The sequence below is a fragment of the Vibrio sp. ArtGut-C1 genome (assembly GCF_002105475.1).
GTDB classification, from domain to species: domain Bacteria; phylum Pseudomonadota; class Gammaproteobacteria; order Enterobacterales; family Vibrionaceae; genus Vibrio; species Vibrio diabolicus.
The window spans coordinates 1-57179 of sequence record NZ_NCTH01000025.1; the positions used below are offsets into that span (position 1 = coordinate 1).

Genomic DNA, 57179 nt, shown 5'->3' on the forward strand with positions numbered 1-57179 from the left:
CTTTCACGCTTAGTCATAATGTCACCTGTTTTAGTATCGAGATGATCATACATCACCTCTTAATCAGGTGGCCAAATTCACTATGCCACTTCACTCCGACTTACCAGACACTACACAGATAAGTGAAAGTAGGTCAAACCACCTCACTGTGATTTGTGAGGTAGAAGGTTACTGGCACGGAACGGGGAAAAGGTGTGTTGCAGTTCTTAAATGGGGAAGTATTTTTCCTCATATTCCTCATATTCCTCATATTCCTCAACCAATGCAGCTAGCCTTTCAAGTTTACAAATTAGTCTTATATTTGCTCTATCGAAAGGTATTGAGGTTACTTACCTTGGCGAGATTTTTTAAAGTGCTCAATACCGTGTTGTATGCGACATTCAACACTTGTGCTGTTTCCCTAACTCCAGAGCTATTCAATATCGACAATTTTTTCTTTTACATCTGGCTTGCGTGCTTCGTAAACTTAATCGAGTGGAATGCCCTTTTCCATGTTCACGGACGGGCTCTGTTTTATTACAGAAACGACATTGAACTTGGATAGTAGCCATGAGTTAAAAAACATCAGAAATCAAGTGGCTATATTAACATCTATCAACCGATTTGAGTCATGACCAATGAAAGAATAGTTAGGTTTTTATTGCGTAAATTATCGGTAAGAATAGTGCATATAACAGGCAATAAGCCAGGTGTGTAGAATTATTCTATTTTAGGGATTTTGCTCTAAATCTAAATGAATCTTTGCATTTCAATTTCAATAAAGCTTAGTTATTGATCATGTTTCTGAGTATGCGAATTATTATCAATTATGCATATGATTACTCATTGTCTAGTTTGATTTGTGTAACGTCACTGCAGCACGTATTGAGCGTACCACGCTGATTGTCTGTGTTTACGTGTTGACAGTTTGGTACTAGGTAAAATCAACAAGACTATGATTTCAAGGAACATTTTATGTTAAAGAAACTACTAAGTTGTTGTATCACCTCCGCGCTCTGTTTTCATTCTTCTCTCGCTTTTTCGCAACCCAATGAGATTGCGGACAGTGCAGAGTTACAACAAGATCCCGACACATTGCCTGCCACTTTGATGCTTGCACCGGACGACATCGCCATTGCAGATCGCTACATAGTGGTATTTCAACAACCGCAAATGATGGCGAGCAACTCAACAGAATTCGAGCAATTCACGCAACAGTCTGTAGACCGCATGTCTGGTTTGTATTCGATACAAGTGGAGTCGGTTTTTGACCACTCGATAAGTGGATTTGTCGCTAACTTGAGCCCTGAGCAACTGAAAGATCTGCGTTCTGATCCTCGTGTGGACTACATTGAGCAAGACAGAATCCTATCGCTTGACCCAATAGTCTCGGCAGACGCAAATCAGACCAATGCCATTTGGGGACTAGACCGAATCGACCAACGTAACTTGCCACTCGATAACAACTACAGTGCCAACTTTGATGGGGCTGGTGTAACGGCTTATGTTATCGATACTGGTGTGAATAATGCACATGTTGAGTTCGGTGGTCGCTCAGTTTCAGGGTATGACTTTGTCGACAACGATGCAGATGCAAGTGACTGTAATGGACACGGGACACACGTTGCGGGCACCATTGGCGGCAGCTTGTATGGTGTTGCGAAAAACGTCAACCTTGTCGGCGTGAGAGTATTGAGCTGTAGCGGATCGGGGTCTACGTCTGGTGTTATCGCCGGTGTGGATTGGGTGGCTGCGAACGCTTCCGGACCTTCAGTTGCCAATATGAGTTTAGGTGGCGGTCAATCTGTTGCTCTAGATAGCGCGGTGCAAAGTGCGGTTCAGTCAGGTGTCAGCTTTATGCTAGCAGCAGGTAACTCCAATGCCGATGCTTGTAACTACTCTCCAGCGCGCGTTGCTACTGGTGTGACTGTCGGCTCAACTACTAGCACGGATGCACGCTCGAGTTTTTCAAACTGGGGCAGTTGTGTGGACGTGTTTGCACCAGGCTCACAAATCAAATCTGCGTGGTATGACGGTGGTTACAAAACCATTAGTGGTACTTCGATGGCGACGCCACATGTGGCGGGTGTAGCAGCACTGTATCTTCAAGAAAACAGCTCGCTGTCGCCAAGCCAAGTAGAGGCCTTGATCGTTAGTCGCGCAACTAGCGGAAAGGTGACGGATACAAGAGGCAGCGTGAACAAGCTGCTTTATAGCTTAACGGATGCTGATTGTGGCCAAGACTGTGGTGGCCCAGATCCAACACCAGACCCAGAGGGCAAGTTAACCTCGGGCGTGCCAGTGAGCGGTTTAAGTGGCTCAAGCGGTCAAGTAACGTATTACTATGTTGATGTAGAAGCTGGGCAGCGCTTAACCGTACAAATGTATGGTGGCAGCGGTGATGCGGACCTGTATCTCCGTTTTGGTGCAAAACCAGCACTGAACGCATGGGACTGCCGACCTTTCAAATACGGGAACAATGAAACATGTACGGTCAGCGCGACGCAAAGTGGACGTTATCACGTCATGATTCAAGGTTACTCAAACTATAGCGGTGTCAGCATTCAAGCTAACTACTAGTTGTTATTCTCGTTACTAAAAGAGAACAAAGCCCGCTTTTCGGTGGGCTTTGCTTTCGGGAATACTAAGTTTAATAGGTGGCGTTCGATGCTATTCAAACGCACCGGCCTTTTTCTTCAAGAACTCAACTCGAAGCGGCATTGAAGCTTTCTATTAGTACACCGCATAAGTCGGGTTCTCCAAGTCGTGTACATCAAATAGGGTGCGAACTTAATCTCCTCGTGCTAACTCTTTCTCCATCATAAATCTTGGCATGATGGCAAACCCAAGATGATACAAAACAAATTCTTTACTGTGACCGCGGTTCTCACTTGCAATTTTAGGCTGTGAGACAAACGCGTGACCTGACCTTGGCTGTTGGTCATCGTGAGCGATATGGTGGCTAATCCGAGAAGATTGTATCCACTCAAAACTCAGACCCTATACTGCACATGTTGATGGGCTGACAACGGTAACAATGGATGAAATGGGCCTTGAACCACGCAAGATCATTATAAATGGGAACTATTAGGCAAAGAGACGATCAAACGAGCTAAATTGGAATGGGGCAAAAACGTTACAAACCATACAGACACGCCTCTGGATATAAATGTTCTAGTCCTTTTCTATTAAATCATTAATAACCAAGGATATTGCAAAGAGAGCTGTAGGCTTGTGCTAGCCAGGGCGCCTGACATTGGGAGAGCACTAAACATAAACCTTGGATTCTGCTACCGTAAAGCCCATATTTAATTTGAGAGAGATGGATAATGAACGACAGTTGGGCTAACTTCTTTCCGTACTTTGCTGGAGCTTTTAAGCTTATTGTACTAGGTATTGGAGCCTACTTAGCTATTAAATGGCATTTTGATGAAGAGCGAAGAGTAAGGGAGGCCGAAGGCGTGGTATTCGATAAACCAAGCTTCAAGAAAAAGTTCGCAATGATGCTAACCTTCCCATTCCTTCTAGGTCTTCTAGTCCTTCTCGTTATTTATGCAACTAACTGGTTTCTCTATTGACGGACTTTATTGATACGATCGATGTTTAAGCTCTCAACGGGTTTGGAGCAAAAAAGAGTCAGCCTAACGGTCTGGCTCTTTTGAATGAAAACACATGGTATCGTGGAATCACTAGGGAGGCTGTGGCAGGTTACACTCACTTACTCCTTAGGCAGGTGACCAGTGTCCTTCGCAAGCTTTTGCATCGCCTCGGCAAACGTTGTTGTCCCGCCTTTAGCTTTAACCTGTATTACCTTATATCCCAACTTTTCCAACGCTTGGCGCTCTGCCAAAACAGCTTTGTCATCTTGCTGGCTACCTTGGGCTGGCTGATGAATGTAACATCCCTCTAATTTACCATCTTCGACTAATTGGTGGTGTTTCAGTGCATCGATATCAAAATTCATAATAAGTCTTTTCATTAAAAGTGGGAGTTTCTGTGGCAGGTTACATACGCTTCAAAGGCTTCACGACACTATCTAAGCCTTCAATTTTGAGCGCTAAACACAGCTTGAGCAAATCCCCTAGTTCGCCAGTTGGCCAGCCCTTTTTATCGAACCACAATAGGTATTCTTCAGGTAGGTCGACTAACACTCGCCCTGCATATTTTCCAAATGGCATTTGCACTCTAGCGAGTTTAATGAGGTTTTCTTTTTCTAACATAAGTGACAAAGATTTGAGGTAACTCGTCCAAGAATATCACTGCCGCCCTCTCCTCACCAGCAAATCGCACTCACGTTTATTTTGGCGGCCTTGACTCGCTTTGTGCTAGAGTACGCGGCATAAAAAATGAGAACGAGAAAGCAATGAAGTCACCTTGTCGAGCAGCATGTAAAAATAACGCCGGAATATGCTCTAGTTGTCACCGAACGATGGATGAAATCATCCAATGGAAAGACAAAACCGATCTCCAACGAGATACGATTATCGAACAAATCGCAGGGGAAGATTCAACGCACAATTGTCCTGAGTGCGGGACTCAAGCCCATTGTGATATCGCCGCAGGCAAAGAAACCTGTTGGTGCTTTACTATTGAAACCCGTGATTTACCCAAGCCAAGCGCCAACCAGCTGTGTTTGTGCCGAAAATGTCTAGAAAAAAAGCCAGTCGCATAATACGACTGGCTTACTGTTCTGCGTTTTCTGACTGGTGTTTATTTAGCGGTTAAAGCGGGTGCTTCAAACTTAATACCATCCCACCCTGTTACCATAAAATTACGAATATTCTGGTGATCGCTATTCGCTGGATGCAGCAATACATCTTCACGATAAAAACGGCCAAAGCAGGCTAGTGTCGCTTCTATGTCTAGGTTGTTTAGCAAGCCGAAAGCGAAGATCTTACACGAACCGTTGTTCTCACCTGCATTGTTTTGCGTCTCACCATTAACAAAAGCGGTTGGTTCAAACGTATAGTTTTCTTCGATCACCGCCATCGTTGCTTCAAACTCGACCTGCTCTGGTGAAGCTGCCAATAAATCTAAAAACGATTTTAATTCCATTATTCCTCTATCCCTACTTCATCATTTTGATGACATATTAGTTTCATAAAAAGCCAATATAAGAGTCATCAATCATACATATATTCAGAGCCTTACCAAATCACACGTCATTCAGCGTTCCATCATTCCAATTGCGGAAATGGACAGAAGCATAAACCCCATGCTGATTGACAACGTATCGGATTGATAAGGAGATATCATGATCACCCCTTTAAAGGCAATCGGTGCACTCGCATTGTCATCACTTGCCATCGCGTGTTCATCACAACCCGAAGATACCGTGGCTTCATTCGCTACACAATGCAAACCTACCACTGCGCTCGTTGCTGGGGAAACGTCAATTCAAGGGTTAACGTTTATCGGGACATCCGTTGCTGATGCCCCATTCGACACATCGGCAGCTGAAATCGTCAGTTATGACGCCTGTACGGATAAGCTCTATGTGGTCAATGCTGAAGCAAAACGTGTCGATGTACTTTCTATGGATGACAACGGCGTACCAACGCAAACCGAATTCATTGATCTCAACAGCGCTGGCGAAGCGGCTGGCGTTGAAATTGGCGCTGCAAACAGTGTCGCTGTATTCAATGGTTTGGTCGCGGTTGCGATTGAAAACAGTAATAAACAAGCGAATGGTATTGTTGGTTTGTACCGCTCCGACGATTTGTCATTAGTCACGACGTTCCCAACAGGCGCATTGCCAGACATGGTAGGCTTCTCGAAAGATGGCCGATACATCGCAACCGCTAATGAAGGTGAGCCAAACAGCGATTACAGCGTTGACCCTGAGGGTAGTATCACTTTGATCGATCTAAAACCTAGCGTTACTCAAGCAGAAGTGTCACAAATAGGCTTTAACGAGTTTGATGGCTCACGAAAAGCAGAGCTTCCAAAGAATGTACGTATTTCGGGGCCAAACGCCACCATCGCTCAAGATCTAGAGCCTGAATACCTCACTTTTGCAGATAACGGTAAAATCTATGTCGCGCTACAAGAAAATAACGCCATGGCAATCGTCAATCCAGAGAGCAAATCCGTAGAGCGAATTGTTGGCTTAGGTGAGAAGTCTTGGTCGGACGCTAAACTCGATGCGTCTAACAAAGACAAAATTATTGGAAACTTGAAAAGCTACCCACAACTGGTTGGCTTATTTATGCCTGACACCATCGACAGCTACTCAGTGGATGGCAGTACTTACATCGTATCTGCAAATGAAGGCCACGGACGTGAGTACGGATTCAAAACCACTCAAGAACAGTGCGACAAAGCAGGCTTTATGTGGGATGAAGACGATTTCCTTGGTACAGATGAATACACATCTAAGCAAGGGACCTGTCTAAGCCATGTTGATGAAGTGCGCGGTAAGAAGCTGAAAGTAGCAGCAGAACACCCATTGGCAGAGGCACTAAAAGACAACAAACAACTCGCGCGTTTAAAAGTGATTAAGCCGGAACAAACGCTTTCTGCACAAGATAATGTTCAAGCATTTGGCGCGCGTTCATTCTCGATTTGGGATGAAAACGGCAAGTTGGTCTTCGATAGTGGTGACGATTTCGCGACTATCGCGCTGCTGAATGAAGGCAAGCACTTCAACAGCACCAACGACAACAATGACAGTGGCGATGACCGCAGCGACGACAAAGGCATTGAGCCAGAGGCGATTGAAGTAGCACAAATTAACGGTCGTCATTACGCGTTTATCGGCTTGGAGCGTCAAGGCGGTATTATGATTTATGACATTACCGATCCGAAACAAGCGCAGTTCCTACATTACGTAAACCGTCGTGATTACAATCAGCCAGTGTGTACAGAAGTCGAAGATGGTGAATGCGCGAACGGCACATACAATCCAAAAGCAGGCGATTTAGGCCCAGAATCCATCAATTACTTTACCCGTAGTGGTGGTCATTTTATCGCTGTTGGCAATGAGGTATCTGGCACGACATCCGTCTTCCGAATCAATCTATAAAGTAATGTAAAAGTCATTTAGAACCAAAACGCCCGACGTAAGCCGGGCGTTTTTTTATGAGGTAATGTCCTACTCTGCCGATGTTAGCGCGTCACATTTTGATGCGCAGATAAAATCGTTCTTATGCAGACCTTTGATCGAGTGACTCCACCAAGTTACGGTGACCTTACCCCACTCCAACATAATAGAAGGATGGTGGAACTCATCTTCTGCCAGTTCCGCGATTTTGTTACTGAAAGCCCATGCTTGTTTGAAGTTCTTAAATTTATACACCTTTTCTAGTTGAGGTATGTCTTCTCTTTCAATGATCTGCCAATCAGACAATTGCAGCAGCAGAGATTGTTGTTCTTCTTTGCTTAGTGCAATGGCATCGATACTACAAGCTTCGCATTTTTGTTCATTCAACATGAGCAGGTTCCTTTGGTTCAAAAAGTGGAGGAAGCAGTCCAGCTTCAATCGCTAGATCGGCTTGTTTCAATAAATTTAACTGACTGATTTTAAAAAGCTGAGAAAAGTCATCAATCACGTAGTACTTCGGTTGCATGATGTCGATACGATAAGGCGTTCTCAGCACAGTTTGTAATTCAAATGGGTCGCGAATTGCTACATCACTCTCTAATGCGTAGAGGGTTTCGCCAGGAGATGAGAGAATACCACCACCGTAAATTTTGGTTTTGTCCCCTTCTTTCACCAAGCCAAACTCTACGGTAAACCAGTAGAGACGAGCGAGATAGGCTCTTTGTTTTGGTGTAGCGGCTTGCCCTAGTTGACCATAATGCTCAGTAAATGCAGCAAAATCTGGGTTGGTTAACATCGCGCAATGACCAAATATTTCATGGAAGAAATCCGGCTCTTGCAAGTAATCGAACTCTTCTCTGGTACGCAAGAATGTGGCGACGGGAAAGCGCTTATTACCGAGCAGATTAAAAAAACGGTCAAAATCAATAAGCGCGGGAACGGGCTCCACTTGCCAACCTGTTGTCTCCATCAGGACACGATTAATTTCTGGCAATTGAGGAACGCGGTCTTGAGGTAAATCAAGCAGCGTTAAACCGTGTAAATAAGCCTTACAAGCTCTGTTTTGGATCACACCCATTTGTCGTGTTACCAAATCTCGCCAAATGGCGTCTTCTTCACGGCTCCATTCAACCCTGCCTTCCTGGTTTACGGGTTTAGAACGATACTGAGTCATGGCACATCTCCATTAACAAATCCTTTACATTAAGCCTATCTTCAGTCTTAAGAGCTTCCAATCCCTACACGATTTTCTCAGTATCGACTCGATGTAACATATTGTTTACAACGCATCGTAACTGCATGATTTTTATGACACGATATAATATCTAGCTTGTTTGACTTTATCGTGTATTCCTCTCAAACTAAAATCTGTTACCACTTTGTTATAGAGGGACCTATGCGCGAGAGCAGCAAAGTATGGCAACCGAGCGAAAGTCGTATCGAAGAAGCCAACATCACACAGTTTATTGAACACATTAATCGACAAGGAAATACCATTGAAAACTTCGCCGATCTGCATCAATGGTCGCTCGATCATGTGGAAAAATTTTGGCAAGAAGTCTGGTTATTCTGCGACGTCATTGGTACTCAAGGAGAGACCGTAAAGGAGCAAGCAGAAAGTCGCTGGCAGCAACCCGTCGAAAATAGAGACATAAAATGGTTCCCAAACGCACAAATTAACTACGCAGAAAACTTGCTAACCTACGCGTGTCACCAACCCGATGATCTCGCGATTTGGTTTGAAAATGAACGTGAAGAAAAGCAAACCTACACATGGAAACAATTGTGTGAAGAAGTTTCGAGTGTCCAGCAATGGTTGAAAGAATGTGGAATCAAGCAAGGTGATGTCGTCGCTGGCTATTTGCCTCACTTACCTCAAACGGTGATAGCCATGTTAGCAACAACCAGTTTAGGGGCAACCTGGACTTCTACCTCACCTGATTTTGGCGTTGAAAGCGTTTTGGAGCGCTTTGGTCAAGTGAAACCTAAAATCCTGTTTACTTGTGATGGCTATACATTCAATGGCAAAACTTTCGATATGTCTGAGAAAAACCAGCATATTGCGGATCATCTTGATGGTCTTAAACAGGTTTGCCAAATTAGCTACCTGAAACCACACATTTTTGAATGCGACGTCTGCACTCAAGATTGGCAAAACGTCCTGAATCAATACACACCCGAAGCGCTGACTTTTACTCGTGTTAATTTTAACGATCCGCTATTTGTGCTCTATTCTTCAGGCACGACAGGCAAACCGAAATGCATCGTTCATTCCGTCGGTGGAACAGTGCTTAACCATTTGAAAGAGCATCAACTGCATTGCGACATCCAACCGAACGACAGAGTGTTTTATTACACGACCTGTGGCTGGATGATGTGGAACTGGCACGTTTCTTCACTCGCGAGCGGCGCATGTTTAGTAATTTTTGATGGTAGCCCTGTTTATCCCACTCATAACGTGCTTTGGGACCTCGCTGAACAAGCCGAAGTGACGCTGTTTGGAACTTCGGCGAAATACCTAGAGGCATTGGAAAAAGTTTCTTTTTCTCCGCCGAAAAGTGATGCATTTCCAAGTCTGAAAACCATTTGCTCAACGGGCTCAGTTCTGTATCCAGAACAGTTTGATTATGTCTATCAGCACATTAAAGAAGATGTCCACCTCGCATCGATCTCAGGCGGGACAGACATTTGTGGCTGCTTTGTGTTAGGCAACCCTATTTCTCCCGTTTATCGAGGAGAGTGCCAATCAGCGGGATTAGGGGTCGATGTCAGAGTCTTTAACCCGCAGGGTAATAGCGTAATCGGAGAGCGCGGTGAGTTGGTTTGTGCTAATTCATTGCCCAACTTCCCCGCTGGCTTTTGGAACGACACCGGGGAGAGATATCATCGTGCTTATTGGGATAAGTTCGACAATATTTGGCACCACGGCGACGATGTTGAACAAACCAGCGTTGGTGGATACGTGTTTTATGGTCGAAGTGATACCACGTTGAATCCCGGTGGCGTAAGAATCGGCACGGCCGAAATCTATCAGCAAGTGAACAGTATAGACGGTATTCTAGATTCCATCGCAGTAGGAAAAGAAGTCGATCGCAACGAACAAATATGGCTGTTTGTCCAATTAATGAAAGGGATAGAGCTCAACGACGAGATGATCGCCTCCATCAAAGCACAGCTAAAATCTGCATGTTCTCCAAGACATGTACCTAGTGCAATTTACGCAATAAGCGATATACCTAAGACCCGTTCGGGAAAACTGGTTGAGTTAGCCGTTAAGCAAGTCGTTAACAACCGGAGTGTAGAAAATTTAGGCGCAATAGCCAATCCTGAAGTATTGGAGGAGATCCGCAGGATAGTCGCCCCAAAATAACCTCAAAACACTTGGTTGTTAGAGAACCACTTTGCGTACACCCGCAGCGACAGATTGAAGAACAAGTGAGGTTAACTTGGGTACATACCCTCAACCGATAAGAAAAAAGCGAGCTAGGTAGCTCGCTTTTATCATGTAGTGTTCTTTATTCAGTCTTAACGGCGACCAAGCCCCATTAATACCGACATCGTTTTACCGTCAGATGTAATGTCAAAAACGTGTTGCGATTCAACCTCAGTAAAACCTGCATCTTTCAAAGCACGTTTAGACTTCGCAAGGGTAAAACCGTCTTGTTCAGATTCTGCAATCCAATCAAAATGAACAAAGTAACCGCCGTGGTTAAGTAAAGAATGCGAGATTTTTAATGACGCATCTAAGTCTTCCACAAACGCTAAAACTGACGATGCAACTACTAGGTCAAACTGTCCACGAAACGCTGGATGCTGAGCGACCAAGCCGCGAGACAATGCATCTACGACAGGTTCTACATTGGCAAGCTCTTTTTTATCGAGTTCTTCAATCATGGCTTCCGATGCGTCTAATGCTACGATGTCTTTAACCATCGGTGACAATCGTTGACTTAACTGCCCTGTTCCGCATCCAAAATCTAGTACTTTAATGCCATCAAGCTGAGTTAGCTGTTGTAACTGCTCAAACACCGACTGCGCAAATTGCTCTGTTGCTGGATTTGATTCCCAGTTTTTTGCTAAGCCGTCCCAATCTTGTGCCATCGTGGCCTCCATGTTCACTTTTTGTAACCCACATAGATTACCGCAAAACCGTTAAAAGACCATAGACTTATCTGGCGGATTCACGTTTTTTTCGATAATCTTTCACGGCTTTGGGAGCATATCTGCATAATACCCAAATTATTTGAATTCATTTATTGGTTGTGTCAAATCATGAACTTAACTCAAGTAGAAGCCTTCTGCACCATCGCTGAGTGTGGTTCTGTTTCTGAAGCAGCAAGGCAACTCGATTGTAATCGCACCAAACTCAGTATGTCGATTAAGGCTTTAGAGAAAGATCTCAACGTTGAGTTGTTTACCCGAACTGGCAACCAGCTCACCCTCTCTGAAGCTGGGAAAGCCATTTACAAAGATTGCGAACACCTACTTATCATCGCACAGCGGATAAGAAAAACCTGTGCTCAAATCTCTGAAGGTTTTAACGCGGAAGTTTGGGTAGCACGTGACGACTCCTTACCTGATGATCTCTGGCAGGAGCTTTCTCATACACTGAATAACCGCTTCCCTTCCACAACCTTCAACTTAATCTTGGCATCCAGTGGCGACTTAGCCAACTTAGTCAGTACCCACCAAGTGGATTTTGCCTTTGGTGTTGATTATGAGCGCGTCGACGATCCTCGTATCGTGTATAACCCGCTAGGCAAGATACGTATGATGTCAGTATGCAGTGCAGAACATCGCCTAAGTAAGATGCGCCGAGTCTCAGACGAAGATCTGCGCAGCCAGATGCAAGCGTTGATGGTGTACCTAAATGAGAAAGACAACCCTGAACTGCAGCCTTTCTCGACTCGATACATTGGCTTTTCGAGTTTTGACTACATGCTCAACACCATCTTAGAAGAAGACGCTTGGGGTGTACTGCCAGAACCATTAATCCGCCATTACCTTCGCCAGCAAAAGCTCGCAGTTATCAAGCATACATACGGATTGACACAAGAAGATTACTGTATGTTTTCACCTAACGGTCAAACTGAGCACCCAGCAATGACATGGTTAGCGGATAAATTGAGCGAGTATTTATTTGACTTCTAAACATTTTATCAGTGAGCGCCAATTTTATTGGCACCAAGATCATGCAGCAAGTCATTGTTTTATAAGAGTATAAACAAAAACGCAACTTTTTAGATTAGAACCTGCTCACTTAGTGGTTGCCTAAATTACCTTATGCGAGAAGAATAGTAAGGTATTAAAATTTAAAGGCATCTTTTATGTGTGACAGGACAAGCAAAAACGAAAACCGTATTCTAACCATTTCAGCCCTTTTAGCATCTGGGTTCGCTGCTGGTGGTATGGTACTTGGCTTGCTTGTAGGATCAATTGTCATCGTTTTTGACGGTGTTTACTCTTTGGTCAGCTTACTGTTAACTTTATTGTCACTGGCCGCTTCCTACTATATTAACAAGCCCTCAAAATCTGTATTCCCATTTGGAAAAGCGGTCTTAGAGCCAATCGTTATTGCGATAAAAGCGGCTGTCATTTTAGTGGTTGTAAGCTTTTCTCTTTACTCTGCAATTTCAGCATTGATGTCCGGAGGCCGTGAAGTCGATGCTTCTATTGCCACTCTATTCGGCATCGTAAACGTCATCGGTTGTGGTTACGCTTGGTGGTTTATGGCTAAACGCAGCCGTCGCTTCTCATCAGGCTTGATTGAAGCAGAGAAAAAACAGTGGCAGATGGATACGCTATTAAGTGTAGCGGTGACGGTAGGATTTGTTGCTGCTTGGGTTGTATCACTAACGCCATTCGCTGAATATGCGGTTTATGCCGATCCTATGATGATGGTGCTAATGGGCTTCTACTTTCTGAAAGTTCCTTTTGATATGTTGGTTGGTGCACTACGTGAGCTACTAATGATGACACCAAGCAAAGAGCTATGTCAGGTCGTTGGCAATGATGTACTAGAGATAGAAAAAACATCTGACCACCAGCTAAAGTTAGCGGGTATCACTAAAGTGGGCCAAGAGCTTCGTATTAACATCGATTTGCACGTCGATGACGACACCATCGCATTAGATAAGTTGGAACAAACTCGTACTCAGTTAACGAAACGTCTGTCGAAACACAGATTTAAACTGCAACTCCATTTAAACGTCGCAAACTGTTAGAACACGAAAGAAAAAGCTCCCGACCGAGGGAGCTTTTTTCTTTCTGCCATTTGAGCATACAGCGCAAAGATAAAACCAGATAATTTTGGTTTAACCTGCAGCTTCACGCTTCTCCTTGGTGACTACCCAACAAAGCAAAGAGCCCACCGTAACCATCACAACCCCCTGCCAAAAGCTCGGGCTCAACGTCACACCAAGAATAATGGAAGAAAATAGCGCAGAGAAAATGGGCGTAAAGTAAGAAAGTGTCGCAAGAAAGACCATGTTTCCGCCAACAATCGCGATGTTCCACAAACCATAACCACCAGCCATCAGTGCCGCAGAAGCCAAAAGGTAGCCCATTGCTTCCCATGAAAAAGTCATCTCTGGCTCATCAGCAAACGCATATTTCACCCATAACGAAACAGCAGTAGCAATGAAAAACAACGTAATCGCGTTGTGTTTGGATTGCTGCCTCTGGGTTAAATTACAATAAAAAGCCCATATAACTGCTCCTGCGAAAGCCATAAAGTAAACCAAAGGGTTACTACTGACATTTGACATAATCTGAGTTACGGATAAGCCATTCTCACCACTCACCGTCCACGCGACTCCGATAAACGCCAGCGCAACCGCTGGATAAAGCAGCAAGTTTGTTTTTTTGTTACTGCCTAAAACCGCAAACAAAACGGTGAGTGCTGGCCAAAGGTAATTGACAATCGACACTTCAATAGCCTGCGCACGCGAGTTGGAATATCCCAGAGATAAAGCGAGAAATATTTCATAGCAAACGAACATCGCGCCACCAAGCATGAGATACTTTGGAGAAAAGTACGATAACTTCGGAATGCCAACTACGATAAGAAGGAAAATAGAACTGAGAGAGTACAACATGGCCGCCCCGCCCACGGGACCTAGGCTCTCGGTAACTAACCTGGCAATGCCAAGTAAGCAACTCCAAGAGAGGATGGCAATACAACCATAAAGTGTGAAACGAAATTGCACTGATTTCATGTGACCTACCACTCACGAATGCCAAAGGAAACATCAGCTTAACTCAAAAATGATCAGGTTCAACGTACTGTTTTATAAAAATCAGTATAAAAATCACTCCATTACGCAGTTGGAGTCGATATGAAACATTTTCTGCCCTCGAGTGTTATGCTTACACCTTTTGTTGTGCGCTACTATGATGAAGAAGACGACGGTAGCGAAATCGCCGAAACTGATTCGAGCACTCAACATCTAAAAGAAACAGAGCAACAAACGGAAACCTCAGACTAAAGGAATTCTCAAATGAAAAAAGTCGCAGTTATCTTCAGTGGTTCAGGTGTTTACGATGGCACAGAACTACATGAAGCCGTATTAGCACTCCATGCCATTGAAAAAGAAGGTGCATCATGGCATTGCTTTGCTCCTAACATCGATCAATTACACGTGATTAATCATCTAACTGGCGAAGAGATGGACGAAACACGAAATGTGTTGGTGGAATCTGCACGCCTTGCACGTGGCAATATTGATGATGTTGCAAGATTAAACCCAGATGAGTTTGATGCCCTACTCTTACCTGGCGGTTTTGGTGCCGCTAAAAACCTCACTGACTTCGCAGTATCAGGAGCTGAGTGCTCGATTAATACACACGTAGCTCAAGCATGTCGCGCATTCGCTCATGCGAAAAAGCCAGCAGGTTATCTGTGTATTTCACCTGTCATTATTCCGATGATTTATGATCAAGGCGTGAAAGGCACCGTAGGCAACGATGAAGCGATCTCGATAGCATTTAATCAAATGGGCGGTGAGCACATCACTTGCTCTGTCGAGGATATCGTTTTTGATGAAACACACCTCGTTCTATCAACCCCAGCTTATATGTTGGCAGAGAATATCTCTCAAGCGGCATCAGGTATCGAAAAGTTAGTATCAAAGCTGATTGATATTGCCTAATTATTGATAGATAACTTATAAACCTACCTCCCATCCCCATTGATAGTTAAGTTATTAATGGGGATTTTTTATACTTTAGTCTAATTTAGAGATATATCCGTATTAGATATCAATTTTTGCCAATCGATTGCGTCACTGGTTTCATATTTGTTCTACTTTATATCTGTGTTGCACCTATACGCTGTGCAACAAGATCACTGTCACAGTTTTTCTCTTGCAAATACCTCTAAATAGGTAAACTTGCTTCAGATCAACTTCAATCTGGAAACGAGTGTGCGACAGTAAATGGCAAATTAAGAAAGATTATTAAAAATAACGACGGAGCTATCCAATATGACAAGTGCATTTTTTATCCCTACGGTAAACCTAATGGGCGCTGGTTGTTTAAAAGACGCAGCAGACAGCATCCAATCTCAAGGCTTTAAAAAAGGTTTGATCGTTACGGATAAGATCCTTAACCAAATCGGTGTAGTCAAACAAGTTCAAGACCTTCTCACTGAACGCGACGTAGCAACCGTTGTGTACGATGGCACTCAACCAAACCCTACTATCACCAACGTTAATGATGGCTTAGCTTTATTAAAAGAAAACGAATGTGACTTCGTTATCTCACTCGGAGGCGGCTCACCGCACGATTGTGCAAAAGGTATCGCTTTAGTGGCGTCAAACGGCGGCAAGATCGGCGATTACGAAGGCGTTGACCAATCCGCAAAACCAATGCTGCCTCTCGTATCAATCAACACAACGGCTGGTACTGCTTCTGAAATGACGCGTTTCTGCATCATCACAGATGAAGAGCGCCACATTAAGATGGCGATTGTGGACAAACACACAACACCATTGATGTCAGTGAATGATCCTGAATTGATGCTTGCTAAACCTGCGTCTCTTACTGCCGCAACAGGTATGGATGCGCTAACACATGCGATTGAAGCTTACGTATCTATCGCTGCGACACCAATCACTGACGCGGTAGCAATCAAAGCAATTGAACTGATTCAAGCTCACCTTCGCACAGCAGTGAAAAACGGTGAAAACCTTGAAGCTCGAGAGCAAATGGCATACGCACAATTCATGGCAGGTATGGCATTCAACAACGCATCTCTTGGTTACGTTCACGCAATGGCGCACCAACTAGGCGGCTTCTACGACCTACCACACGGTGTATGTAACGCAATTCTTCTACCTCACGTACAACGTTACAATGCCCAAGTATGTCCAGAGCGTTTACGTGACGTTGCTAAAGCAATGGGTGTTGATGTTGAAGGTATGTCAGCAGAGCAAGGTGCTGCGGCGGCCATTGATGCTATCGTTGAGCTTGCTAAAGATGTCGGCATCCCATCAGGCATTAAAGAGCTTGGTGCGAAGCTAGAAGATATCCCAACCTTAGCGGACAACGCGCTAAAAGACGCTTGTGGTTTCACCAACCCGAAACAAGCAACGCACGAAGAGATCTCTAAGATCTTCGAAGAAGCGATGTAGGCTCGCTAAGTAAACAATTCTCTAGTCTTAATTCAATCCCCGATCTCGTATTGGGGATTTTTTATGTTCGCATACCCTGCCAAACGTCCTCTTTTAGTGTTAGTTTTTAAGTATCTTGGATTCATATTGGAAGGAACCATGAGAACTATCACTGCAACCCTACTCGCTTGCCTAGCTTTTTCTATCGATGCTGCGGAATATCGTGCTAATGAGGTTGCCAATGGGTTTCAAATCCCATGGGGAATTGAATTTCTCGATAAGCAACAAATGATCGTGAATGAAAAAAACGGCACCGTTTCATTACTTAATATTGCTTCGGGAAAACAGCAAATCCTCTTCAAAGTACCGAATGTGAGCACCAGTGGGCAAGCTGGTTTATTAGATGTAGCTCTAGTGCCGAATACCGCTCCACAAAATCCACAACTTTTCTTTACTTACAGCAAACGTACCGATAAAGGAAATACTGTGGCCTTAGCGACCGCACAATTGAAAAACAATCAACTTGTGGATTGGAAAGACGTCTTTGTCGCCGACGCCATCACGGACACCAGCCGTCATTACGGCAGCCGTATTGCGTTTGTCGATGACAAGGTTTACTTCTCAATTGGGGACCGTGGCGAACGTGATAATGGGCAAGACACTCAAACCCATGCAGGCACTATTCTTCGCCTCAACCTTGATGGCTCGGTACCACAAGATAATCCATTCAAGACTTCTGAGGCTCGCCCTGAAATATGGAGTTACGGGCACCGTAACCCACAAGGCATGTTTTACGACAAAGCAACAAAACAGCTTTGGTCGATTGAACATGGCCCTCGTGGTGGTGATGAAATCAACCTGATTAGGAAAGGTGCAAACTACGGCTGGGCAAAAGTCTCTCAGGGTAAAGAGTATTGGGGACCGTTAGACGTTGGAGAAGCGAAAAGCTTACCGAATATGGAAGACCCAAAGTTGGTTTATATTCCGTCTATCGCGCCAAGCAATATGGTGGTGTATCGTGGTGATAAGTACCCAGAGTTGGATGGAAAAATCCTCGCCGGTGCCTTGAAGCTGGCGCACATCAACGTGGTTTCTATTGAGAATGGCAAGCTCACCGAATCAAAAAGATTAATGGAGAATCTTGGCGAGCGAGTCAGAGATATCACCATCAGTCCGGATGGCTATGTCTATTTTTCAACAGATACAGGCAAAATTTTCCGTCTTGAAGAGAAGTAATCAAACACCAACATTATTGAGACTATTTAATTTGTGACGTATCAGTGATTTATTTTCGTACAAGTAACACGTTTGAATCTAAAATTAACAATAACCTTTTGTTTTTAGAAAGATAGCTTGGTTTAAGTCGTACGAGGTCATCATGGTTCCTTTTCCATTAAAACTTGAAAGAGTCAAAGCCGTTATTTTCGACTTAGACAATACACTCGTTAGCTCCGATATGAACTTCAAAGATCTTCGTCAGCAACTAGGCTGTCCACAAAACGAAGATTTATTGGATTTTGTTGATAAGCTTGACCATCCACATCAGAGAGAGCATGCCCATAATGTTATCTTTGATCATGAAATTTCTGATGCTGAGCAATCATCTCCGATGCTGGGTTGCCACGAGCTTTTGGCATACTTACATCAGCATAAAGTTAAAACCGCGATAGTAACGCGCAACTGTTTGATCGCTACGCAGCGTAAGTTGGAACATAACCGAATTGATGTTGAACATGTCCTCACTCGTGAATGCTACCCAGCAAAACCTGATCCTTTATCGCTCCAAGTCCTAGCCAAAGAGTGGCGATTAATGCCAGATGAAGTACTTTATGTGGGCGATTTCCTTTATGACCTACAAGCCGCATACAACGCCCAAATGCCATCCTGCCTTGTTCACCACAATACGACTGCACAATTCCACGACTCCGCCTCTCTTGCTGTAACAGAGCTGACCGATTTACTCGAACATTTTCAGTCTTTTAAGCACATTCACGACTAACTAGGCACTTTCATAAACAAAAGGAGCACTCGCGTGCTCCTTTGACTTATTCCCGATTTATTTATGCGCCCCCAAGTGAGTGCTCGGGTGATGCGTCGCTTAGCCTTGTAGGTAAGCGTTAAGCATCCACATTAATTTTTCTTGCTCACGGATGTAGTCACCCATCAATGCCGCGGTACCTTCATCGCCTGCTTCACCCGCGTTTTGTAGAATCTCACGCTGCTTTAGAAGTAGAACGCTAAAGCCTTGAACCAGACCTTGTACACACTCCTTACCAGAAGTCGCGTTTTGATGTTCTTTAATTTCACTTGCTTCCAAGTAGTTGCTGAATGCGTGCGCTGGCGTATGACCCAAAGTTAGAATACGCTCTGCAAGCTCATCGATTTTTGTTTGCAGATCCGTGTAGATCTCTTCAAATTTTACGTGCAGTTCGAAGAATTGCGCACCTTTAATGTTCCAGTGGTAACCGCGAGAGTTCATATACAACACTTGGTAATGCGCTAGCAGTTGATTTAGCTGTTGAGCTAGTTGTGCTGATTGTTCGCTGTCTAGACCAATTAGGCTTACTTGTTTGTTCATAATCTTGCTCCTAGAAGGATGATACCAATCGTAGTAACGAACGATTCTCTTACCGGGATTGGTATAAAGTTTAAAAATTCTTTTGCAGTATTTGCTGCCGATGGAGTCATATTACGACTCCGGCTCGGTGAAGAAAATTTGGTTTTAGCTATGATTTAAATAGCTAAATCCAATGAGCAAGTAGACGAATATCGGCGTATCATCCAACAAAAAGCCCCAATCCTTTTAGTGTAAAAAGGATTGGGGCTTTTTTACTATTTGGTTAACGTTCAAAAGTCGATGAACGATGTAAACCTTATCTACGCCGTTTTGAAAGTTGCCATCTGTTGATTCAGCTCGGTAACTTGTTCTTTTACTTGCAATGATGTCTCTGATGCACGTTGGCTGTTATTCGAAACCTCATCCACTGATTGAGTAATATCGGACATCAATCCAGTGATCGAGTTGGTCGCATGAGATTGCTGCTCTGCCGCTGCCGCAAGCTCTGTCATTTGTTCATTCAAAGAACCAATTTGTTCAGTAGTGACGAGCAAACGAGTTACCGCTTTTTCAATGTGCTCCGCGCCCAGCTCCGCAAGTGATTGGCTGTGTTCAATCTCCTCAACCACCGAATTGGTCGAGCGTTGAATCGCATTAATGATGCCGTTGATTTCTGTCGTCGATTGAGTGGTGCGAGTCGCTAACATACGTACTTCGTCCGCCACAACCGCAAAGCCTCGTCCTTGGTCGCCCGCACGCGCCGCTTCTATCGCGGCATTCAATGCCAATAAGTTAGTTTGTTCTGCCAAACCTTCAATTACTTCCGTCACTCGACCAATGGCTTCGCTCTCTTTGCTTAGCTGTGTCACTTGCGTACTCGCGGTTTCAATGCTGCCGTGCAAGCTTTCCATGGTGACTTTGTTCTGCTCTAAAGCATCACGACCTTGTTCAATCTCGCCTTTTGAATCAGAAAGCTTCTGCACTGATTGATTGGCTTGATCTAGGGTGTTACGCGCGGCCAAAGCGATTTCATCCAATTGGCTTCCCATTTCAACGATGCTAGTCTGTTGCTGTTCCACATTCGATGAGGTGACTTGCGCCGATTCCAACAAAGCCCCCATACTGGTATCCACTTGGTGCGCTTTCTCACTCACCCCAGCCACGATGCTCGCTAACGATTGGTTCATGCGGTTAATCGAATCGGTAAGGTCTACCAATTCATCTTTCCCAACAACAGTGAGCGGAGGCTGAGAAACGTCCCCTGAAGCGATCGTCTTAGCTCGCTCCGATAAGTTTTTCACTCGGCGACCAATGGTATTGCCCATGTATTTTGAAATCGCTACTGCGGCAAACAAAACCAATGCCGCTGCAATCAACATGGTGGTGAGTACGTTCTTGATCGACTGATTGATACCCTGTCCGCTTTGATCTGCACGACTTTGCTGAGCCAATACGATCGTTTCTAAGCTTTGGTCTAGGGCATCCGCTGCTGGCAACAGTTCGTTCGCCATCAGCAAGTTTGATTCGTTCCACTCTGGCGACTGACGCAATGCAATTACCTGCTCTGCTAAAGGAAAGTACAGTTGCTGCATTTCTTTAAACAGTGACCACAGTGATTGGTCGTTATCAGTCAGTCTGTCGAGTTTGCTGTCGATTTCCGCCACAGACTGATTGTGGTACTTAATCAAGTCGTGGTATTTGTCCAGATGATCTTGCTGCCCGTACAACAGGAAATCTCGCAGAGCAGACAGAGCATTGGCGAGCGAGGTATAACTGTCGGCGTAGACTTTAAACAGACGTTTTCTGTCTCCACCAAATGGGTTTCCTGACTCTTCATTGATTAAGCTTTGAAGCTGATCAAGTGCCACTTCTGCAATGGGTGCCGCTTCGTTAATAAAGAGGTTGTGCGCGGGTAAGTTCTCATCACTGTGGCTGAGCTCAATCAACTTGTTTAAAGAGACTTTGACCGCATCCCACTGGCTTTGAATCGCTTGAAAATCCTGTTCAGAGATCAAAGCCTGCAAAGTCGGAAGCGACTCGTCTGTAGATGCCATGATATTGCGCACGTCCTCACTCAGACGTGCGCTCGCCTCTTCATCGCCACCTAACAACATGTAGGCTCGAATAGAAGACAGCGACGCTTGAACGGACTGTTGGATACCGCGACTGGTGTCGACGGTCGGTAGATCAGATTTAAGTAACGAAGAGGCGTATTGCTCTACGGTGGTGACGTTGCGATACGTGAATACCGCTGATGCCATAAAAAGTACGGCTAGCAGCACAAAACTGAGCTGCAACTTCCCTGATATCGTAAGGTTCATCCATAAACTCCTGACAACGATGAGCCTTAAATATAACGATGTTTACAAAAATGTTAAATGCTTGTATCAAAAACAACTTCAGAACAAGGCATTATTTGTGATTGATTGCATTATTTAGGGATAGCAGCTAAATGAAAGGCGTCTCTAGTAACTATACCGGATATTAGCAAACACCAAAGTTGCAGGTGTTTCTCCAAATAAGCTGCCGTCCGTACCGTTAAAATGTTGAACTACAGTTAGCAGTTGCCAATTATTACTGAGCGAATAGCTGCTGGATAATCCAGCAAAGTAAGAGCCATCATCATAGTAACTAGCCGATAAGGTGACGCGGTTGAGCGCCGTTAAGTCGAAGCTAGCATCGGCATAAACAGTATGCTCCGTGAAGCTCAAGGTTTTCGCAGAGAGAGGGAGGTTTAGGTAAGTTAATGCGCTGCTCGCTGGCTTTGGTTCAGAAATAAACAACCAAGCACCTCTCACCATCCAGTTACGCACACCACCAAAACTGTAGTCTGATTCCAAACTAGCGACTGTCGTATCCTCAGTAGGCTGACCTTGATGCTTTGTATCAATAGGATCAAACCAGCTTAACTCGCCTCGAAACCCGGCTTGATAGATATCAGTCGCGAACCCTGCTCCAAGAATATAGTCTTGCCGAGATCGACCCGCAATGATTTGATAGTCCCAACCAGAAACGTTGGAGAAATATCGTAGTGACGTGCTGTTTTCTTTAGACTGCTTTGACGGAGAGAAAACGAGATCTAACCCGTCGGCAAACCCAAGTTTTTTACTCACCATGACAGCGTCGGTGCCCGCCCGCTCTTCGTAATCAAAGTCGTAAATAGAATAGGCGTTGTAGATGTCGTTTGGGTTCCAAATGGTGTTCATTGACCAATTGACCCGGAACCGCCCTAACCTTGCACTCCAATCTTGGTCACTCCAAGAGACGTAGAGTCGATCCAGTTGGGTATTGAGGATTGCATTATCTTCTCGCCAATTTTTGCTTAGATCAAAATACCCATTATCAAGCGCCACGAGTTCTGCATATCGAGGAATCTCAAGCGCATCGCCCCACAATGCTCTATTCCTGATACCAAGATTTATTCGCCATTCAGGAGAAAAGCGATATTCAACGTTAATCCGGTTATGGAGTAGATGGTCAAGGGTATTACCCTGCTCGTCAGGCATACTATAGGTCGCCATGTATTTCACATAGCCATTGATATCCCATGCTTTTTCAGGCTCCAAACCCGGTATGCTGGCATTAGTTTTAATGCAAATTACCTCAGGACTTAACGCAAAAAAAAGCCGCAATAACTTGGATAGTAAGCTCACGCCTTCTACTCTACCACGCATGGCTCTTCTCTATGGTGTTATCAATGTTGGCAAAATCTCGTGCCAAACGCCCGTCCTCAAATACTATGATTCGATGTGCGCGCTTAATAACTCTAGGATCATGGGTAGAAAAGATAAATGTCGTGCCTTCTTTTTCACTGAGTTGTTCCATGATATCAAGCAGCTCGGCTGTACTTTTTGCATCTAAGTTGGCGGTAGGCTCATCTGCCATTACAAACCTTGGTTTTGGTGCCAATGCTCTTGCAACCGCAACTCTCTGTTGTTGGCCTCCAGACATTTTACTCGGACGTTTATGCATCTGCTGTGATAATCCAACCTGTTGCAGTAGCGCGCTGGCGCGTTCACGACATTCCCTTTCTGTTTTCCCTTGCAATTGCATAACAAACTCGACGTTTTCAAGAGCTGTCAGTACGGGGAGCAGACTATAATCTTGGAAGATAAAGCCAATGTTATCGCGTCGATAAGCGATCAACTCTTTTTCTGACATATCAGAGATTAAGCATCCATCAATTTCCACGCGTCCTGATGTAGGAGAATCGATCCCGCCCAACATGTTTAGTAGCGTCGTTTTCCCTGAACCAGAAGGTCCCATAATAGCGACAAACTCACCTTGCTTGATCTCCAAATCTACGTTCTGAACCGCATGTACCGGGAAGTCACTCTTTGTGTTGTACGTCTTGGATAAGCCTTCCAATTTAATCGTCATTACGTTTTCTCCGCCATGGCATCCGCAGGTCGATGCTTGAGAATTTGCCTTGCTGGATACAGAGCCGCAAATAAGCTCGCGACAAAAATAGCCACAATAATCAATTGATATTCATAAAACGACACTCTTGGATAAAGCAAGGTATCGACGCCATAAGCACCTAACCCATCAGCAAGTGCGCCAAGCGATAGGCCAGTAATACTCAGTATTTTCAACATGACTGCGCTTCCTAATAACCCTAGCGCGCAACCACTCAAACCAAGGAATAGCGTTTCCAAAATAATCAGTGTGCGAATTTTATGCTGCTGCATGCCAACCGCCATTAACACCCCAAACTCTCTCGTTCTTTCAAAAACTGACATCAGCATGATGTTGATGATTCCGAGAGTCATGGCAAGTACGAAAACGACCAACATAATTTGGTTAGAGATATCCATTGAGCTCATCATTGTTGCGAGTAAAGGCTGTATTTCTTGCCATTTTCTCACGACCAATTGTTCACGGTTGGCTTGTGGCAATATTGATAACGTAAATGCCTCTGCACTTTCTAGCTGTTCAGTCTCGTTGGAGTTCAACAAAACGCCAATTTCATGCGCACCCGACAAGCCTGCGATTGTTTCGAGATCGACTTTACGAACGTAGACATTACCGTCATCAAACGTGGTGGATGGCGTTTTAAAAATACCTCGAACGCGAAAAGCTGCGCCAGATACATCACCCTTGATGTCAGATAATGTTAAAACCACTTTCGATCCAACACGCAGCTTCAACCGATTTGCGGTTTTTTGCGAAACAAGAATGGGGTTTCTTCCCACTTCGTTTAACCATTCTCCGTCTATCACATGGCTTGTAAGCGGTGTGATACTTTGCTCTTGTTCAATATTGATGCCATTGATCCGAACGCCTCTCGTACTGCGCGCAGAAGCAATCATGCCATCAGCAAGAAATCGCGCCGATACCGCTTTAACATCTTGATGTGCAGCCAAAGCGGTCGTTATCGTTTGATAATTATTTATTGTGTCACTAAGGTCAGGATTATTAAGGTAGGATTTCTGATGCACTTGTAGATGGCTGGTTTGCCACGCAATCGCGTTTTTGATCATGCTGTCGACCAAACCGTTCATGAATCCAATCATGGCAACAACGCCCATTAAGCCGAACACCATCGCTCCCAGCATAATGGAAGTTCTGAGCTTGTTTCGCCATAAGTTACGCCACGCCAATTTAATCAACATGCGCGCCTCCTTTTAGCCCACTAGCAATGGGCAAGCGAAGAAGTCTAGCCATCGGATACATCAGACATAACGATAAAATAACGAGAACGACAAGAATTTGATCAATTAACAAATACGGCTCTAGCGAAACAGGTACGATTGGTTCAAAGCCACTCTCCAGCATCACTTGTGCAGCATCGCCTGTAATCTCAATCGGATTGATATAGAAATATGCAAGCACAGGCGCGCTGATCAAGACACCGAGCACAAGACCAATAACGGAGATAAACATCGATTCAATGGCGACGAGCCCCATAAGCTTGCTGCGCAACATACCCGTCGCGAGCATCACCGAAAATTCACGCTGGCGCTCTAACGTCATCATCAAAATCGTGGCAAACAGGCCAAAACCAACAATGCCGTACAAGATATAGATCAAAAAGATCCCACCCGCTTTGTCCAAGGCTATCTGTTGAGAAAGTTCTGGCGACAGCTCCTGCCAGCTTTTTACTGAGACGCCATTCCCGTACTGGCGCTTTAGTTGTTTAACAATGTCAGGCAACACGCGTAAACTTTGCGTGTTAAGGACCCATGCGGTGACTTGGTTATCAAGCGAATACAACGCTTGTGCGGTATCAAGAGGCATGTAGACCAACTGAGAATCTAACTGCTGCAAAGGAAAGTGCAAAATACCGGACACCTGATACAGTCCAGCCGCCGTTTGACCACGATAACCCGAACCATACAACACCAGTTCATCACCAACGTTCAAATGAAGGTAGTTTGCCAAGCCCTCACCAACAAGCACCGAGTTTTGTCCAGATGCAATAAAGCGCCCTTGTACGATTTTGTCACTAATGCTGGAGTAGCTATCTTCAGCGTCAGGCTCAACGCCGAGCACCATCACGCCTTTGGATCGTTCGTCTTTGGCGGCAAGCGCAAATGACTCAATTCTCGGCAGAACGATGTCGATATCAGGATTATTTTTGGCAGATGCAATGAACGCAGGCGTTTGTGGAAGGACATCATCAATGCTAGAGGAGTCCCCAAAATCGGGATGTTGTAGCTGAATTAATCCCGTATAGAACTTCGCAGCGTTTTTAATATTTGAGGAGTAACTTCCTTCTTGGAACGCTCGAGTCAGTAAGGAGAGAAACAGAACAAGAGCTAACGCAGAAGCGGTTAACAATGTCCGCCGTTTTTGCCGCCATAGATTTCGCCATGCGAGCTTGATGAGCATCCGATTCTCACCTCTTATCTAAACCAAAATCCACCCTAATCTCGCAGAGCCTTCATTTGCTGCTGGGAGAAAAAGTCATCATCGATATCAAAATCAAATTGCGCTTCGTGCGTAATCAAAACCGTTTTATTTCCTGGTTTATCTATCGGTTGCATCTCCATGCGAGTCGCAACGTCTCGCCCACCCAACGTTTTCACATCGTAAGTCGTCAAAACATTTACTAGTTCATCAAATTCATCGTAAAACTCGACTTTGCGCTGTAAAAAGCTCGTTTGAGAGATCCACAGTCTGACTTTGCTCCAAACCACTGGGGCGTCAGGCTTGGCAAGTGCATCAACTACCCAAACTTTGTCACCATCAAAGGTTTCACTTTGAAGCAGTTGATGTTGATAATCGACAACAATAGAAGATTGGTTAATTAAATCATCATTCGTGAAGTCTGATCCCATCCAAGACTGACTGAGCATGGATGGCGCAATTTTAATCACTCGCTCGATACTCGGCACCCAATTCCACATTTCTCTATGACGTTTTAACGAGGCGCTACCTTTATCTTTCGCCGGAGCAGTCACCAAGACCAAAGATAATTCCGTACCTTTCGTCCAACTCTTCATAGTCATTGAACGTGACCAGTCAGGGCGAACAATTTTCATGGTGGCTTCGCTATAACTGGATTTTCCGCGCATCGCTTGATCAGACTTTTGGACTATATCGAAAGCGCTCTCAGCGTAAGAAAAAGAAGAGAGAAGTACACAAGCGAGAACACAAAACGTTTTATACATACCTTCCCTTTGTACCGACACGACCTAGAATTTGAATCGAAACGGGTATAATAATTTTAAATTCAATTGAGTATAGCAAGTGAGGATTTAGAAATAGCGATTGGTGACTCAAAAACGCTAAGGGACTTGACGAAGCTCAGGTTGAACCTGGCTGTCTGTTATGACTTGAAACACCGAGCGATTTTTACCTTCAGACTTACCTTGATACATCAGTTGATCAGCGTCTTGTAAATTCACGATGTGAGTAAATTCAGGGTAGTATGCGCAGCCTAAGCTAATGCTCAAATGAATCGCTTGCCCACCAAGGATAATAGGTTGTTCGTACACGGCTTTGCAGAGCATTTGAGCAAAGTTGCGCGCTTCTCGCTCAGAGAGCGATGCCGTCACGAGTGCGAACTCTTCTCCGCCAATTCTCGCCAATGTCATACGTTCATCAGTCATTGATTTTGCTGTTTCAGCCACGGCCACTATCGCTCTATCTCCGACAAGATGACCGTATTGGTCATTAATTGATTTAAAATCATCAATATCAAATACCATTACCGTCAAGCTTCGCTGCAAGTGATTCAAGAGCGCCAATTGTTCAATCAAGTGTCTACGGTTGTAGAGTTTTGTTAGGGAATCCGTTAACGTCATCTCCAGCAATTGCTGGTTAGCAATCGTCAATTGTCTTGTGCGCAGCGCAACCATGCGTTTGAGTGCGAAGATATGATACAGAGTCGCGACCGCCATAACGAAAATCGCAATAGGTAGGAGATAAAGAGGATAGACCGTTTTCACCACACTCCACCGATTGAGGATCCTTTCTCGATCTGTATCGATAACTTTTTCAAACGCTCGAGAGACATCCAAAATGGAAGCAGAACTATGCAACCCTGCTGCAATCCGAAGGTCTTTACTATATAAATTTATTACAGGAACAAACATGCCTGCTCCCGGCATAGTTGCCATATAAAAGTTAGCAACTTGAAGGTCCGCGACAAAATACAGCACCTTCTTAGCGACAGCAGCCTGTATCATCGTGTCGTTATTGATGTACTCTGCGATAGGCGCATTAGGATAATTCGTCTTAATAAACTCAGACTCGTAACTTCCTTTAACGACACCAATTGGCAACGTCATTTCACCAGCTAAAACACTTTTGACATCAATCGAAAGCACGTCTTGATTGACATATAATTTAGTTTGAATGGGCATGATAACTGCGCCAAAATCCAAGTAATCAGCTCTTTCCGATGAGTAAACCAATCCCGCGTGAAAGTCAGCACGCCCCTCTTTTACGGCCTGTAAAGAAGCCTCCCAATCAAGAAGCAGAAACTGAACATCAATTTGGTTGTCCGCCGCATACGCTTTCCAGAAGTCGATCAAAATGCCTTTGGGTTCACCGTCTGGGCTAAGGTAAGAGAATGGCTTCCAAGCTTTGGAGTTAGCAACAATTAAAGAATGAGACTCTGACTTGTGCGCATACGTCATCGGGCAAATAGACAGCCATAGTAGTAACAAAGAAGCACACGCTTTTGTACACTTGCAACCATAAGTACCATAACTCGTCGATGACATACCTACTTCTCACCAGTCTTTTTAAACCATAATCTCGGCTGTTTTGTCTGATCTAAAGATATAGCAGAGCGGTGTCGGACAGGAAGCGGCTCCTATTGATATGAATCTAACTTAGTAGGTTTTAGTACTTATTTGGTACTTTTCAGCGTCTAGTTTTAAGAAGAAAGCTAGCCAGTATAAGGTGAGATAAGAGTGATTTGACTAACACTAAACCATTGAATTTGAATAGTTTGATAAAAACCAGCTTCAATAAAAAAGCCCTATTCAAAATCCACATCGGGGAGAACTTTGAATAGGGCTCTTTGCCTCTATGCTTCATTTTCCGACTGAAGCTGCCTTTACCTTTTTTCGCTTTTACGACTCGTGTTCTGAACAATTGACTGGTGACAACCGCTTTTAACGCATTGTCCTTGATTTCACCTCTGCCGAAATCGGTCTCGTGTTGTAACTCATTCGGCTGAGGACTGGTTTTAGGTTTTGCCATAAATCCTCCTTAATGGTCGAACCAGATTGGACAATAATTATATAAATAAGTCAAATTTATAGATTTAGTTGAATTTTATGCTGAAAAACTTCACATCACCGTCATTTATTTGAAATTTAATCAAAAACATGCTGGTTAAATAGTGACTAAATACAAATATTTGTCCATAAAGCACTAATATATGTTGACTCTTCGTGGAATTAACCTAGACTCAAACACGGCTAGAAAGAAAGTTCTTTGTTTTCACATTTCGTTGGATTACTTGTAACCCGTCGTCCTGTGGTACGCAATAGCAATTTATTTTTCCACGCTATAAGCGCCGTTGAGGCGAAAGATTACATTATTTAGATATTTAGGAAATAGACATGTCTAACACAGCTACTGGCACAGTTAAGTGGTTCAACGAAACTAAAGGCTTCGGTTTCATTCAACAAGAAAACGGTCCTGACGTATTTGCTCACTTCTCTGCAATCACTGGTGACGGCTTCCGTACTCTAGTTGAAGGCCAGAAAGTAGAATTTGTTATCTCTCAAGGTCAAAAAGGCCCTCAAGCAGAGCAAATCAAAGTACTTTAATTCTTAAAGAATTTGATACGATAGCCAGCTTCTAAAGCTGGCTATTTTTTTGTCTATAACTTATTTTTGCCAACAAAAACGATATAAATCCATGGCTCTTAAACCGACTATTTATAAATTTCGTATCGCCATTTCCGATATGAATAACGACTATTACGATTCTAAAAATCTAACTATCGCCCTTCACCCTTCAGAAAAACCTCAACGAATGCTGGCTCGTGTTTTAGCTTACTGCTTAAACGCTCAAAGTAATTTAGAGTTTACGAAAGGGCTTTCTACAATTGAAGAGCCTGATTTATGGCATGTTGGCGATGATCAAAGCATTACTCACTAGATTGAAATTGGCGAACCAGAACCAGAAAGAATTAAGAAAGCCTCTCGCCTAGCAAAACACGTGAAAGTCTACACTTATAACACTAAAGCGACGGTATGGTGGGATAAAATGTCAGGAAAGTTCTCAATGCTTCCCGTCAACGTAGAAAGCTTTGACTACGACGCTATCGACTTGATTTGTCAGCACCTTGACCGAGGCACTAGCCTTTCTGTTATGATTACTGGCAGCTCTATTTTTGTTGATATCAACGATCAACACGTCGAAGTAACGGTGAAGGAACTAAAAAGCCATGACGTCTCTTAGTGAACTGAGTCAAGAGATGGGATTCAAAGAAATTCCCTTCGTTAAAGAACATAAAGCGGCAAAGCGACGTTGGTTAAAAGAACAGTCACAACTGTTTACAAAAGTTTGTGAGAACAAACCCGCCACGGCGCCTACTCTTCACCTGCTTGGTCTTTTGACTAAGTCGCATATTGAAGCCAGCGCTAACTATGAGCAACATGCGCATTCTGCCCAGCAAATGCAGCAAGTGCTGACTGACTCCTTGGGTGATGAGCACGCGGATAAGTTCACTAACCAGTCCGCAGAAGACCTTATCTTGATAACCCACCTTTGGCTTTATACTCAAGGCTATTTGAATATGGACTTTAGCTTGGCGCACGATCATGCCGAGCAAACTCAGAATACATTGCAACACGAGCTTGTTGTAAAACGCATGGATGTTGATGCATTCAGAACCGAACTGATGCAAAGCTTTTATCTAGGTAGAGAAGCCAGCCCAGCTTCGACTAGCGGCTTTTGGGGCAAGTTAAAACGCTTATTTTCCGCATAAAATGCATGGTTTTATCCATTTCAAACAACTGATAGACTTCACGCTCAATGCAACAAGCATCATGATTGCATTTTTAAAGGACAATTACCCAATGAACATCAAGGGATCATTATGAAGTTTATCCGTTGGATTTTAGGCAAGGTTATCTTATTGCTGAACGCCGTGTTCTCACCTCGTGGTATTAAACGCAGTGCAGAAGAACAACAACGTATTGATGAAAAAGCAAAGCAATACGCACTTTACCAATTTGAAGCTTGCCCTTTTTGCGTAAAAGTCCGCCGTGCAATGAAGCGTCAGTCAGTGAACATTGAGCTACGTGATGCAAAAAATAACCCGACTCATCGAACTGAACTAGAGCAAGGTGGTGGACGAATTAAAGTCCCTTGCCTGCGTATCGAAAAAGATGGCGAAACACAGTGGCTATACGAGTCATCTGACATCGTCGCTTACGTTGAAAAAGAATTTGCCTAAGTTCCCCCTATGAACATTGGCGGATGTAAAAGAGGCACCATACAGGTGCCTCTTTTCTATTCAGTCTAGCTGCTCGTTGCTATGCCTAGCCTTTGGGTTCACTCTTCTTGCTCATTCCCAGACGGAAACGCCAGTAAACACATAAGGGCTTAGTGAAAACAACACGACGTAGTTTATCGACCAACCATCGCCTTACTCATCAACGATCAGCGTTAGCTCTACGCGTCGATTACAAGCTTTGCCACTGGCTGTCGAATTACTGCACTGCGGCACATACTCGCCAAAACCTCTAGAAAACACGCGTTGACGAGGAATACTCGTCGCCAGCAGTTGCTTTTCCACTTCACGAGCTCGCTTTTCTGACAACGTGTCATTAAAGCTGGCAGCTCCCGTGCTATCGGCATGGCCATCGATCACGACATCCACATCCGTTCTTCCTGCTAGATAGTGACCAATGTTTCGAATCCAGTCTTGAGATTGCGCTGATAACTGAGCAGAGCCAGTTTGAAAGTGCACTTGCTCTTTCAAACGTATCATTAAGTGACCGCCACTGAGTGTCTCATGAGGAATATTGTGCCTGTTCAGAAACATTTCCAGAGAGGTCACATTTTGCGACTTTTTTACTGATGCCCTCTCAGTCTGATACGTGCGAGGTGAAGAAGCCACACTGGAGGCACTCGGATAGCCCCACTCAGGATGTCTCAGCTCGGTGTTTGTTTTAGGAGCTGTATCTAAAATGTTCCCGCCAGGAACCATGTCTTGATCAAGGCTACTGCACCCAGTCAGAATGCCGCAAACAATTAAAAACCACTGCTTCATACCACTACCAACTTAGAAAAACTCTTGTCCATTGTGTCGACAAAACACGCCAAATCTTTAGCGCTTTTATCCACCGATTGGTTTGTATATGCAGCGTTCATGCCACTGGAATCAATATCAAGTATCTCTCAAATAAAAAGCGATGCCAAAATATCTCCCTGCAGCCTACACATCAGGAAAAGTCTGTTACCAATCGTCTCACTTTATTGTTATTTAATGGTTTTAGTCACTATCGTTAACCGATAAACTAACGCAAATTTCTTACTTAGAGCATTATTATGTTAAAAACCATATCGAAAGGCTTTGCTGTGATTGCCGCCATGATGGCCTTGTCGGCATGCGATAGCGGCAACACTCAGCCTCAGCAAGGCAAACAATACGAAGTTTTGCCTGTATCCCTTGAAGAATATGATTTGGCGCCATTGACAGAAGCTTTTGCCCTAACTTGCGGCCACTGTCGCTCAATGGAAGAGTTTGTCCCTCAAATTGAATCATTGACCGAGCAAAGCGTTGAAAAAATGCATGTAACTTTCAATGAAAGTGCACAAGTAAGCGCCATCATCTTCTACACTGCAGTCATGCAACTAGAGTCGACACCTGACAAAGCATTTATGGCGGATCTTTTTGCTGCCGTACAAATGGGTCCTGATGCGACTGCTGAGGAACGTCAAATCGCCGTAGAGAAAGCCTTTGAGTCTCGCAACCTTATCAGCCCTTACCATTTAGATGAAGCACAGCAAAAAACGCTGTTTGAGTACATCACTAAGGCAGAAGCGATCACGACTCGCGGCCAAATTAACTCCGTTCCAGCCTTTATCGTTAATGGAAAATACCAAGTCATTACTAGTGGTCATGACAGCGTCGAAGCCATGGCAGAAACCATTAACTATTTGCTAAAACAACCTAAATAGACAAGGAGCTTACGTGTCTAAATTTTTGTTTCCTCTCATTATTTTCATTCTGGCGGGCTTTTTCATTTACCGTACTTGGACAAACCATAAAGTAGCGGATGAAAACTTTGCGAAAGGCCAAGCATTCTTGCTCGAGAATGCGAAGAAAGAAGGCGTCATTACAACAGAAAGTGGTCTTCAATATATTGTTCTTGAAAAAGGCGAAGGTGAGGTTCACCCAACCGCGACAAGCAAAGTCAAAGTGCACTACCACGGCACGTTGATTGATGGCACTGTGTTTGATAGCTCCGTTAATCGCGGTGAGCCAATTTCGTTTGGTCTTAACCAAGTCATTAAAGGCTGGCAAGAAGGCCTACAATACATGGTCGAAGGTGAAAAAATCCGCCTTTTCGTACCAAGCACGCTCGGTTATGGCAAAAGTGGCTCAGGCCCGATTCCACCAGCAAGTGTTTTGATCTTTGATGTTGAATTGTTAGAGATTCAATAATTCTAGAAACTTTGCATTAAAGCCAAAGCATCAAAACAAAAAACGCCGCGAACCACGCGGCGTTTTCTGTTTAAAGAGAGGCTACAAGCCAATATAGTGATCCGAAAGCAATGCAATGAACAACGCCAAAAGGTGATAGATAGAAAATTTAAACGTCTCCATCGCGGTATTGGGCTCTGGCGCGTATTTTAGCTTCCATGCATGGTACATAAAGCCAGCGTTAAGTAGTAACGAGGCAAAAAGATAAACTACGCCGACCATTCCAACCAACACCGGCAGCACACAAACCAACGTCAACAATACTGTATACAACAGAATGGAAGTTTTGGTGTACTCGATACCATGTGTCACTGGCAACATTGGAATATCCACCTTACGATAGTCCTCTACGCGATGAATTGCGAGTGCCCAAAAGTGTGGTGGCGTCCAGATAAAAATGATCATCACAAGCAGCCAAGCATTCGCATGCAAGTGCCCTGTTACGGCAGTCCAACCGAGAAGAGGCGGCATCGCACCCGCAATACCTGCAATTACGATATTTTGCGGAGTAGCGCGTTTGAGGTACATGGTGTACACCATCGCATAGCCGAGTAAACTCATCAAAGTCAGCCATGCCGTCAGTGGGTTGACCAGCGCATATAAAAGAACAAACCCTATGACGCCTAACGCCGTCGCAAAGGTTATCACCGATAACGGCTTAGCTTCACCCGATGGCAACGGACGTTTGTGTGTCCGAGCCATTCTCGCATCAATGCGGCGGTCAATCAGGTGATTAAACGCTGCCGCGGAGCCTGCCATCAAACCAATGCCTGTTAGGCCAACCGCCGCCTGCAACCAAGGAAACTCAGTAACAGGCGCTAAACTCATCCCGACAACGGCCGTCACCAGCATTAATGCGACTACTTTAGGCTTCGTTAACTTCAAATAAACGGCACTTAGTCGCTTTCGCTCATTTAACGACAGTGCGATTTCTTTACTCATAGCGAACTCCTTTCGCGGTGTAACTCCAAGCTTTTTTGCCCTGCCACAAATAAAACTGACTCACACAAACAAGACTCAACATAATGGCGGCACCCAAGTTATGTGCCACGGCGACATAAATAGGAAGTTGGAATACAACGTTGCTCACGCCCAACATAACTTGACACGCTAAAGTGAGTAGTAACCATCCTCCAATGCGCTGTGAATGATGGGAATCTTGCCTCATGAGCATAATGCTATAAGCCAATACGACAGTGGCGGTGACCATCGCACCGAGGCGATGCGTAACATGTATGGTCATTCTTGCGGGATACTCTAATACACCAAACTCGTAATTCTCGAATCCGGTTTGCCAGAAAGAAAACGCCTCTTTCCATGAGAGATGACTCATCCAATCTCCCTCACAAATCGGCAGTGAGGTGCACATGAGCGCGGCATAGTTTGACGAAGTCCACCCTCCTAGCAGCACCTGCATAAAAACAACCAGAAAAACCAATAATGAGAAGCCTCGCAGCGAGCTGGAAGATGGAGAGAAATAGAGATTATTTTGCGCTTTTAACTGACAGTAAAAAATCGCCTGCAGAACCAGTAAAGTAAATCCACCAAGCAGATGAAGCATTACGATGACTGGCATTAATTTGAGCGTCACGGTCCACATCCCCAAAAGTGCTTGCCCGACCACCAGTATACTGAGCAGCATCGGAATAGTAGGATTCACGCGCTCAGACCTCATTGATATCACTGTCATGGTAAAAATGACCAAACCCAACGTTCCTGCAAAATAGCGATGAATCATTTCAAGCCATGCTTTCTCATGCTCGACAGCCCGTTCAGGGAAATTAAGATTGGCACGTATTACATCTTCTTCTTGATGAGGCACAGCAAGATGCCCATAGCAGCCGGGCCAATCAGGGCAACCTAACCCTGCATCAGAAAGGCGAGTATACGCGCCTAACATGATCACCACGAAAGTTAGGAGCAAACTGAATTTAACCAACTGAATTAACTTCATATACGCCCCTTTCTAACCAACTCGTGACAATTTTAAGAGCTTGCGTAAATCCGCCAACATACCTTTGTTGAACGAGACTAAATCTTCATTCGGTTTTGGCGAGTAAGACATCACCAATTGCCCCAGAGGATCAACGATTAACATTTGTCCGGGTTTCACTTTGGCGGTAACCAATTGATTCATTTGCATTGTCGTCATCGATACATCTACGGTACCGGACAACTCTGTCTGCCAAAGCACCGGCACCACACGCTCTTGATATTTTCCTAAAGCGACATGGCTTTGCTGAAGCAGGTAAAGCTGCTGCCTACATTGTTCTGTGCACTCATTAGGTAAAACATAAGCGAGTTGCCACCTGTGCTCCTTGAGTGGGGACTCTTGACCAAGTAGCTCTAACGTTGTGTATGGTTCAACTAACACACCTCTATTGGTCACACCGCTTTGATACCACCCTTGGGTGAGAATGACCTTAGCGATGACGGCAGGAAGCGCAAACGTACACACCAACGCAATCAACATTAGCCGCCCTTTGGTTACTTTAGATGTCATGCTTCACCTCCATGTGACGCAACTTTCTTTGCCAACGAACAAAAACAATTAAGGTCAATAATAAGAAAACGCCCGCCATCGAAAACCACTGAATCGAATAACCGAAATGCTTGGCGCTGTTGAGTGGCAATGGGTTCCAAGGAAAGTCGTAAGGCCAATTTTTTAGATTGTCTGGCTGCAAGACTGCGGGCATAAGTTCAATATTAAGTAGCTGATTCAGTTGCGCGATATTCAGGTTCTGCACACGAATGGCATCGCCAACTTCTGGCATTAATTCAGAGCTCAACGGGTTAGCAGATTTTCGGTACAGACGTCCCGTGATAAAGGTCGACACTTCGAGTGTTGTGACGGTTGGTAATACTGAACGATCTGCTATTCCCTCCAAAAAACCAAGCTCTAATAATGCATAGGTTCCTGATTCATCACTCATAGAGACAATCTGAAATGCTAAATAGCCCACATTGCCCTGATGCGTTTGGTTATCCAGTAAAATCACGGGAAACGCCTGAGGAACAACATTAGCTTCCACTTTTTTCCCGAGAATGCTGCCTTCTCTCCAATCGTTTTCTTCAAGAACTTCGCCTAATGCTTGGTACGCACTATCCGCTCGCGCAAGAATGGCTTGTTCCAAAGCCTGTTTTTCTTGCCCTCTCTCAAGCTGCCAAAAACCCAGTTTGACCAAAAGAGAAAACACTACCACAGTTAAACCAACTGCAACCCAAAACCGTTTCGATAGCCATAATTGTCTTGATAACAACAACGATGAAACCGGAGGTGCTATGTCCACCGTATTTCTATTCAAACTGACGCTTGTCCTTTTGCTGCTTTTCATTATCTTCAACCTCGCAAAAGCGCTTATCGAAATGGTTCGTGAAGACCCAGATAATCCCGAAAAAAGAGACAAACCTATGAGTCATTACTTAGGCCGTCGAGTCATGTTCTCCGCTTTAGTAGTTATCCTTCTACTTATTGCGCTCAGTTCAGGCTGGCTGGCTCCGAATCCCCGTCCTTACTAATCGCCCAATGCACCTACAGCACGTACACAAACACAAATAGACATAACCAAACCACATCCACAAAGTGCCAATACCAACTACCTGCTTGGAAGGCAAAATGGTTCTTTGGTGAAAAATGATCTTTAGCGATTCGGAGCAATAATACGATTAAGAAAATCGTCCCAAGACAAACGTGCAAACCGTGAAAACCAGTCAGTATAAAGAAGGTGTTTCCGTAGATACCAGATTGCAACGTGAGCCCCATTTCTTGATAAGCATGAGCATACTCGACCGCTTGGTAATATAGGAAAAAGCCCGCAAGCACGATGGTGATTTCCAACCAAACAATCAGTGCCGTTCTTTTGTCTTTTTCAAGGCTTATGTGCGCCATATGTAGCGTAATCGACGATAATAGCAGCAAAACAGTGTTAGTAAGGGGAATGCCCTGCCACGGCATAGCTTGTGTTGTTTCTCCACCCGGAGTCAGTGTGAGTGGCCACATCGCTTCGAAGGTTGGCCACAAAACCTCGTTGGTCATGAAGTTGTTATCTGCCCCACCTAACCAAGGCACAGAAATCATCCTGGCGTAAAATAACGCACCAAAAAAGGCACCAAAAAACATCACTTCAGAGAAGATGAACCAGCTCATCCCTTGGCGAAAAGAACGAGTAATTTGTGAGCTGTACTTTCCACTCAGTGACTCAGTAATCACATTACTAAACCAGCCCGCCAACATGTAAAGCAAGAACAGAAAACCTACCGCTAGCACAATGCTACCAATGGTTCCCACAGCCCCTTCACTTTGTGTCCCCTGAACGGTCATTCCTGCACCAACGGCAACTAAAAATAGAGCAAACGCACCGATGATCGGCCAGCTACTTTGAGCGGGAACATAATATGTTCCTGGCTTGTTACTCATAATTTCTCTCCTTACTGACCAGCCTTGGTCTGTATCTCTCTCCTTGAGTGGCTAAGAACCTGTAGGAGGGGGAAGTTTATAGAGTGTGTAAGACAGCGTTAACGTGTGTATCGACCCCGGTAAGTCCGGTTCGATATAAAAAATCAACGGCATTTGAGCTTGTTGTTTGCCATCCAAAGGCTGTTGGTTATAACAAAAGCACTCAATCTTATTGAAATAAGCGGCACCATTCCCGGGAGAAACAGAGGGAACGGCTTGCCCTACCAACTTCTGCCCGCTTTCATTAAATGCAAGGTATTCGGTTTGCACGACTTCACCGGGATGAACGTCCATCGAAATCACTTTGGGTTTAAACTCCCAAGGCATATCGGGGCTTACATGCGCCATAAACTCCACGCGAATGGTTCGGCTCATATCCGGTTGCATACCAGTTGGTTGAATGGCGGCCACTTCACTTGTTTTTCCATTGATACCCAGTGCATCGCACATTACGTCATACAATGGGACAAGTGCGTAGCCAAACCCGAACATCAAAAGGGTCGCTAAAAGCAACTTCACTGTGAGCTTTTTGTTTGATGGATTCGGTTTCATCTCACTCACCCTATTCGTTTCTAATCGACTTTAGGCGGCGTAGTAAACGTATGATGGGGCGCCGGGCTTGGCACCGTCCATTCTAAGCCCTCCGCACGTTCCCACGGTTTTGCAGCGGCCTTTTCACCGCCACGAATACACTTAATCACCACCCATAAAAAGATCAATTGTGACAACCCAAACGCAAATCCACCAATGGAGACGATTTGATTGACATCAGCAAACTGAATAGCGTAATCCGGGATACGTCTTGGCATACCCGCTAAACCTAGAAAGTGCATCGGGAAAAACAAAACATTAACTGAAATAATCGAGCACCAGAAATGCCACAAACTCAGCTTGTGGTCGTACATATTGCCTGTCCACTTAGGTAACCAATAGTACGCTGCCGCCATAATCGAGAATACGGCACCAGATACCAACACATAGTGGAAATGCGCAACCACGAAGTAAGTGTCATGATATTGGAAATCCGCCGGCACAATTGCCAGCATCAATCCCGAGAAACCGCCAATCGTAAAGAGCACAATAAAGGCAATGGCAAACAACATTGGCGTTTCAAATGTCAGAGCCCCACGCCACATGGTGGCGACCCAGTTAAAGACTTTCACCCCTGTTGGTACCGCAATCAGCATGGTGCAATACATAAAGAAAAGCTCTGCAAAAACTGGCATCCCCGTTGTAAACATGTGATGCGCCCACACAAGGAAAGACAGCAACGCAATGCTGCACGTCGCGTAAACCATCGAATGATAACCAAACAGCTTCTTGCCACTGAAAGCAGGAAGGATGGCAGAAATGATGCCAAACGACGGTAAAATCATGATGTACACTTCTGGGTGACCAAAGAACCAAAAGATGTGTTGGAACATCACCGGGTCGCCGCCACCAGCGGCATCAAAGAAGCTAGTCCCGAAATATTTGTCAGTAAGAACCATCGTCACCGCACCCGCTAATACCGGCATAACCGCGATCAATAAGAAAGCGGTGATTAACCAAGTCCAAACAAACATTGGTAACTTGAACCAAGTCATTCCCGGAGCTCGCATATTTACGATCGTCACGATAACGTTGATCGCGCCCATAATGGAGCTGATCCCCATGATGTGAACAGAGAATACAAACAGCGCGGTGCTATCTGGGCCATAAGTCGTGGACAGCGGAGCATAGAACGTCCAGCCAAAATCGGGGCCGCCGCCAGGTAAAAACAACGAGCTCAATAAAATAAGAAATGCAAAAGGTAGAATCCAAAAGCTCAAGTTGTTCATGCGAGGTAGCGCCATATCTGGAGCCCCGATCATCATTGGAATCATCCAGTTAGCAAGGCCCGTAAATGCTGGCATCACAGCACCAAACACCATCACCAAACCGTGTACCGTAGTCATTTGATTAAAAAACTGTGGATCAACCAGCTGAAGTCCAGGCTGGAATAGTTCGGCACGAATGACCATCGCCATCGCACCACCAGTCAGAAACATCGCGAAACTAAACCAAAGGTACAGGGTGCCAATGTCTTTATGGTTTGTGGAATACAGCCAACGAGCAATACCTTGGGGAGCATGATGATCATGGCCATCATCAATCGCAATGGTACTGTTTGCACTGGCTTCCGCTGGCGCAGACTTCACTGCCTTATCTGTTGGCTTACTCATATTTCCTCCTTAGCACTGCCTTGTGCCTTAAAGGCATTCACATCGGATGCTTGCACCGTATCGCCAGTGTCGTTGCCCCATGCATTTCGCTGATATGTAATGACAGCGGCAATTTCTTTGTCACTTAACTGGTTCGAAAAAGACTGCATTGCAGTGCCCGGACGGCCATTCACAATCACATCAATGTGCTCTGAAATTGGGCCTGTTGCGATAGGGCTGCCCTTAATCGCGGGAAATGCACCCGGAATCCCCTCACCACTAGCCTGATGGCACACAGCACAACGCGACGTGTATATCGATTCGCCCTGCGACATCAACTCATCCATGGATAAGTCTTGAGAGAGCGCTTCTTGTGCCGCCGCTTTTTGAAGTGCGATTTCTTCCTTCTTACTCGCTAACCATTCATCAAACTTTTCTTCTTCCATCGCATGCACCACCACCGGCATGAACCCGTGTGCACGACCACATAGCTCCGCACATTGACCGCGATATACGCCTGGCTCATCAATTCTTGTCCATGCTTCATTAATAAAACCAGGGATGGTGTCTTTCTTGACAGCAAAATCCGGCACCCACCATGAGTGAATGACATCATCAGAAGTCATCAAAAAACGCACTTTGCGATTCACAGGCAACACCAAAGGGTTGTCTACTTCCAATAGATAATGCGCGCCTTTTGTCTCGATACCATCAATTTGCTTTTGGCTGGTGGCAAGCAAACTGAAGAACTCAACATCTTCACCAAAATAGCTGTAATGCCATTTCCATTGCGAGCCTGTGATCTTGACCGTGATATCTGATTGGCTTGTGTCTTCCATTGCGACTAAAGTTTTCGTTGCGGGAATCGCCATGGCGACAAGAATGATGATGGGTATAACCGTCCAAATAATTTCCACTTTTGTACTTTCGTGGAAATGTGCGGCAACTGCTCCTTTTGACTTGCGATGACGAAAGATGGAATAGAACATGACACCAAATACAATCAAAGCAATTACGCAGCAGATATAGAAAATCAGCATATGTAATTCATACACTTGCCCACTTATCGCTGTGACCCCTTTGGTCATGTTGTAGTCACTTTCCTTTGACCAACTGAAAGAGGAGAATGTGATTAAAATCACATTCAGTGATAAGGCTAGAGTAGTCGTTAATCTTTTCAAAAGATCTCTCCTCTGCTCAGCCGCTACGCTTGCGCGAGCTTCCTTGCGTCCCGATGCAAATATCGAACAACTTTACGAAAAATCACAAAAACTACGATTTCGACACGGTTTGTTATATTTATGTTAAAAGGCTAGTTATAGTTCCAAGGTTCTTCAAGAAATTAAATATGATTAAATTTTGTTCGGATAAGAAAAATTAATTCGGTTTATCGATTGCCCTCTTTGAAATGTAATTGAGAACCATTTACATTAATTTAAAAGAAAACATTGAGATACTTACAAAACGAAGTGTCCAAGAAAGTAGGCGCCCCCTACTAAGGAATGATTGATATGACAGCACTAATTACTCAATGGCTAGAACGAGACCCTGATCCTAAGACTCGCGAAGAGCTACAACACCTCGTCGATACAAATAATGAACAAGAGCTTACTGATCGCTTTGGATCGCGCCTTGCCTTTGGTACAGCAGGGTTACGCGGCAAAGTGGGCGCAGGTCCAAACCGAATGAACCGTTTGGTGATCCAAGAGACAGCCACTGGCCTAGGAAACTATTTGCTAGAGCAAGTCAAAGATGCCGCAAGTCGTGGTGTCGTTATTGGCTACGACGGTCGTCCTGATTCAAAACAATTCGCGCATGATACCGCTTCCGTACTGACTGCCCTTGGCATCAAGGTTTACCTAACGTATGACGTTGCAGCAACCCCAATTGTTGCGTTTGGTGTCCGTACATTGAATGCTGCGGCCGCTGTTGTTGTTACCGCTAGCCACAATCCACCAGAGTACAATGGCTTTAAAGTATATTGGGAGAATGGCGCACAAATCATTCCTCCACACGACTCTGGAATCGCAGCGAAAATTGATGACGCAACAACGAAGCCATTACCTTTAATGTCTCTCGATGATGCAAAACAGCACGGTTTGTTAGTTTGGTTGGAAGACGACTACTACCAAACTTACCGTAAAACGATGAACGAAAACGCGCTGCTTACTCCTGACAACAACACCGATATTTCTATCGCTTACACTGCGATGCATGGCGTTGGGGCGAATATGGCGGAAACGCTCCTCGCAGACGCTGGCTTCAAAAAAGTGGCAAGTGTTAAGGAACAGCGCGAACCTGATGGCAGCTTCCCAACCGTCAACTTCCCAAACCCTGAAGAAGCCGGTGCAATGGATATGGTGATGGCATTAGGTAAGTCCGTAGATGCAGATATCGCTTGCGCTAACGATCCAGATGCAGACCGTTTTGCCGTGGCAGTTAAACGCCCAGATGGCGAATATCAGATGTTAACCGGCGACCAAGTGGGTTCACTGTTTGGCGATTACTTGCTAGAACAGCAATCTAACGCTCTGGTTGGCAACACCATCGTATCATCAAGAATGCTGAGTAGCATTGCCAAAGCGCATGGCGCCCAATACTACCAAACGTTAACAGGCTTCAAATGGCTTACTAACGTTGCCATGGAGCAAGAGACAGAAGCAAATCCATTCTTGTTTGCTTATGAAGAAGCGCTCGGTTATACCGTGGGTAACAAGGTGTGGGATAAAGATGGTTTATCTGCAATCGTCGCATTTGCTCAGCTAACAGGTAAACTTAAAGCTCAAGGCAAAACACTATGGGATAAACTGGAAGAACTGTACCGCGAGCACGGTTTCTACTTCAACGCGCAGCGCAGTATCGCTCTCGACCCGAACTCTCCACCAATCGGTGACAAGCTCCGTGCAAACCCACCAACAGAGATTGCTGGTAAAAAAGTTGCAGTAACCGAAGATCTAAAAACATCGGTTCGCATGTTTGACGACGGCTCTGAAGAATCCATTGACTTACCGGCAAGTGACGTATTGATTTATCACCTAGAAGATCAATCACGCGTGATTGTTCGTCCTTCTGGTACTGAGCCAAAACTAAAATGTTACTACGAAGTCATCAACCTCTTCCCTGCGGATATGAGCTATGAACAAGCACAGCAAGCGGCAGAAGCGAAGATGAACGAACTTATCGACGCGCACCAGCAAAGTTTGTAAGTCAAAGAGAAACATAGATATTTGATACAACAAGAGGCGCAAATTCGCGCCTCTTTTTTTGATTTTAACTAGAACAAGTCAAGCTAGCCCGTGCTTTTCCCTAGCCTACAATTTCCTTTTGTAGAAAGTACTTGTGGATGCCCTCTGCAGGATAGCCTGAGTACTGCCCCACTTTCTCAAAACCTAATTTGAGATAGAACTCAAGAGCTTGAAAGCTGTAGGTATCCAAATAAACATGGGTAACCCCATGAGGCTTTACTTCTTGTTCTAGCATCGACATTAATTGGCTACCGAGACCAGAGGTTCGACTTTCAGCGTCTACCCACAAAAACTCAACAAACACCGTATTTTTAAACATTTCGCCAGTCAAGCCACCCATGATCTTGCCATTCTCATCTTTAGCGAAACAGCCTACAGTATGCACTTCCCCTTCAGGTAAATGCAGTCGGTTATAAGATCGAATACCTTCACGAACAAAATCAAGGTCTGTTTGATCTGGATTTAAACAAAATTCAAGCTTCATATACCCTCTCCTTAGGAAACACCAATATCCTAAAACAAAAAGCCAGCAATTGCTGGCTTTCTGATGGAATATGATAACTTTATAAGGCGAAACTGCTCAGCATCCACAACGCCAGAATAACAAACACTAACCCCATTAGTTTATGTTGATACGTGCGGAATTTTTCGTTCTCGAGCAGCCCTTTGCCCAATGTGCCTGCTAACCCAACAAGTAATAAATTGAATGACAAGCCAAGAACGTTCAACAATAACCCTAGCGCTAGCATCTGCTCACCGGAAGATGCCGTGATATTGCTTGAGACAAACTGCGGCAAAAACATCACAAAAAATACCAACGCTTTAGGGTTAAGCAAATTACTCATCAAAGCACGTTGATAATAAGTTGACGCCATTTTGTTTTGACCATCAAGCTCTGGAGCCGAAGATGCCTCAGCTCGTAAGCAGTCCCAACCCATTTTTAACAAGTAAGCGCCACCTAAGAGATGAAGGACTTTAAGGGCGATTGGGCTCATTGCAATCAGGGTAGATACTCCCATTGCAGCAAGCAAAGTAAGAATAACACCAGACGTCGCATTGCCTAAGCTAGCAAACAGACCGACCTTCTTACCGTAACTCATACTAGAGCTCGCGATAAGCAACATATCGGGCCCTGGTAACAGCAACAAAGCCACTACTGCGGTGAGATAAACAGGAAGTACAGATAAATCAATCATGATGGAACCGCTTTTTCTACAACAAAGCGGCGAATGTTATACCAACAAAATGACAACAGCCAGCCCAAAATCACCAAGATAATTCAGAAAATAAAAATCATAGTTTGCCAGGACGAAAAATAACAATCAATTCGCCTATTTATAAAAATCGAATAGCAATTTTGTACAAAAATAAGCACGATGGATCCGTTACACTTCTAAGATGATTTTCTTGAGCAGACCGGATAAAGATGAAAGAAAAGAATAAGGAAATCGCTACCTTCAAGATAGCTCAAGAGCTCGGTGGTTTAGAACTGCTCGATGCAAAGTACGAGAAGCAGAATTTCTCACGCCATAGTCACGAGGGTTACACTATTGGCGTCATCGAGAAGGGAGCACAGCAGTTCTTTCGAACAGGCGGAAATCATATCGCGCCACAGGACAGCATCATCCTTGTTAATGCCGATGAAGTACACAACGGGCATTCGGCCTCAGAAGGCGGTTGGGAATACAAAGCAATGTACCCCGTACCACAGCAGTTTCAGACCTTGGGGCAAGAGCTTGGTTCACAAAATGTAGCGCTACCCTATTTCCCTCAACCTGTGGTTTATGATCCTGAACTAGCAAATCAGTTGCGATTGGTTTTTGAAACGCTAGAAAAATCAGACAACCGACTACTACGAGAAACTTTGATTTACGGCACGTTGATCAAACTAGCCAGCAAACACAGCACCCACCGGGCACCGCTCAAAGAATCAACCAGAGCTCAGCGACAAATACAGTTGGTCAAAGAGTTTTTGGAAGACTTCCCGCAAACGGACGTCTCGCTAGAAGAGCTCGCAAAACTGGCTGGGTTAAGCCCTTTTCATTTGCTAAGAGAGTTTCAAAAACAGTTTGGCTTCCCTCCCCATGCTTATCAAATTCAACAACGTTTACGAATGGCGAAGAAGTTGCTCAAACTTGGACAAAAAATTTCAGATGTAGCGCAAGAATGTGGCTTCCATGATCAAAGCCACCTGCATCGACACTTTAAAAAAGCCATGGGCGTCACGCCCGGTCAATACATTCGTCACAGCTAAAGAGCAATATTGTACAAGGCGTTATGCCGCTACCACGTTACCTTGATAGCCTGATTTTGGAACAACTAAGAATAAACTATGGACCACACTTTGCTGCTAAAAGAAGAATCAAAAGCTGCGCTATTTTGGCAAGGCACACTTGCGATGATGCCACTGAGTATCGCGGTGTTACCTTGGGGTTTACTCGCAGGCTCATTCGCGATTGATACTGGGCTTCACCCTTTGGAAGGACAAGCACTATCCGCCATTCTGTTCGCAGGTTCCGCGCAGCTCGTCGCGATGGGGATGATTAAATCGGGGGCAGGCTTGGTAACCATGTTACTAACAACGTTTTTTATCACCTCTCGACACTTCCTCTACAGTGTATCGATGCGCAGTAAAATTGCATCACTTCCTCTTAAATGGCGGTTATCACTCGGATTCTTACTCACTGATGAGCTGTTTGCGATTGTAGGTCATCATTCCGATAAACAATTTAATCGTTGGTATGCGCTTGGGGCTGGTTTGAGTTTTTACCTGTTTTGGAATATCGCGACATTGACGGGCATTATTGCGGGAAGCCTGATCCCTGAACTGAACGAAATGGGATTGGAATTTGCTGTGGCCGCGACTTTTATCGCAATTGTAGTTCCGACTATTAAAAATATGGCGGTGCTCGCGAGTGTTGTCGTGGCATTAGTGAGCTCGGTCGCCCTAACCTATTACCAAGTGGAAGGAAGTTTGATGATTTCGAGCATTTTAGCCATGCTTACAGGCTACTTTGTGGAACAAGTACAGGAGAAACACTAATGATCATGTTGTCTATTTTACTGATGACGGGACTTGTTTTCACCAGCCGCTACTTGTTTTTAGAACCCAAGCTACCACTGCGATTAGGGACACGTACACAAAAAGTGCTCAACTACGCCAGCCCTGCGGTACTCACTGCGATCTGGGCGCCTATCGTTTTCATTCCCGATGGAGCACTCAGCGTGAATGTGCACAACCCATTTTTATTGGCTGCCTTGCTGGCTGCGTTAATCGCGTACTTTACTAAAAATGTTCTTTTAACGACGGTGATCAGCATGGTGGTATTTCTCGTTCTGCGAATTTGGCTTTAATTCGCCACCCACTCAATCTCCAACAAGGTGACATCACCACACTTTAATCGTCCAAGGAAAATGTCACCTTGATGCACCTCACCAACTCCTTTTGGTGTGCCGGTCATTACCACATCGCCATCTTGAAGTGTTGTGTAACTCGTTAATTCATCCAAAATGGTTAGCGGCGGATAGAGCATCTGGTTAACGTGACCTTTTTGTACACGAACGCAGTTAATCAAGAGCTCTAGGTTAAGATCATTAATATCAATGTTATCCAAAGAGACAAATCGACTAAACACTGCGGAGCCATCAAACGCTTTAGCACGCTCCCAGGGCAACCCTTGTTGTTTAAGTGAAGACTGCAAACCGCGCTTGGTCAGATCCAATCCCAAACCGACCGCTGAATAACGTCCATCTTTGATCAGAAAACAGATTTCAGCCTCGTAATGAAGAGGCTCTTGATGAAATGAACGCAGAGTCGTCGATACGGAAGTCGCGGGTTTATTAAATACCACCATTTGCTCAGGGATCGCATTATCAAGCTCATGAATATGTTCAACGTAATTTCGCCCAACACAAAGCACTTTACCCACTTCTACTTTCTTTTCTTCAACTTGAATAACGCTCATCGCTCTTCCCTGCAAAACAAAAACCTCATCATAATCTAACCTATTGACTTAACGACACTAAATCCCATCCTCTAGTGTGAAAAATAAGACATTCACCCCGTTTTGAGTTTTGTATCATCTAATTGAAACATCACGGTATTTACAAAACAAATAGACAAAAAAGCCAGCACGAGGCTGGCTTTAAATCAATAAGGGTGAATGATTGTTCTCGCTAAATCCTATTATAGGTAGTAACGAGCACCTATCGCCCATTTGTCATCAGTTTCACGACCATGGTCATCATTTAGGTCAAACTGGTAACCCGCGTAACCAACAAATTTAGGCGTGAAGTTGTACTCTGCCTGCAGTGCCATTTCCTCACGAGCGGTTTCTGTTTTAGAATTTTTGAACTCTTTACCTTCAACCATCTCGTAGTTAACGCTCAAGTTTAAGCTGTTCGCTAGAGCGTATGCGATGATCGCTTCGTACGCATCACTTTCCGCCAAACGGTCGCCATTTACACTGAAGTTCATATTTTCATTTGAACCATATACCGCGGCAAGGAACAGACCTTGGCCGTAAGCGCCGTAAGATGCAGACACAACATGTGATTCTGCGGTGTGTTTACCTGTGTAAGCAGGGTGTTGGAAGTCACCACCGTTGTATGAGTAGCCAATTTTCGCGCCCATGATTGCGTAAGAAAGCGCAACTTGCATGCGGTCATCGTATTTAAGACCACCAGTGATAGTACCTGCGTCGTTACGCGTGTATTCATTATTTGCGCCTTGCCATCCAAGACCAACGTTAATCGCACCTGCTTCGCCTAAATCAAAGCCATTTCGATAAGACAGCATTTTATCCGCACGACCTGTGCCTAGGTTTCCGTGATCGTCGTAAATGAAGTCATTCGCAAACGCAATTGGCATATCCGCGATGCCTGCTACATCATAGTAAGGTGACCATTGCGTACCACCTACTGCACGACCGTAAACCTCATGTGTTAAACCTAAGTAACCTAGACGAGTTTTAAACGACTCTTCACCGCCATCTAAGTAGTTTAGAGCCCATTCACCACGTGCGTCTGCGGTGAAGCCATTGCCTAAATCTTGTGTCGCAGAGATATTGATACGAGGAGAGTTAGTACCAACATCCGTGTCACCTTGCTCTGAACCATTTAAGTTAACAGAAACGTGGCCGCCCATCGAAAATGTTGTGCCATCGTTATTATAAAGTTCCACTGCCACTGCTTGAGTGCCGAAAGTTGCTGCTGCGATTGCCGCTGCTAATAATTTTTTATTCATTTCTAAATCCATTACTTATTAGTTGGTTAGTCAGTTTTAGACCCAGCTCTGATTCACTTTCGTAAAACGAAATGATGAACACAGAAAGGAATACAAAGGCCCTCTGGGGCATCTTTTCCGCCAGAATGGATTTACCTTTGTGTAACAACTGCCGACACTTTATTTGATTAGTTCCTGATAACCGAGTGAAAAATTCTCAGCAAAAAACTAAAAAGCAAACGTTTACTTATCCGAAAAAAAATCCAGGCGTAAAAACCTTACAAAAAGAAATGCTTTAACGAGATAGTGCTCACAAATACTTGATGAACCCCAACTTTTGAAAATAACTTTCCCGTCAAAATGAAATATTTACTTACATTTTGGAACCAAAATAGGTTCAGGAACTTTTTGAAAAAAGCACGGTCTCCAATAGAAGGCAGAAAAACCTCAAAAAAGATAAAACCTTTCTTTTTATAAGAGATATAAGAAGGGGCACTTATTCTCGCCAGCAATAAAAGTGCAATCAAATCATAACTTAACAGAAATCTATCTTTCATTTTCAGGGTTTACCTTAGCGTCATCAACACATCGGGCAAGAAAGCCCATCGATTACAACTAGGGTAATAAGAAAATGAAAAAGGCAGCACTAACTACTGCAATTCTTACAGCATTGGTATCAGCACCATCATTCGCAGCAACAGTATACAAAAACGACGGTACTGAATTAAAAGTTGGCGGCCGCGTTGAGTTCCGTGGTGACTTCATCGGTTCAGGTGGTGCTGAAGTTGAAGGCTCAATGGAAGATAAAAGCCGCGCTCGTCTTAATCTAAAAGGTAAAACGGACATCGGCAATGGCCTTTCTGCATTCGGTGTTTACGAAGCCGAGCAAAAAACGGGCAAGAGTGAATTCAAAAACCGCTACATGTATGCAGGTGTCGACTCTGATATCGGTGCTTTCTCTGTAGGTCGTCAAGACATGGCTGCAATCATCATCTCTGACATGACGGATATCACTGAGTTCTCTGGTGTTCAGCAAGTTATCGATTCGTCTTCTGATAAGCAAGACAGCGTTTTCGCATACCGTGGTGCGTTTGATGCGCTACAACTGCAAGCAACCTACCAAGCAAACTCTAGCGATAACGAAGATAAATACGGCATCTCTGGAATGTACTCACTGCCAATGGGCCTAGACCTCGGTCTTGCATATTCTGGTGGCGACGTAGATAAAGACAACTCTGAAGATCAAATTCTAGGTGGTATCGCTTACTCGATGGATAACCTTTACCTAGCAGGTACTTATTCTCAAGGGTCCCTGACTGACTCTGAAGACTTTACGGCTTACGAGCTAGTCGCAAGCTACAAAGTAGCGAGCAAAGTGACACTTGCTGCGCTATACACAGCTCAAGAGAATGATCCAGACAACGGTTCAAAGTACGACACCGTTGAAGGTATCGAGCTTGTTGGTTACTACAAACTAAACAGCAACTTCCGTACTTACCTGTCTTACTACATCAACCAACTTGATGAAGCAAAAGATCCAGCAACAGGTCTAGTAACAGAAGGCGAAGATACACTGCGCCTAGGCGTACGTTACGATTTCTAATTCACTCTTGTCCTAAGAGCGAGTCCACTTGGCCAGCACCTTTGCTGGCCATTTTTTGTGTAACCCAACACAACTCGATAAGTTTTCACAATATCCAAGCATCGCTCTGCAATGAAAAACGAGCGTAACGACTCCTGCTTCTGCCCTCTTTTAATGCGATTTGTCACTAAGTTAGTGCATTTCTCCTAATAGCCAACCGAACTAAAACAAAAAAGCCAATTAAAATCAAACAGATAAAAATTGGCACGCGTTCTGCAATACTAATTATGCAAATGCATGGCAGCGTTTGTGCTTCTCGTTCTTTGTACCTGTTATAACAGGCACGTCCTTTGAATTGGTAATGTCGCCTCCCTCTGGGAGGCATTTTTTTATTGGCGCGAAAAACAATAGGACGTATGATCCCGCCACCTCTATCAAACTGGAATTTTTCAATTGAATCATCATCCTGTTCAAGGTGCGTCCTGGATGCTAACAGCTGGCTTGGCATTCGCCATAGTGAACAGCTTCGCCCAAATTGCTAGCATCAACTTTGGTGTCTCTTCCACCACATTCGCGTTATTCCAATACGCTATTGCCTTATTTGTCATTCTGCCCTATCTGCGTACACTTGGAATTAGACGCTCACTAAGAACCCAACACTTTGGTTGGCATGCCTTCCGTATTTTTCTCTCTGTTATCGGGATTCAGCTTTGGCTTTGGGCACTCGCTTATCCAGTTCCGATTTGGCAAGGCATTGCGCTGCTGATGACCTCTCCATTATTTGCAACGGTTGGATCTGGCTTGTTACTCAAAGAGAAGGTAGGTACTGCACGCTGGTTAGCAACATTAACAGGGTTTGTTGGTGCTATGATCATTCTTGAGCCGTGGGCAGATTCATTTACATGGGCGACCCTGCTTCCTGTTGGCGCCGCATTTTTCTGGGCAGCGTATTCTCTGATGGTAAAGAAAATGTCGGTCAACGATCCGCCCTCAACCATGGTTGTCTATTTATTACTGCTGATAACGCCGTTTAATATCTTATTGGCAATACCGACATTTACGATGCCAAATACCTGGACGATATGGGGCGTACTTTTAGCCGCAGGCGCGCTTACAGCACTCGCTCAATGGGCTATCGTTAAAGCATATGCAGTAGCAGACGCCTCGTTTGTGCAACCATTTGATCACGCAAAACTGCCTTTGAATGTCGTTGCTGGCTGGTTGGTGTTTGGCTGGGTACCACCTGGTCGTTTATGGCTAGGCGCCGCGATTATTATTGCCTCCATTGCGTTTATTACGCACTGGGAATCGAAAAAGACAAAGCTAGTTGAAAGAAAAGTCTAATTTCAAGGTTCTATATTTTCAGGAAAGGAAATGAGGAACACCATATGAGTCAACCAATCAAAATTACACTGTACCGCTGGGCTGGTAGTTGGGGTCCATTCAAAGTCAATATTCCTTGTGGTGAATGTACGTTAACTAAAGATATTTTGACGGATACTTTTAAAAACGAACTCGCTGATGTCCCCGTTGAACTGGAAGTAAAAGATTGGTTATCACATTGGTGGGAACCATTAAAAGCAGGGGCCTGGCATGCACCGATTCTTATTGTCGAAGGAAAAGTGGTCAGCCAAGGAGAAGCGCTAAACCGGGGCGTGCTTGTGCAATCAGTTATCGCTGAATGGGTCAAACGCGATGAGCTAAAAGGCAACATTGTTTATGGTAAAGCCACCTGCCCTTACTGTGTCAAAGCGAAACAACTACTTGACGATGCTGGTGTTCAATACGAGTATCATGACGTGGTTAAAGACAGCGCCGCTTTGTATCGCATGATCCCCGAAGTAAAAGCCATCATTGGAGAAAAAACGCCGGTAACAGTGCCGCAGATCTGGTTGGATGGAAAGTATGTTGGAGGCGCTGACGATTTAGAAAAGTGGTTAGCAGCAAAGGGGCTAGATAAAGTGCCTAATAATGTCGTGGAGATACCAAGCCAATCCGCTTAGCGTTTGATTCAAATGCCATCCGTCTTTGAGTAGTGGTTTACCAATGTTGTTCAATATGTAGGCTGCCACTAAAAACAAGACAGATAAAAGCAAAAAGCCCTGATTCTTCAATCAGGGCTTTTTAAATTATTTCGCCAGTTTTTTCATAACACGAGCAAAAACAGAAGCTTTTTTCTTCTTCGCTTTACCGTAAAGCGCTTTGTGCATCGCGTCTTTTGCAATCATCTGGCCAATATAAGCACCACCAAGTTCGTTACCCATGACCTTCTCCTGAATGTATTGACTTAACTATGTTGTAATTTTACACCATAATTAGATAAAAACAAGACTGGCGTCACATTTATTTTGTAATTAACTTTCAGGTTGGTTCTGATTACTTTTTCGAAACGGGCGCCTATCGCTTAGGTTGCTGGTATGTTTTACCCGCTGCGACGTACGTATCTTTCTGTTTGATTTCAAAGAATGTTTCAAAGAACCACGCAGAAAATTTGATCAAGTGATCGCCTTCATTCATAACGTGCTCCACGTATTCTTGCTCTTCTCCGGACTCGTCTTCTTGAGTGGTAATATGGTAAATACGTTTCTCGCCATCAACTTCTGCAAGACCAAACTGACCCGTTAGGGATTGTGCCGCTTGTGCAACTTCTTCTTCCTCACACGCCTTCAAGACTTCGAGTGCCTTTGGCATGCTTTCTTGCTGAGTAATTTCTTTTACCAGTGTTTCAAATTCGTTTTGTTGCATTCTTTCACCTAACGATTAGAGATCGGATAGTCATTTGGGCAGAAAGGTATCCCCAAGCTGAGAGGAGCTTCAGGCATTGCCCTCTTCCTCTCAAACTGAGTCATTCAATATACACAATGATCCTGACTTAATTTAGCAGCGCATTTTAGAAAGCTGCCTCTTTCGTTGCAAGTATATTCAGGTGGAAGTTTCTGCTTGAATCGTCCCTTCTGGCACTTTACGAAATTGGCTTAGTACGAGAACAAAACAAGAAAGTAACGCAATAAACAAATAAAACACCCCAAGCTGGTTTTGATTCGTGACCCAAGAATCTACCAAGTATCCGCCAAACAACCCGGCTAAACACATTTGAATTGATCCAGATAGCGCAGAAACCGCTCCGGCCTGTTGCTTATGTGGCGACAGCAACAAACTAATTGATACCGGAAACGACATGCCTTGGGCAAAACTTAAACACGTAAATGCCACTAGTAATGAAAATACACTGAAGGGTGTAACCAACAATATGAAGCCAGCAATAGCAACAATCGCGAAACTCATCAGCAAGATTTGCTGAGCTTTGTAACGAGCGTTGATCAAATTAAGCACCAAGCTACCCGTCAGCAAACCAACTGACGGTATGATCATCAAAGAACCGTAATCTGCCGCCGTTAAGCCTAACTCTTGTTGCATTAAAAATGGATACAAGGAAAGCGTGACCAGAGCCGATAAATAACTAAGCCAGTTGTAGCTCGCACTACCAATCACTTGAGTATTCGTTAACAGGCGCAAATAATTTGCACTCACCTGCCCTACTTTAAATTTTCGCTTCGGGTAAGGCAGCGTTTCTGGCAGCACCAATAAACCAAGCGTAAAAATTGCCATTAAGTAAATCAGCACAAACACAAAGACAGCATGCCAGCTCAGGTGAAAAGCAATCCAACCACCAAACAGCGGAGCAATAATTGGCATCACAGATGCCGTGACTGAAATATAAGATAGCGCTTTAGTTAATTGCATACCGTCATAACTGTCACGCAATACGGAGCGACCAAGCACCGAGGCACTACCCGCTCCCAAACCTTGAAGTAACCGCCCCGCTTCAAGAGCAATAATGTTGTCCGAAAAGGCGATACAAATAACCGTACCAACTAGGTACACACTTTGGCCCAGAATAAATACTGGTCGACGACCAATCGCATCAGACAATGGGCCATAAAAAAGCTGAGAGATACCGAAACCAACGAGAAATAGTGTGACGAGATTCTGAATCGAATGTTGCGGCAAATTCAAGTCATGACCAATCAATGGTAAAGAAGGAAGATAAATACTAACGCCAACTTGGCCTGTGGCAATGATCATCATCGCTAATAACAATGGTGTTTTACGCAAACGTTCCTCCTACTTTGTGACAGATTGATGGCAAACAGTGTATATTTGATACTCAAAGATGATAATCAGCTAAGTTGGAAAGGAATTAATTCCCAAGGAGACACAATGGACTGGATTCAAAGCGTGAAGAGTTATATTCGTGTGGTCGAAGAAGGTAGCTTTAATGCCGCAGCGCGGAAACTCAATACCACCAGCTCAGCTATCAGTAAACGAGTTCAATGGCTAGAAGATAAAATTGGCGTTCAGCTACTTAAACGCACGACCCGCTCTATTAGCCAAACCGAAGCTGGTGCGCTGTTTTATCAACGAGCAAAAAATCAGTTGGATTCATGGCAATCAGTATTAGATGAAACTCGCTCAGTCAATCAATCACCAGCGGGGTTATTGAAAATTGGCGCGACACTGGCGGTTGGTTCTAAGTTTTTGGTGCATTACCTAGATGATTTTCTTGAGAAATATCCAGACATCACGCTTCAATTAACGACAACGCTACCAGGCCAATTGCCAGAGCTAAGCTTAGACCTGTTTATTAGCCGGGAATTAGAGCAACTGAACTCTCTGAGTTTCAAAGCCACTGCGCTTTTCGAACATAAAGCCCAGTTTTACGCTGCGCCTAGTTACCTAAAAAAATACGGCACCCCACAATGCGTTGAGGATCTGACAGAGCATAATGTCCTGATTTGGGGTGAAAAGCCCTCACGAGAAATCAAAACCAATCGAGGTAAACGTATCAGCTTGTCCGGTAACTTTGCCACGACTAACCCAGAAGCGCTGTTTCATGGTGCCAAAAGAGGCATGGGTATTCTGATGACGAATAACGTCATGATCAAAGATGATCTCAAATCCGGAGCGTTAGTGCCTATCTTGCCCGATATCACGGCAGATAAAGCCACTGTATATGCCTACTATCCAAAGCTGGATTATCAACATACCCGGACTAAGCTGTTCCTCGATTATCTCAAATCGCGATTAGAAGAGGAGAAGCGTGCTTAGCTTGAATTTCTAGCGCTATATATCGATGAGGTTCAAGCATAAAAACATGAAAATAATGATTTGTTCGTTCACAAAATTTGAAAAATTCGCCTTAGTAACCGATAGTTTATTTGATGCATATCAAATAATAATTCTTCGTGTCTCACACGATATGGTAATCACAACGCTAGGTGAAATGCTCAATGGGTCAGGTACAAATCAGTTTCCACAAAATTGATGAAATATTGAAGCTAAACGGCACGGCTCAGCTAAACCGAGTCACGTTAGATATTCATCAACAATTGCAGAGCCATTGCACTTGCGTTGTAGAAGTTGCGCATCTTCAGCATTCGGCTCATACCATCTCCTTCGCCAGCAATGGAAAAATTACAGACAATCTAAGCTACCACCTTTCAGGCACCCCCTGTGAAAAAGTGGCAAAAGACATTGGCGAACATATTTTCTATCAGGACCAAGTTTACAAACGCTTTCCAGAAGATCAGATGTTTCAAGAGGATGGCATTCAAGCTTACATTGGCCTGCCATTGAAGACACAAAATGGCGAGGTTCTGGGAATTTTATTGTCTACCTTTACCCGAAGCATCCACGCTAAGGAAGCTCAAGATATCCTCGACTTCCACCGCTTTTATGCCAATGTCATTATTCACAGCTTACGTGAAAAGTGGGTCAGTGAACGTTCAGATAAGCTTCTTAATCAGCTTAGCTATGAAGTATCGCATGATAACCTAACTGGGCTGCTCAACCGTAGCTGTTTAGCTGATACCTTGGAGACATTGACGCAACAGGCCACTCGTCCATTCAGTTTGGCTTATCTAGACATCGATAACTTCAAGTCGATCAATGATATCAACGGAAACTACATCGGCGACCAAATTATTAAGTTTACGGCAAACGCCATTCAACAGAGCTTGTCATCGCCAAACAACGCTTTTCGTGTCGCTGGAGATGAATTCGCCTTCATTACTTACGACGAAGATCCTGTCGCCGTGTGTCAGGAAGTACTCGACAAAATTGAAAGCGGCTACAGCGACAAATCTAACCGAATTTCTTTCACTGTTAGTATTGGTATCGCGCGCGCACCAGTACATATGTTGAACAGCGATGAGCTAATTTTGAATGCCAGTCTCGCTCTCAAAGACTGTAAAAAACATCGCGATACACGAATTCAGCATTACGACACACATCTTAGCGCCCTTTATCACCGTAGAACGCAGCTTATTGAAGCCATGCGCATTCAACTAAGCGCTGACATACATGATAGCGAAGAGTTGTATGTCGTTGTTCAGCCAATCGTAGATATCACAAGCGATCGCTGGAATTACTTTGAAATCCTAGCCCGCTGGAACAGCAATGTTTACGGAAACATCTCCCCTGCGGAATTCATTGAAGCTGCCGAACAATCAGGCCTGATTATCGAGTTGGGTGAACGTATTATTGAGCTCGCATGTATCGCAAAACAAGAGCTAGAGGCCAACTTAGGATACAAAGTTAAACTCTCTATCAATTGCTCTGCGTATGAGCTGGTCGACTCTAACCGCTATATTAACCACCTAACTAACATGGTTGAAAAGTATCAGCATGAAGCAAAAGACTTTGTTATAGAGCTCACCGAGACCGTTTTACTCTCGCAAAGTGGCCGTGAACAGATGGTACTTAACTCATTGCGGTACTTAGGTTTTAAGGTCGCGTTGGATGATTTTGGTACTGGCTACTCAAGCTTGAACTATATACACAATTATCCGATTGATAGCATTAAAATCGATGCAACCTTCGTTCAAAACATGCTCTCAAATACAACCTCTGAACAAGTGGTGTTTTTGATAGCGCAATTAGCAGAACTGCTTGATGTGGATTTGATTGCCGAAGGCGTAGAAGACGATAGAGCATTACAAAAATTAATTGAAATGGGCTGCCACTACATTCAAGGCTATTTCTACTCTCGCCCACACAGTGTTGATGAAATCGTACACCTGATAAATGAACGTGAAGTGCGGAGCGCCTAAGAGCTCTAAACAAGCGACGGTCATGGAATGTAAATCTAGTTAATGCACAAAGTAAAAGAG

59 protein-coding genes and 2 pseudogenes are annotated in these 57179 nt (G+C 44.3%); 28 read left to right on the forward strand and 33 right to left on the reverse strand.

The window, feature by feature from the left end:
- Positions 1-275: 275 nt before the first annotated feature.
- Positions 276-551, reverse strand: a pseudogene (locus B7360_RS25290) (IS1-like element transposase); the annotation flags it as partial.
- 403 nt (positions 552-954) lie between these two features.
- On the opposite strand from B7360_RS25290, the gene B7360_RS18415 reads away from it, so the two are divergent.
- On the forward strand, positions 955-2559 hold the full coding sequence (locus B7360_RS18415) for a S8 family peptidase (RefSeq protein ID WP_085344301.1): 1605 nt from the start codon (positions 955-957) through the stop codon (positions 2557-2559).
- A 749-nt stretch (positions 2560-3308) separates the two neighbouring features.
- A complete protein-coding gene (locus B7360_RS18425; RefSeq protein ID WP_046873682.1) occupies positions 3309-3557 on the forward strand; it encodes a hypothetical protein in 249 nt (82 codons plus the stop codon).
- A gap of 140 nt (positions 3558-3697) precedes the next feature.
- Here B7360_RS18425 and B7360_RS18430 read toward each other — a convergent pair whose 3' ends face one another.
- Together B7360_RS18430 and B7360_RS18435 are read right to left on the reverse strand one after the other, a co-directional pair.
- Positions 3698-3943 (reverse strand): hypothetical protein, encoded by a 246-nt coding sequence (locus tag B7360_RS18430; RefSeq protein WP_085344302.1) that lies wholly within the window; start codon positions 3941-3943, stop codon positions 3698-3700.
- Between the two features lie 40 nt (positions 3944-3983).
- Positions 3984-4199 carry a DUF3820 family protein gene (locus tag B7360_RS18435; protein ID WP_085344303.1) on the reverse strand — a complete coding sequence of 72 codons (216 nt, stop codon included), beginning with the start codon at positions 4197-4199 and terminating at the stop codon, positions 3984-3986.
- Positions 4200-4342: 143 nt separating this feature from the next.
- On the opposite strand from B7360_RS18435, the gene B7360_RS18440 reads away from it, so the two are divergent.
- Positions 4343-4651 carry a cysteine-rich CWC family protein gene (locus B7360_RS18440; protein ID WP_085344304.1) on the forward strand — a complete coding sequence of 103 codons (309 nt, stop codon included), beginning with the start codon at positions 4343-4345 and terminating at the stop codon, positions 4649-4651.
- 38 nt (positions 4652-4689) lie between these two features.
- Here B7360_RS18440 and B7360_RS18445 read toward each other — a convergent pair whose 3' ends face one another.
- Positions 4690-5034, reverse strand: coding sequence for a HopJ type III effector protein (locus B7360_RS18445; protein WP_085344305.1), 345 nt, complete (start codon positions 5032-5034; stop codon positions 4690-4692).
- 199 nt (positions 5035-5233) lie between these two features.
- Between B7360_RS18445 and B7360_RS18450 the strand changes: the two genes are divergently transcribed.
- Complete coding sequence (locus B7360_RS18450; RefSeq protein ID WP_085344306.1) at positions 5234-7003, forward strand: choice-of-anchor I family protein; 1770 nt, start codon at positions 5234-5236, stop codon at positions 7001-7003.
- A gap of 69 nt (positions 7004-7072) precedes the next feature.
- Here B7360_RS18450 and B7360_RS18455 read toward each other — a convergent pair whose 3' ends face one another.
- Both B7360_RS18455 and phhA read right to left on the reverse strand, forming a co-directional pair.
- On the reverse strand, positions 7073-7411 hold the full coding sequence (locus B7360_RS18455) for a 4a-hydroxytetrahydrobiopterin dehydratase (RefSeq protein ID WP_085344307.1): 339 nt from the start codon (positions 7409-7411) through the stop codon (positions 7073-7075).
- A complete protein-coding gene (phhA, locus tag B7360_RS18460; protein ID WP_005391119.1) occupies positions 7401-8195 on the reverse strand; it encodes a phenylalanine 4-monooxygenase in 795 nt (264 codons plus the stop codon). The genes B7360_RS18455 and phhA overlap by 11 nt, the downstream gene beginning before the upstream one ends.
- A 222-nt stretch (positions 8196-8417) precedes the next feature.
- Between phhA and B7360_RS18465 the strand changes: the two genes are divergently transcribed.
- Positions 8418-10391, forward strand: coding sequence for an acetoacetate--CoA ligase (locus B7360_RS18465; protein ID WP_085344308.1), 1974 nt, complete (start codon positions 8418-8420; stop codon positions 10389-10391).
- A 155-nt stretch (positions 10392-10546) separates the two neighbouring features.
- Here the strand turns inward: B7360_RS18465 and B7360_RS18470 are convergent, their stop codons facing one another.
- Positions 10547-11122 (reverse strand): class I SAM-dependent methyltransferase, encoded by a 576-nt coding sequence (locus B7360_RS18470; protein WP_006742039.1) that lies wholly within the window; start codon positions 11120-11122, stop codon positions 10547-10549.
- A 171-nt stretch (positions 11123-11293) separates the two neighbouring features.
- On the opposite strand from B7360_RS18470, the gene B7360_RS18475 reads away from it, so the two are divergent.
- Positions 11294-12172, forward strand: coding sequence for a LysR family transcriptional regulator (locus B7360_RS18475; RefSeq protein WP_006742040.1), 879 nt, complete (start codon positions 11294-11296; stop codon positions 12170-12172).
- A gap of 176 nt (positions 12173-12348) precedes the next feature.
- Positions 12349-13245 carry a cation diffusion facilitator family transporter gene (locus B7360_RS18480; protein WP_005391129.1) on the forward strand — a complete coding sequence of 299 codons (897 nt, stop codon included), beginning with the start codon at positions 12349-12351 and terminating at the stop codon, positions 13243-13245.
- Between the two features lie 90 nt (positions 13246-13335).
- Here B7360_RS18480 and yddG read toward each other — a convergent pair whose 3' ends face one another.
- Complete coding sequence (gene yddG, locus B7360_RS18485; protein ID WP_085344309.1) at positions 13336-14238, reverse strand: aromatic amino acid DMT transporter YddG; 903 nt, start codon at positions 14236-14238, stop codon at positions 13336-13338.
- A gap of 120 nt (positions 14239-14358) precedes the next feature.
- Here yddG and B7360_RS25040 point away from each other — a divergent pair, with 120 nt between their 5' ends.
- From B7360_RS25040 to B7360_RS18505, 5 genes are all read left to right on the forward strand, one after another.
- Positions 14359-14508 carry a hypothetical protein gene (locus B7360_RS25040; protein ID WP_164673231.1) on the forward strand — a complete coding sequence of 50 codons (150 nt, stop codon included), beginning with the start codon at positions 14359-14361 and terminating at the stop codon, positions 14506-14508.
- 12 nt (positions 14509-14520) lie between these two features.
- Positions 14521-15171, forward strand: coding sequence for an isoprenoid biosynthesis glyoxalase ElbB (elbB, locus tag B7360_RS18490; protein ID WP_046873691.1), 651 nt, complete (start codon positions 14521-14523; stop codon positions 15169-15171).
- A gap of 333 nt (positions 15172-15504) precedes the next feature.
- The gene (yiaY, locus tag B7360_RS18495) at positions 15505-16653 is read left to right on the forward strand and encodes an L-threonine dehydrogenase (RefSeq protein ID WP_005391135.1); all 1149 of its coding nucleotides are present in this window, start codon (positions 15505-15507) and stop codon (positions 16651-16653) included.
- 138 nt (positions 16654-16791) lie between these two features.
- Positions 16792-17868, forward strand: coding sequence for a PQQ-dependent sugar dehydrogenase (locus B7360_RS18500; RefSeq protein ID WP_085344310.1), 1077 nt, complete (start codon positions 16792-16794; stop codon positions 17866-17868).
- Between the two features lie 142 nt (positions 17869-18010).
- Positions 18011-18631, forward strand: a complete 621-nt coding sequence (locus tag B7360_RS18505) for an HAD family hydrolase (protein ID WP_046873693.1) — start codon at positions 18011-18013, stop codon at positions 18629-18631.
- A gap of 99 nt (positions 18632-18730) precedes the next feature.
- On the opposite strand, the gene B7360_RS18510 is transcribed toward B7360_RS18505, so the two are convergent.
- The 9 genes from B7360_RS18510 to B7360_RS18550 form a co-directional block, all read right to left on the reverse strand.
- Complete coding sequence (locus tag B7360_RS18510) at positions 18731-19210, reverse strand: Dps family protein (RefSeq protein ID WP_085344311.1); 480 nt, start codon at positions 19208-19210, stop codon at positions 18731-18733.
- A 299-nt stretch (positions 19211-19509) separates the two neighbouring features.
- Positions 19510-21510, reverse strand: coding sequence for a methyl-accepting chemotaxis protein (locus B7360_RS18515; RefSeq protein WP_085344312.1), 2001 nt, complete (start codon positions 21508-21510; stop codon positions 19510-19512).
- Between the two features lie 144 nt (positions 21511-21654).
- Positions 21655-22863: a hypothetical protein gene (locus B7360_RS18520; RefSeq protein ID WP_085344313.1), complete on the reverse strand. Its 1209-nt coding sequence runs from the start codon at positions 22861-22863 to the stop codon at positions 21655-21657.
- The gene (locus B7360_RS18525; protein ID WP_085344314.1) at positions 22853-23569 is read right to left on the reverse strand and encodes an ABC transporter ATP-binding protein; all 717 of its coding nucleotides are present in this window, start codon (positions 23567-23569) and stop codon (positions 22853-22855) included. Before B7360_RS18525 ends, B7360_RS18520 begins: the two co-directional genes overlap by 11 nt.
- Positions 23569-24804 carry an FtsX-like permease family protein gene (locus B7360_RS18530; RefSeq protein WP_085344315.1) on the reverse strand — a complete coding sequence of 412 codons (1236 nt, stop codon included), beginning with the start codon at positions 24802-24804 and terminating at the stop codon, positions 23569-23571. Before B7360_RS18530 ends, B7360_RS18525 begins: the two co-directional genes overlap by 1 nt.
- A complete protein-coding gene (locus tag B7360_RS18535) occupies positions 24794-26023 on the reverse strand; it encodes an FtsX-like permease family protein (protein ID WP_085344316.1) in 1230 nt (409 codons plus the stop codon). Before B7360_RS18535 ends, B7360_RS18530 begins: the two co-directional genes overlap by 11 nt.
- A 35-nt stretch (positions 26024-26058) precedes the next feature.
- Positions 26059-26805, reverse strand: coding sequence for an outer membrane lipoprotein-sorting protein (locus B7360_RS18540; RefSeq protein WP_006742052.1), 747 nt, complete (start codon positions 26803-26805; stop codon positions 26059-26061).
- 117 nt (positions 26806-26922) lie between these two features.
- Positions 26923-28365: a diguanylate cyclase domain-containing protein gene (locus B7360_RS18545; protein WP_085344317.1), complete on the reverse strand. Its 1443-nt coding sequence runs from the start codon at positions 28363-28365 to the stop codon at positions 26923-26925.
- A 142-nt stretch (positions 28366-28507) separates the two neighbouring features.
- Positions 28508-28849, reverse strand: a complete 342-nt coding sequence (locus B7360_RS18550) for an alternative ribosome-rescue factor A (protein WP_085344318.1) — start codon at positions 28847-28849, stop codon at positions 28508-28510.
- Between the two features lie 365 nt (positions 28850-29214).
- Here B7360_RS18550 and B7360_RS18555 point away from each other — a divergent pair, with 365 nt between their 5' ends.
- The 4 genes and pseudogenes from B7360_RS18555 (at position 29215) to B7360_RS18570 (ending at position 31061) form a co-directional block, all read left to right on the forward strand.
- Positions 29215-29424 (forward strand): cold-shock protein, encoded by a 210-nt coding sequence (locus B7360_RS18555; RefSeq protein WP_005375625.1) that lies wholly within the window; start codon positions 29215-29217, stop codon positions 29422-29424.
- A 91-nt stretch (positions 29425-29515) separates the two neighbouring features.
- Positions 29516-30061: pseudogene (locus tag B7360_RS18560) on the forward strand (YaeQ family protein).
- Positions 30048-30590, forward strand: a complete 543-nt coding sequence (locus B7360_RS18565; RefSeq protein ID WP_046873701.1) for a hypothetical protein — start codon at positions 30048-30050, stop codon at positions 30588-30590. Before B7360_RS18560 ends, B7360_RS18565 begins: the two are co-directional and overlap by 14 nt.
- Positions 30591-30701: 111 nt before the next feature.
- Complete coding sequence (locus tag B7360_RS18570; protein WP_005391159.1) at positions 30702-31061, forward strand: glutaredoxin; 360 nt, start codon at positions 30702-30704, stop codon at positions 31059-31061.
- A gap of 192 nt (positions 31062-31253) precedes the next feature.
- Here B7360_RS18570 and B7360_RS18575 read toward each other — a convergent pair whose 3' ends face one another.
- Complete coding sequence (locus B7360_RS18575) at positions 31254-31880, reverse strand: OmpA family protein (RefSeq protein ID WP_048625248.1); 627 nt, start codon at positions 31878-31880, stop codon at positions 31254-31256.
- Positions 31881-32158: 278 nt separating this feature from the next.
- Here B7360_RS18575 and B7360_RS18580 point away from each other — a divergent pair, with 278 nt between their 5' ends.
- Positions 32159-32791 (forward strand): thiol:disulfide interchange protein DsbA/DsbL, encoded by a 633-nt coding sequence (locus tag B7360_RS18580; protein ID WP_085344319.1) that lies wholly within the window; start codon positions 32159-32161, stop codon positions 32789-32791.
- A gap of 13 nt (positions 32792-32804) precedes the next feature.
- Positions 32805-33278: an FKBP-type peptidyl-prolyl cis-trans isomerase gene (locus tag B7360_RS18585; RefSeq protein ID WP_005391162.1), complete on the forward strand. Its 474-nt coding sequence runs from the start codon at positions 32805-32807 to the stop codon at positions 33276-33278.
- Between the two features lie 81 nt (positions 33279-33359).
- Here the strand turns inward: B7360_RS18585 and cyoE are convergent, their stop codons facing one another.
- Genes cyoE through B7360_RS18605 form a run of 4 tightly spaced genes read right to left on the reverse strand, consistent with a single transcriptional unit; the run spans position 33360 to position 36607 of the window.
- Positions 33360-34259, reverse strand: a complete 900-nt coding sequence (gene cyoE, locus B7360_RS18590; RefSeq protein ID WP_085344320.1) for a heme o synthase — start codon at positions 34257-34259, stop codon at positions 33360-33362.
- Positions 34252-35271, reverse strand: a complete 1020-nt coding sequence (locus B7360_RS18595) for a heme A synthase (RefSeq protein WP_085344321.1) — start codon at positions 35269-35271, stop codon at positions 34252-34254. Before B7360_RS18595 ends, cyoE begins: the two co-directional genes overlap by 8 nt.
- Positions 35272-35283: 12 nt before the next feature.
- Positions 35284-35820 carry a cytochrome oxidase biogenesis cluster protein gene (locus B7360_RS18600; RefSeq protein ID WP_085344322.1) on the reverse strand — a complete coding sequence of 179 codons (537 nt, stop codon included), beginning with the start codon at positions 35818-35820 and terminating at the stop codon, positions 35284-35286.
- On the reverse strand, positions 35810-36607 hold the full coding sequence (locus B7360_RS18605) for an SURF1 family protein (protein ID WP_164673232.1): 798 nt from the start codon (positions 36605-36607) through the stop codon (positions 35810-35812). Before B7360_RS18605 ends, B7360_RS18600 begins: the two co-directional genes overlap by 11 nt.
- On the opposite strand from B7360_RS18605, the gene B7360_RS18610 reads away from it, so the two are divergent.
- A complete protein-coding gene (locus tag B7360_RS18610) occupies positions 36600-36836 on the forward strand; it encodes a DUF2909 family protein (protein ID WP_005391169.1) in 237 nt (78 codons plus the stop codon). The genes B7360_RS18605 and B7360_RS18610 overlap by 8 nt on opposite strands.
- A 13-nt stretch (positions 36837-36849) precedes the next feature.
- On the opposite strand, the gene B7360_RS18615 is transcribed toward B7360_RS18610, so the two are convergent.
- The 4 genes from B7360_RS18615 to coxB are packed head-to-tail and all read right to left on the reverse strand — an operon-like array spanning position 36850 to position 41137.
- Positions 36850-37734 carry a cytochrome c oxidase subunit 3 gene (locus B7360_RS18615; protein ID WP_085344324.1) on the reverse strand — a complete coding sequence of 295 codons (885 nt, stop codon included), beginning with the start codon at positions 37732-37734 and terminating at the stop codon, positions 36850-36852.
- 51 nt (positions 37735-37785) lie between these two features.
- Positions 37786-38325 carry a cytochrome c oxidase assembly protein gene (locus tag B7360_RS18620; protein ID WP_085344325.1) on the reverse strand — a complete coding sequence of 180 codons (540 nt, stop codon included), beginning with the start codon at positions 38323-38325 and terminating at the stop codon, positions 37786-37788.
- 20 nt (positions 38326-38345) lie between these two features.
- Complete coding sequence (ctaD, locus tag B7360_RS18625) at positions 38346-39977, reverse strand: cytochrome c oxidase subunit I (protein ID WP_085344326.1); 1632 nt, start codon at positions 39975-39977, stop codon at positions 38346-38348.
- Positions 39974-41137 (reverse strand): cytochrome c oxidase subunit II, encoded by a 1164-nt coding sequence (gene coxB, locus B7360_RS18630; protein ID WP_085344327.1) that lies wholly within the window; start codon positions 41135-41137, stop codon positions 39974-39976. The genes ctaD and coxB overlap by 4 nt, the downstream gene beginning before the upstream one ends.
- Before the next feature lie 330 nt (positions 41138-41467).
- Here coxB and B7360_RS18635 point away from each other — a divergent pair, with 330 nt between their 5' ends.
- Entirely contained in the window at positions 41468-43162 is a 1695-nt protein-coding gene (locus B7360_RS18635) for a phospho-sugar mutase (RefSeq protein WP_085344328.1), read from the forward strand.
- Positions 43163-43262: 100 nt separating this feature from the next.
- On the opposite strand, the gene B7360_RS18640 is transcribed toward B7360_RS18635, so the two are convergent.
- The gene (locus tag B7360_RS18640) at positions 43263-43685 is read right to left on the reverse strand and encodes a GNAT family N-acetyltransferase (protein ID WP_085344329.1); all 423 of its coding nucleotides are present in this window, start codon (positions 43683-43685) and stop codon (positions 43263-43265) included.
- A gap of 79 nt (positions 43686-43764) precedes the next feature.
- Positions 43765-44397 carry a LysE family translocator gene (locus B7360_RS18645; protein WP_005375522.1) on the reverse strand — a complete coding sequence of 211 codons (633 nt, stop codon included), beginning with the start codon at positions 44395-44397 and terminating at the stop codon, positions 43765-43767.
- 230 nt (positions 44398-44627) lie between these two features.
- Here B7360_RS18645 and B7360_RS18650 point away from each other — a divergent pair, with 230 nt between their 5' ends.
- The 3 genes from B7360_RS18650 to B7360_RS18660 all read left to right on the forward strand — a co-directional run bounded on the left by B7360_RS18650 (position 44628) and on the right by B7360_RS18660 (position 46555).
- Complete coding sequence (locus B7360_RS18650) at positions 44628-45455, forward strand: AraC family transcriptional regulator (protein WP_005391184.1); 828 nt, start codon at positions 44628-44630, stop codon at positions 45453-45455.
- A gap of 78 nt (positions 45456-45533) precedes the next feature.
- Positions 45534-46244 (forward strand): AzlC family ABC transporter permease, encoded by a 711-nt coding sequence (locus B7360_RS18655; protein WP_085344330.1) that lies wholly within the window; start codon positions 45534-45536, stop codon positions 46242-46244.
- On the forward strand, positions 46244-46555 hold the full coding sequence (locus tag B7360_RS18660) for an AzlD domain-containing protein (RefSeq protein ID WP_006742072.1): 312 nt from the start codon (positions 46244-46246) through the stop codon (positions 46553-46555). Before B7360_RS18655 ends, B7360_RS18660 begins: the two co-directional genes overlap by 1 nt.
- Here the strand turns inward: B7360_RS18660 and B7360_RS18665 are convergent.
- Positions 46552-47166, reverse strand: coding sequence for a fumarylacetoacetate hydrolase family protein (locus tag B7360_RS18665; RefSeq protein WP_005391187.1), 615 nt, complete (start codon positions 47164-47166; stop codon positions 46552-46554). The two genes, B7360_RS18660 and B7360_RS18665, sit on opposite strands and share 4 nt — an antisense overlap.
- Before the next feature lie 221 nt (positions 47167-47387).
- Positions 47388-48446, reverse strand: a complete 1059-nt coding sequence (locus tag B7360_RS18670; RefSeq protein ID WP_085344331.1) for a porin — start codon at positions 48444-48446, stop codon at positions 47388-47390.
- A gap of 610 nt (positions 48447-49056) precedes the next feature.
- Here B7360_RS18670 and B7360_RS18680 point away from each other — a divergent pair.
- The 3 genes from B7360_RS18680 (at position 49057) to B7360_RS18690 (ending at position 52010) form a co-directional block, all read left to right on the forward strand.
- Positions 49057-50028: a porin gene (locus B7360_RS18680; protein ID WP_085344333.1), complete on the forward strand. Its 972-nt coding sequence runs from the start codon at positions 49057-49059 to the stop codon at positions 50026-50028.
- Positions 50029-50493: 465 nt separating this feature from the next.
- A complete protein-coding gene (locus tag B7360_RS18685; protein ID WP_053809570.1) occupies positions 50494-51351 on the forward strand; it encodes a DMT family transporter in 858 nt (285 codons plus the stop codon).
- A gap of 44 nt (positions 51352-51395) precedes the next feature.
- Positions 51396-52010 (forward strand): glutaredoxin domain-containing protein, encoded by a 615-nt coding sequence (locus B7360_RS18690; protein WP_053809571.1) that lies wholly within the window; start codon positions 51396-51398, stop codon positions 52008-52010.
- 126 nt (positions 52011-52136) lie between these two features.
- Here B7360_RS18690 and B7360_RS25345 read toward each other — a convergent pair whose 3' ends face one another.
- From B7360_RS25345 to B7360_RS18700, 3 genes are all read right to left on the reverse strand, one after another.
- Positions 52137-52271 carry a hypothetical protein gene (locus tag B7360_RS25345; protein WP_005391196.1) on the reverse strand — a complete coding sequence of 45 codons (135 nt, stop codon included), beginning with the start codon at positions 52269-52271 and terminating at the stop codon, positions 52137-52139.
- 133 nt (positions 52272-52404) lie between these two features.
- Positions 52405-52752 (reverse strand): hypothetical protein, encoded by a 348-nt coding sequence (locus B7360_RS18695; protein WP_085344334.1) that lies wholly within the window; start codon positions 52750-52752, stop codon positions 52405-52407.
- A gap of 177 nt (positions 52753-52929) precedes the next feature.
- Positions 52930-54123 (reverse strand): multidrug effflux MFS transporter, encoded by a 1194-nt coding sequence (locus tag B7360_RS18700; RefSeq protein ID WP_085344335.1) that lies wholly within the window; start codon positions 54121-54123, stop codon positions 52930-52932.
- A 105-nt stretch (positions 54124-54228) separates the two neighbouring features.
- Between B7360_RS18700 and B7360_RS18705 the strand changes: the two genes are divergently transcribed.
- Both B7360_RS18705 and B7360_RS18710 read left to right on the forward strand, forming a co-directional pair.
- Entirely contained in the window at positions 54229-55116 is an 888-nt protein-coding gene (locus B7360_RS18705; RefSeq protein ID WP_005391202.1) for a LysR family transcriptional regulator, read from the forward strand.
- Between the two features lie 182 nt (positions 55117-55298).
- Positions 55299-57119, forward strand: a complete 1821-nt coding sequence (locus B7360_RS18710; protein ID WP_006742077.1) for a bifunctional diguanylate cyclase/phosphodiesterase — start codon at positions 55299-55301, stop codon at positions 57117-57119.
- Positions 57120-57179: the final 60 nt, after the last annotated feature.

Excerpts from the sequence above, each read along its gene's own strand:
- B7360_RS18415 (WP_085344301.1), top strand. The coding sequence starts at position 955 with ATGTTAAAGAAACTACTAAGTTGTTGTATCACCTCCGCGCTCTGTTTT.
- B7360_RS18425 (WP_046873682.1), top strand. The coding sequence starts at position 3,309 with ATGAACGACAGTTGGGCTAACTTCTTTCCGTACTTTGCTGGAGCTTTT.
- B7360_RS18430 (WP_085344302.1), bottom strand. The coding sequence starts at position 3,943 with ATGAATTTTGATATCGATGCACTGAAACACCACCAATTAGTCGAAGAT.
- B7360_RS18435 (WP_085344303.1), bottom strand. The coding sequence starts at position 4,199 with ATGTTAGAAAAAGAAAACCTCATTAAACTCGCTAGAGTGCAAATGCCA.
- B7360_RS18440 (WP_085344304.1), top strand. The coding sequence starts at position 4,343 with ATGAAGTCACCTTGTCGAGCAGCATGTAAAAATAACGCCGGAATATGC.
- B7360_RS18445 (WP_085344305.1), bottom strand. The coding sequence starts at position 5,034 with ATGGAATTAAAATCGTTTTTAGATTTATTGGCAGCTTCACCAGAGCAG.
- B7360_RS18450 (WP_085344306.1), top strand. The coding sequence starts at position 5,234 with ATGATCACCCCTTTAAAGGCAATCGGTGCACTCGCATTGTCATCACTT.
- B7360_RS18455 (WP_085344307.1), bottom strand. The coding sequence starts at position 7,411 with ATGTTGAATGAACAAAAATGCGAAGCTTGTAGTATCGATGCCATTGCA.
- phhA (WP_005391119.1), bottom strand. The coding sequence starts at position 8,195 with ATGACTCAGTATCGTTCTAAACCCGTAAACCAGGAAGGCAGGGTTGAA.
- B7360_RS18465 (WP_085344308.1), top strand. The coding sequence starts at position 8,418 with ATGCGCGAGAGCAGCAAAGTATGGCAACCGAGCGAAAGTCGTATCGAA.
- B7360_RS18470 (WP_006742039.1), bottom strand. The coding sequence starts at position 11,122 with ATGGCACAAGATTGGGACGGCTTAGCAAAAAACTGGGAATCAAATCCA.
- B7360_RS18475 (WP_006742040.1), top strand. The coding sequence starts at position 11,294 with ATGAACTTAACTCAAGTAGAAGCCTTCTGCACCATCGCTGAGTGTGGT.
- B7360_RS18480 (WP_005391129.1), top strand. The coding sequence starts at position 12,349 with ATGTGTGACAGGACAAGCAAAAACGAAAACCGTATTCTAACCATTTCA.
- yddG (WP_085344309.1), bottom strand. The coding sequence starts at position 14,238 with ATGAAATCAGTGCAATTTCGTTTCACACTTTATGGTTGTATTGCCATC.
- B7360_RS25040 (WP_164673231.1), top strand. The coding sequence starts at position 14,359 with ATGAAACATTTTCTGCCCTCGAGTGTTATGCTTACACCTTTTGTTGTG.
- elbB (WP_046873691.1), top strand. The coding sequence starts at position 14,521 with ATGAAAAAAGTCGCAGTTATCTTCAGTGGTTCAGGTGTTTACGATGGC.
- yiaY (WP_005391135.1), top strand. The coding sequence starts at position 15,505 with ATGACAAGTGCATTTTTTATCCCTACGGTAAACCTAATGGGCGCTGGT.
- B7360_RS18500 (WP_085344310.1), top strand. The coding sequence starts at position 16,792 with ATGAGAACTATCACTGCAACCCTACTCGCTTGCCTAGCTTTTTCTATC.
- B7360_RS18505 (WP_046873693.1), top strand. The coding sequence starts at position 18,011 with ATGGTTCCTTTTCCATTAAAACTTGAAAGAGTCAAAGCCGTTATTTTC.
- B7360_RS18510 (WP_085344311.1), bottom strand. The coding sequence starts at position 19,210 with ATGAACAAACAAGTAAGCCTAATTGGTCTAGACAGCGAACAATCAGCA.
- B7360_RS18515 (WP_085344312.1), bottom strand. The coding sequence starts at position 21,510 with ATGAACCTTACGATATCAGGGAAGTTGCAGCTCAGTTTTGTGCTGCTA.
- B7360_RS18520 (WP_085344313.1), bottom strand. The coding sequence starts at position 22,863 with ATGCGTGGTAGAGTAGAAGGCGTGAGCTTACTATCCAAGTTATTGCGG.
- B7360_RS18525 (WP_085344314.1), bottom strand. The coding sequence starts at position 23,569 with ATGACGATTAAATTGGAAGGCTTATCCAAGACGTACAACACAAAGAGT.
- B7360_RS18530 (WP_085344315.1), bottom strand. The coding sequence starts at position 24,804 with ATGTTGATTAAATTGGCGTGGCGTAACTTATGGCGAAACAAGCTCAGA.
- B7360_RS18535 (WP_085344316.1), bottom strand. The coding sequence starts at position 26,023 with ATGCTCATCAAGCTCGCATGGCGAAATCTATGGCGGCAAAAACGGCGG.
- B7360_RS18540 (WP_006742052.1), bottom strand. The coding sequence starts at position 26,805 with ATGTATAAAACGTTTTGTGTTCTCGCTTGTGTACTTCTCTCTTCTTTT.
- B7360_RS18545 (WP_085344317.1), bottom strand. The coding sequence starts at position 28,365 with ATGTCATCGACGAGTTATGGTACTTATGGTTGCAAGTGTACAAAAGCG.
- B7360_RS18550 (WP_085344318.1), bottom strand. The coding sequence starts at position 28,849 with ATGGCAAAACCTAAAACCAGTCCTCAGCCGAATGAGTTACAACACGAG.
- B7360_RS18555 (WP_005375625.1), top strand. The coding sequence starts at position 29,215 with ATGTCTAACACAGCTACTGGCACAGTTAAGTGGTTCAACGAAACTAAA.
- B7360_RS18565 (WP_046873701.1), top strand. The coding sequence starts at position 30,048 with ATGACGTCTCTTAGTGAACTGAGTCAAGAGATGGGATTCAAAGAAATT.
- B7360_RS18570 (WP_005391159.1), top strand. The coding sequence starts at position 30,702 with ATGAAGTTTATCCGTTGGATTTTAGGCAAGGTTATCTTATTGCTGAAC.
- B7360_RS18575 (WP_048625248.1), bottom strand. The coding sequence starts at position 31,880 with ATGAAGCAGTGGTTTTTAATTGTTTGCGGCATTCTGACTGGGTGCAGT.
- B7360_RS18580 (WP_085344319.1), top strand. The coding sequence starts at position 32,159 with ATGTTAAAAACCATATCGAAAGGCTTTGCTGTGATTGCCGCCATGATG.
- cyoE (WP_085344320.1), bottom strand. The coding sequence starts at position 34,259 with ATGAGTAAAGAAATCGCACTGTCGTTAAATGAGCGAAAGCGACTAAGT.
- B7360_RS18595 (WP_085344321.1), bottom strand. The coding sequence starts at position 35,271 with ATGAAGTTAATTCAGTTGGTTAAATTCAGTTTGCTCCTAACTTTCGTG.
- B7360_RS18600 (WP_085344322.1), bottom strand. The coding sequence starts at position 35,820 with ATGACATCTAAAGTAACCAAAGGGCGGCTAATGTTGATTGCGTTGGTG.
- B7360_RS18610 (WP_005391169.1), top strand. The coding sequence starts at position 36,600 with ATGTCCACCGTATTTCTATTCAAACTGACGCTTGTCCTTTTGCTGCTT.
- B7360_RS18615 (WP_085344324.1), bottom strand. The coding sequence starts at position 37,734 with ATGAGTAACAAGCCAGGAACATATTATGTTCCCGCTCAAAGTAGCTGG.
- B7360_RS18620 (WP_085344325.1), bottom strand. The coding sequence starts at position 38,325 with ATGAAACCGAATCCATCAAACAAAAAGCTCACAGTGAAGTTGCTTTTA.
- ctaD (WP_085344326.1), bottom strand. The coding sequence starts at position 39,977 with ATGAGTAAGCCAACAGATAAGGCAGTGAAGTCTGCGCCAGCGGAAGCC.
- B7360_RS18635 (WP_085344328.1), top strand. The coding sequence starts at position 41,468 with ATGACAGCACTAATTACTCAATGGCTAGAACGAGACCCTGATCCTAAG.
- B7360_RS18640 (WP_085344329.1), bottom strand. The coding sequence starts at position 43,685 with ATGAAGCTTGAATTTTGTTTAAATCCAGATCAAACAGACCTTGATTTT.
- B7360_RS18645 (WP_005375522.1), bottom strand. The coding sequence starts at position 44,397 with ATGATTGATTTATCTGTACTTCCTGTTTATCTCACCGCAGTAGTGGCT.
- B7360_RS18650 (WP_005391184.1), top strand. The coding sequence starts at position 44,628 with ATGAAAGAAAAGAATAAGGAAATCGCTACCTTCAAGATAGCTCAAGAG.
- B7360_RS18655 (WP_085344330.1), top strand. The coding sequence starts at position 45,534 with ATGGACCACACTTTGCTGCTAAAAGAAGAATCAAAAGCTGCGCTATTT.
- B7360_RS18660 (WP_006742072.1), top strand. The coding sequence starts at position 46,244 with ATGATCATGTTGTCTATTTTACTGATGACGGGACTTGTTTTCACCAGC.
- B7360_RS18665 (WP_005391187.1), bottom strand. The coding sequence starts at position 47,166 with ATGAGCGTTATTCAAGTTGAAGAAAAGAAAGTAGAAGTGGGTAAAGTG.
- B7360_RS18670 (WP_085344331.1), bottom strand. The coding sequence starts at position 48,446 with ATGAATAAAAAATTATTAGCAGCGGCAATCGCAGCAGCAACTTTCGGC.
- B7360_RS18680 (WP_085344333.1), top strand. The coding sequence starts at position 49,057 with ATGAAAAAGGCAGCACTAACTACTGCAATTCTTACAGCATTGGTATCA.
- B7360_RS18685 (WP_053809570.1), top strand. The coding sequence starts at position 50,494 with ATGCTAACAGCTGGCTTGGCATTCGCCATAGTGAACAGCTTCGCCCAA.
- B7360_RS18690 (WP_053809571.1), top strand. The coding sequence starts at position 51,396 with ATGAGTCAACCAATCAAAATTACACTGTACCGCTGGGCTGGTAGTTGG.
- B7360_RS25345 (WP_005391196.1), bottom strand. The coding sequence starts at position 52,271 with ATGGGTAACGAACTTGGTGGTGCTTATATTGGCCAGATGATTGCAAAA.
- B7360_RS18695 (WP_085344334.1), bottom strand. The coding sequence starts at position 52,752 with ATGCAACAAAACGAATTTGAAACACTGGTAAAAGAAATTACTCAGCAA.
- B7360_RS18705 (WP_005391202.1), top strand. The coding sequence starts at position 54,229 with ATGGACTGGATTCAAAGCGTGAAGAGTTATATTCGTGTGGTCGAAGAA.
- B7360_RS18710 (WP_006742077.1), top strand. The coding sequence starts at position 55,299 with ATGGGTCAGGTACAAATCAGTTTCCACAAAATTGATGAAATATTGAAG.